General features: G+C 47.8%; 70 protein-coding genes and 2 other annotated features (1 of these 72 only partly in view). Of the genes, 68 read left to right on the forward strand and 2 right to left on the reverse strand.

Annotated features, from left to right (window positions below; genetic code table 11):
• The first annotated feature begins 299 nt into the window (after positions 1–299).
• The 9 genes from ADS79_RS30145 to pssA all read left to right on the forward strand — a co-directional run bounded on the left by ADS79_RS30145 (position 300) and on the right by pssA (position 10,320).
• Entirely contained in the window at positions 300–1,424 is a 1,125-nt protein-coding gene (locus ADS79_RS30145) for an MGDG synthase family glycosyltransferase (protein ID WP_049742197.1), read from the forward strand.
• Positions 1,425–1,459: 35 nt separating this feature from the next.
• Entirely contained in the window at positions 1,460–2,146 is a 687-nt protein-coding gene (locus tag ADS79_RS30150) for an HAD-IA family hydrolase (protein ID WP_049742198.1), read from the forward strand.
• 163 nt (positions 2,147–2,309) lie between these two features.
• Complete coding sequence (locus ADS79_RS30155) at positions 2,310–2,774, forward strand: CtsR family transcriptional regulator (protein WP_049742199.1); 465 nt, start codon at positions 2,310–2,312, stop codon at positions 2,772–2,774.
• 40 nt (positions 2,775–2,814) lie between these two features.
• On the forward strand, positions 2,815–3,333 hold the full coding sequence (locus ADS79_RS30160; protein ID WP_049742200.1) for a protein-arginine kinase activator protein McsA: 519 nt from the start codon (positions 2,815–2,817) through the stop codon (positions 3,331–3,333).
• A 20-nt stretch (positions 3,334–3,353) separates the two neighbouring features.
• Positions 3,354–4,427 carry a protein-arginine kinase McsB gene (locus ADS79_RS30165; RefSeq protein WP_049742201.1) on the forward strand — a complete coding sequence of 358 codons (1,074 nt, stop codon included), beginning with the start codon at positions 3,354–3,356 and terminating at the stop codon, positions 4,425–4,427.
• A 70-nt stretch (positions 4,428–4,497) separates the two neighbouring features.
• Positions 4,498–6,948: an ATP-dependent Clp protease ATP-binding subunit gene (locus ADS79_RS30170; RefSeq protein ID WP_049742202.1), complete on the forward strand. Its 2,451-nt coding sequence runs from the start codon at positions 4,498–4,500 to the stop codon at positions 6,946–6,948.
• A gap of 102 nt (positions 6,949–7,050) precedes the next feature.
• Positions 7,051–8,418, forward strand: a complete 1,368-nt coding sequence (gene radA / locus ADS79_RS30175) for a DNA repair protein RadA (RefSeq protein WP_049742261.1) — start codon at positions 7,051–7,053, stop codon at positions 8,416–8,418.
• Positions 8,419–8,427: 9 nt separating this feature from the next.
• Complete coding sequence (gene disA / locus ADS79_RS30180; RefSeq protein ID WP_049742203.1) at positions 8,428–9,504, forward strand: DNA integrity scanning diadenylate cyclase DisA; 1,077 nt, start codon at positions 8,428–8,430, stop codon at positions 9,502–9,504.
• Between the two features lie 87 nt (positions 9,505–9,591).
• Entirely contained in the window at positions 9,592–10,320 is a 729-nt protein-coding gene (gene pssA, locus ADS79_RS30185; RefSeq protein ID WP_049742204.1) for a CDP-diacylglycerol--serine O-phosphatidyltransferase, read from the forward strand.
• Positions 10,321–10,414: 94 nt separating this feature from the next.
• Here pssA and ADS79_RS30190 read toward each other — a convergent pair whose 3' ends face one another.
• A complete protein-coding gene (locus ADS79_RS30190) occupies positions 10,415–10,810 on the reverse strand; it encodes a nucleoside triphosphate pyrophosphohydrolase family protein (RefSeq protein WP_049742205.1) in 396 nt (131 codons plus the stop codon).
• 285 nt (positions 10,811–11,095) lie between these two features.
• Here ADS79_RS30190 and ADS79_RS30195 point away from each other — a divergent pair, with 285 nt between their 5' ends.
• From ADS79_RS30195 to ADS79_RS30320, 26 genes are all read left to right on the forward strand, one after another.
• Complete coding sequence (locus ADS79_RS30195; protein WP_049742206.1) at positions 11,096–12,187, forward strand: PIN/TRAM domain-containing protein; 1,092 nt, start codon at positions 11,096–11,098, stop codon at positions 12,185–12,187.
• A 21-nt stretch (positions 12,188–12,208) separates the two neighbouring features.
• Positions 12,209–12,895, forward strand: a complete 687-nt coding sequence (gene ispD, locus ADS79_RS30200; RefSeq protein ID WP_049742207.1) for a 2-C-methyl-D-erythritol 4-phosphate cytidylyltransferase — start codon at positions 12,209–12,211, stop codon at positions 12,893–12,895.
• 2 nt (positions 12,896–12,897) lie between these two features.
• The gene (gene ispF, locus ADS79_RS30205) at positions 12,898–13,371 is read left to right on the forward strand and encodes a 2-C-methyl-D-erythritol 2,4-cyclodiphosphate synthase (RefSeq protein WP_049742208.1); all 474 of its coding nucleotides are present in this window, start codon (positions 12,898–12,900) and stop codon (positions 13,369–13,371) included.
• An 87-nt stretch (positions 13,372–13,458) separates the two neighbouring features.
• On the forward strand, positions 13,459–14,925 hold the full coding sequence (gene gltX / locus ADS79_RS30210) for a glutamate--tRNA ligase (RefSeq protein WP_049742209.1): 1,467 nt from the start codon (positions 13,459–13,461) through the stop codon (positions 14,923–14,925).
• Positions 14,926–14,952: 27 nt separating this feature from the next.
• Positions 14,953–15,224 (forward strand) — a binding site (T-box leader).
• A 68-nt stretch (positions 15,225–15,292) separates the two neighbouring features.
• The gene (gene cysE, locus ADS79_RS30215; RefSeq protein WP_049742210.1) at positions 15,293–15,958 is read left to right on the forward strand and encodes a serine O-acetyltransferase; all 666 of its coding nucleotides are present in this window, start codon (positions 15,293–15,295) and stop codon (positions 15,956–15,958) included.
• On the forward strand, positions 15,939–17,345 hold the full coding sequence (cysS, locus tag ADS79_RS30220; RefSeq protein WP_049742211.1) for a cysteine--tRNA ligase: 1,407 nt from the start codon (positions 15,939–15,941) through the stop codon (positions 17,343–17,345). The genes cysE and cysS overlap by 20 nt, the downstream gene beginning before the upstream one ends.
• 15 nt (positions 17,346–17,360) lie before the next feature.
• Entirely contained in the window at positions 17,361–17,762 is a 402-nt protein-coding gene (locus tag ADS79_RS30225; RefSeq protein ID WP_049742212.1) for a Mini-ribonuclease 3, read from the forward strand.
• Between the two features lie 2 nt (positions 17,763–17,764).
• A complete protein-coding gene (gene rlmB, locus ADS79_RS30230; RefSeq protein ID WP_049742213.1) occupies positions 17,765–18,520 on the forward strand; it encodes a 23S rRNA (guanosine(2251)-2'-O)-methyltransferase RlmB in 756 nt (251 codons plus the stop codon).
• A gap of 1 nt (position 18,521) precedes the next feature.
• Positions 18,522–19,046: an NYN domain-containing protein gene (locus ADS79_RS30235; protein WP_049742214.1), complete on the forward strand. Its 525-nt coding sequence runs from the start codon at positions 18,522–18,524 to the stop codon at positions 19,044–19,046.
• A gap of 82 nt (positions 19,047–19,128) precedes the next feature.
• Entirely contained in the window at positions 19,129–19,779 is a 651-nt protein-coding gene (gene sigH / locus ADS79_RS30240) for an RNA polymerase sporulation sigma factor SigH (RefSeq protein WP_005828894.1), read from the forward strand.
• 450 nt (positions 19,780–20,229) lie between these two features.
• Positions 20,230–20,379 (forward strand): 50S ribosomal protein L33, encoded by a 150-nt coding sequence (gene rpmG, locus ADS79_RS30245; protein WP_003392018.1) that lies wholly within the window; start codon positions 20,230–20,232, stop codon positions 20,377–20,379.
• Positions 20,379–20,627 carry a preprotein translocase subunit SecE gene (gene secE, locus ADS79_RS30250; protein WP_049742215.1) on the forward strand — a complete coding sequence of 83 codons (249 nt, stop codon included), beginning with the start codon at positions 20,379–20,381 and terminating at the stop codon, positions 20,625–20,627. Before rpmG ends, secE begins: the two co-directional genes overlap by 1 nt.
• Positions 20,628–20,672: 45 nt before the next feature.
• Positions 20,673–21,209 (forward strand): transcription termination/antitermination protein NusG, encoded by a 537-nt coding sequence (gene nusG, locus ADS79_RS30255; RefSeq protein ID WP_049742216.1) that lies wholly within the window; start codon positions 20,673–20,675, stop codon positions 21,207–21,209.
• Between the two features lie 183 nt (positions 21,210–21,392).
• Complete coding sequence (rplK, locus tag ADS79_RS30260) at positions 21,393–21,818, forward strand: 50S ribosomal protein L11 (RefSeq protein ID WP_005828886.1); 426 nt, start codon at positions 21,393–21,395, stop codon at positions 21,816–21,818.
• Positions 21,819–21,907: 89 nt separating this feature from the next.
• Positions 21,908–22,591, forward strand: a complete 684-nt coding sequence (gene rplA, locus ADS79_RS30265; protein ID WP_049742217.1) for a 50S ribosomal protein L1 — start codon at positions 21,908–21,910, stop codon at positions 22,589–22,591.
• 42 nt (positions 22,592–22,633) lie between these two features.
• Positions 22,634–22,796: a sequence feature (ribosomal protein L10 leader region), on the forward strand.
• A gap of 25 nt (positions 22,797–22,821) precedes the next feature.
• A complete protein-coding gene (gene rplJ, locus ADS79_RS30270; protein WP_049742218.1) occupies positions 22,822–23,337 on the forward strand; it encodes a 50S ribosomal protein L10 in 516 nt (171 codons plus the stop codon).
• A 56-nt stretch (positions 23,338–23,393) separates the two neighbouring features.
• Positions 23,394–23,756, forward strand: a complete 363-nt coding sequence (gene rplL, locus ADS79_RS30275; RefSeq protein ID WP_049742219.1) for a 50S ribosomal protein L7/L12 — start codon at positions 23,394–23,396, stop codon at positions 23,754–23,756.
• 101 nt (positions 23,757–23,857) lie between these two features.
• Positions 23,858–24,454 carry a class I SAM-dependent methyltransferase gene (locus tag ADS79_RS30280; RefSeq protein ID WP_049742220.1) on the forward strand — a complete coding sequence of 199 codons (597 nt, stop codon included), beginning with the start codon at positions 23,858–23,860 and terminating at the stop codon, positions 24,452–24,454.
• Between the two features lie 311 nt (positions 24,455–24,765).
• A complete protein-coding gene (gene rpoB, locus ADS79_RS30285) occupies positions 24,766–28,305 on the forward strand; it encodes a DNA-directed RNA polymerase subunit beta (protein WP_049742221.1) in 3,540 nt (1,179 codons plus the stop codon).
• Positions 28,306–28,334: 29 nt separating this feature from the next.
• Complete coding sequence (gene rpoC, locus ADS79_RS30290; protein ID WP_049742222.1) at positions 28,335–31,961, forward strand: DNA-directed RNA polymerase subunit beta'; 3,627 nt, start codon at positions 28,335–28,337, stop codon at positions 31,959–31,961.
• A gap of 137 nt (positions 31,962–32,098) precedes the next feature.
• Entirely contained in the window at positions 32,099–32,353 is a 255-nt protein-coding gene (locus ADS79_RS30295; RefSeq protein WP_049742223.1) for a 50S ribosomal protein L7ae-like protein, read from the forward strand.
• 122 nt (positions 32,354–32,475) lie between these two features.
• A complete protein-coding gene (gene rpsL, locus ADS79_RS30300; protein WP_005828873.1) occupies positions 32,476–32,919 on the forward strand; it encodes a 30S ribosomal protein S12 in 444 nt (147 codons plus the stop codon).
• A gap of 54 nt (positions 32,920–32,973) precedes the next feature.
• Positions 32,974–33,444 (forward strand): 30S ribosomal protein S7, encoded by a 471-nt coding sequence (gene rpsG, locus ADS79_RS30305; RefSeq protein WP_007716226.1) that lies wholly within the window; start codon positions 32,974–32,976, stop codon positions 33,442–33,444.
• A 71-nt stretch (positions 33,445–33,515) separates the two neighbouring features.
• The gene (gene fusA, locus ADS79_RS30310; protein ID WP_049742224.1) at positions 33,516–35,594 is read left to right on the forward strand and encodes an elongation factor G; all 2,079 of its coding nucleotides are present in this window, start codon (positions 33,516–33,518) and stop codon (positions 35,592–35,594) included.
• A gap of 121 nt (positions 35,595–35,715) precedes the next feature.
• The gene (tuf, locus tag ADS79_RS30315) at positions 35,716–36,906 is read left to right on the forward strand and encodes an elongation factor Tu (protein ID WP_049742225.1); all 1,191 of its coding nucleotides are present in this window, start codon (positions 35,716–35,718) and stop codon (positions 36,904–36,906) included.
• A gap of 171 nt (positions 36,907–37,077) precedes the next feature.
• Entirely contained in the window at positions 37,078–38,013 is a 936-nt protein-coding gene (locus ADS79_RS30320) for a DMT family transporter (protein WP_049742226.1), read from the forward strand.
• Between the two features lie 9 nt (positions 38,014–38,022).
• Here the strand turns inward: ADS79_RS30320 and ADS79_RS30325 are convergent, their stop codons facing one another.
• Positions 38,023–38,421, reverse strand: a complete 399-nt coding sequence (locus tag ADS79_RS30325; protein ID WP_049742227.1) for a globin domain-containing protein — start codon at positions 38,419–38,421, stop codon at positions 38,023–38,025.
• 356 nt (positions 38,422–38,777) lie between these two features.
• On the opposite strand from ADS79_RS30325, the gene rpsJ reads away from it, so the two are divergent.
• The 33 genes from rpsJ to ADS79_RS30490 all read left to right on the forward strand — a co-directional run.
• Positions 38,778–39,086 carry a 30S ribosomal protein S10 gene (rpsJ, locus tag ADS79_RS30330; protein ID WP_003333796.1) on the forward strand — a complete coding sequence of 103 codons (309 nt, stop codon included), beginning with the start codon at positions 38,778–38,780 and terminating at the stop codon, positions 39,084–39,086.
• Between the two features lie 146 nt (positions 39,087–39,232).
• Positions 39,233–39,862 (forward strand): 50S ribosomal protein L3, encoded by a 630-nt coding sequence (rplC, locus tag ADS79_RS30335; protein ID WP_049742228.1) that lies wholly within the window; start codon positions 39,233–39,235, stop codon positions 39,860–39,862.
• Between the two features lie 20 nt (positions 39,863–39,882).
• Entirely contained in the window at positions 39,883–40,506 is a 624-nt protein-coding gene (gene rplD / locus ADS79_RS30340) for a 50S ribosomal protein L4 (protein WP_049742229.1), read from the forward strand.
• Positions 40,506–40,796 (forward strand): 50S ribosomal protein L23, encoded by a 291-nt coding sequence (gene rplW, locus ADS79_RS30345; RefSeq protein WP_049742230.1) that lies wholly within the window; start codon positions 40,506–40,508, stop codon positions 40,794–40,796. Before rplD ends, rplW begins: the two co-directional genes overlap by 1 nt.
• Before the next feature lie 32 nt (positions 40,797–40,828).
• Positions 40,829–41,659 carry a 50S ribosomal protein L2 gene (gene rplB / locus ADS79_RS30350; protein WP_049742231.1) on the forward strand — a complete coding sequence of 277 codons (831 nt, stop codon included), beginning with the start codon at positions 40,829–40,831 and terminating at the stop codon, positions 41,657–41,659.
• 49 nt (positions 41,660–41,708) lie between these two features.
• Positions 41,709–41,990, forward strand: a complete 282-nt coding sequence (gene rpsS / locus ADS79_RS30355; RefSeq protein WP_007716246.1) for a 30S ribosomal protein S19 — start codon at positions 41,709–41,711, stop codon at positions 41,988–41,990.
• Between the two features lie 29 nt (positions 41,991–42,019).
• Positions 42,020–42,352, forward strand: a complete 333-nt coding sequence (rplV, locus tag ADS79_RS30360) for a 50S ribosomal protein L22 (RefSeq protein WP_023558735.1) — start codon at positions 42,020–42,022, stop codon at positions 42,350–42,352.
• A gap of 13 nt (positions 42,353–42,365) precedes the next feature.
• Positions 42,366–43,028, forward strand: a complete 663-nt coding sequence (rpsC, locus tag ADS79_RS30365) for a 30S ribosomal protein S3 (protein WP_049742232.1) — start codon at positions 42,366–42,368, stop codon at positions 43,026–43,028.
• Positions 43,029–43,030: 2 nt separating this feature from the next.
• Complete coding sequence (gene rplP, locus ADS79_RS30370; protein ID WP_049742233.1) at positions 43,031–43,465, forward strand: 50S ribosomal protein L16; 435 nt, start codon at positions 43,031–43,033, stop codon at positions 43,463–43,465.
• Positions 43,455–43,652, forward strand: coding sequence for a 50S ribosomal protein L29 (gene rpmC / locus ADS79_RS30375; protein WP_049742234.1), 198 nt, complete (start codon positions 43,455–43,457; stop codon positions 43,650–43,652). Before rplP ends, rpmC begins: the two co-directional genes overlap by 11 nt.
• A 22-nt stretch (positions 43,653–43,674) precedes the next feature.
• Positions 43,675–43,941 (forward strand): 30S ribosomal protein S17, encoded by a 267-nt coding sequence (gene rpsQ / locus ADS79_RS30380; RefSeq protein WP_049742235.1) that lies wholly within the window; start codon positions 43,675–43,677, stop codon positions 43,939–43,941.
• Between the two features lie 42 nt (positions 43,942–43,983).
• Positions 43,984–44,352 (forward strand): 50S ribosomal protein L14, encoded by a 369-nt coding sequence (gene rplN, locus ADS79_RS30385; RefSeq protein ID WP_049742236.1) that lies wholly within the window; start codon positions 43,984–43,986, stop codon positions 44,350–44,352.
• Positions 44,353–44,401: 49 nt separating this feature from the next.
• Positions 44,402–44,716 (forward strand): 50S ribosomal protein L24, encoded by a 315-nt coding sequence (gene rplX / locus ADS79_RS30390; RefSeq protein WP_049742237.1) that lies wholly within the window; start codon positions 44,402–44,404, stop codon positions 44,714–44,716.
• A 26-nt stretch (positions 44,717–44,742) separates the two neighbouring features.
• Complete coding sequence (gene rplE / locus ADS79_RS30395) at positions 44,743–45,285, forward strand: 50S ribosomal protein L5 (RefSeq protein WP_049742238.1); 543 nt, start codon at positions 44,743–44,745, stop codon at positions 45,283–45,285.
• Positions 45,286–45,309: 24 nt separating this feature from the next.
• Positions 45,310–45,495, forward strand: a complete 186-nt coding sequence (locus ADS79_RS30400) for a type Z 30S ribosomal protein S14 (protein WP_005828830.1) — start codon at positions 45,310–45,312, stop codon at positions 45,493–45,495.
• Between the two features lie 27 nt (positions 45,496–45,522).
• Entirely contained in the window at positions 45,523–45,921 is a 399-nt protein-coding gene (gene rpsH / locus ADS79_RS30405) for a 30S ribosomal protein S8 (RefSeq protein WP_049742239.1), read from the forward strand.
• 35 nt (positions 45,922–45,956) lie between these two features.
• Complete coding sequence (rplF, locus tag ADS79_RS30410) at positions 45,957–46,493, forward strand: 50S ribosomal protein L6 (RefSeq protein ID WP_049742240.1); 537 nt, start codon at positions 45,957–45,959, stop codon at positions 46,491–46,493.
• Positions 46,494–46,525: 32 nt separating this feature from the next.
• Complete coding sequence (gene rplR, locus ADS79_RS30415) at positions 46,526–46,888, forward strand: 50S ribosomal protein L18 (protein WP_007716266.1); 363 nt, start codon at positions 46,526–46,528, stop codon at positions 46,886–46,888.
• Positions 46,889–46,906: 18 nt separating this feature from the next.
• Positions 46,907–47,404 (forward strand): 30S ribosomal protein S5, encoded by a 498-nt coding sequence (gene rpsE / locus ADS79_RS30420; protein ID WP_049742241.1) that lies wholly within the window; start codon positions 46,907–46,909, stop codon positions 47,402–47,404.
• 16 nt (positions 47,405–47,420) lie between these two features.
• Complete coding sequence (rpmD, locus tag ADS79_RS30425) at positions 47,421–47,606, forward strand: 50S ribosomal protein L30 (RefSeq protein ID WP_049742242.1); 186 nt, start codon at positions 47,421–47,423, stop codon at positions 47,604–47,606.
• Between the two features lie 33 nt (positions 47,607–47,639).
• Positions 47,640–48,080, forward strand: coding sequence for a 50S ribosomal protein L15 (rplO, locus tag ADS79_RS30430; protein WP_049742243.1), 441 nt, complete (start codon positions 47,640–47,642; stop codon positions 48,078–48,080).
• The gene (gene secY, locus ADS79_RS30435; protein WP_049742244.1) at positions 48,080–49,375 is read left to right on the forward strand and encodes a preprotein translocase subunit SecY; all 1,296 of its coding nucleotides are present in this window, start codon (positions 48,080–48,082) and stop codon (positions 49,373–49,375) included. Before rplO ends, secY begins: the two co-directional genes overlap by 1 nt.
• A 60-nt stretch (positions 49,376–49,435) precedes the next feature.
• Positions 49,436–50,080 carry an adenylate kinase gene (locus ADS79_RS30440; RefSeq protein WP_049742245.1) on the forward strand — a complete coding sequence of 215 codons (645 nt, stop codon included), beginning with the start codon at positions 49,436–49,438 and terminating at the stop codon, positions 50,078–50,080.
• Between the two features lie 6 nt (positions 50,081–50,086).
• A complete protein-coding gene (gene map / locus ADS79_RS30445; protein ID WP_049742246.1) occupies positions 50,087–50,833 on the forward strand; it encodes a type I methionyl aminopeptidase in 747 nt (248 codons plus the stop codon).
• Positions 50,834–50,951: 118 nt separating this feature from the next.
• Positions 50,952–51,170 carry a translation initiation factor IF-1 gene (infA, locus tag ADS79_RS30450; RefSeq protein ID WP_023558720.1) on the forward strand — a complete coding sequence of 73 codons (219 nt, stop codon included), beginning with the start codon at positions 50,952–50,954 and terminating at the stop codon, positions 51,168–51,170.
• 34 nt (positions 51,171–51,204) lie between these two features.
• Positions 51,205–51,318: a 50S ribosomal protein L36 gene (gene rpmJ / locus ADS79_RS30455; RefSeq protein ID WP_003333770.1), complete on the forward strand. Its 114-nt coding sequence runs from the start codon at positions 51,205–51,207 to the stop codon at positions 51,316–51,318.
• A gap of 21 nt (positions 51,319–51,339) precedes the next feature.
• Positions 51,340–51,708: a 30S ribosomal protein S13 gene (rpsM, locus tag ADS79_RS30460; protein WP_049742247.1), complete on the forward strand. Its 369-nt coding sequence runs from the start codon at positions 51,340–51,342 to the stop codon at positions 51,706–51,708.
• Positions 51,709–51,724: 16 nt separating this feature from the next.
• Complete coding sequence (gene rpsK, locus ADS79_RS30465) at positions 51,725–52,126, forward strand: 30S ribosomal protein S11 (protein ID WP_005828803.1); 402 nt, start codon at positions 51,725–51,727, stop codon at positions 52,124–52,126.
• A gap of 156 nt (positions 52,127–52,282) precedes the next feature.
• Positions 52,283–53,227 carry a DNA-directed RNA polymerase subunit alpha gene (locus tag ADS79_RS30470; RefSeq protein ID WP_049742248.1) on the forward strand — a complete coding sequence of 315 codons (945 nt, stop codon included), beginning with the start codon at positions 52,283–52,285 and terminating at the stop codon, positions 53,225–53,227.
• Between the two features lie 55 nt (positions 53,228–53,282).
• The gene (gene rplQ / locus ADS79_RS30475; protein WP_049742249.1) at positions 53,283–53,642 is read left to right on the forward strand and encodes a 50S ribosomal protein L17; all 360 of its coding nucleotides are present in this window, start codon (positions 53,283–53,285) and stop codon (positions 53,640–53,642) included.
• 185 nt (positions 53,643–53,827) lie between these two features.
• A complete protein-coding gene (locus ADS79_RS30480) occupies positions 53,828–54,679 on the forward strand; it encodes an energy-coupling factor transporter ATPase (protein WP_049742250.1) in 852 nt (283 codons plus the stop codon).
• A complete protein-coding gene (locus ADS79_RS30485; protein WP_049742262.1) occupies positions 54,655–55,527 on the forward strand; it encodes an energy-coupling factor transporter ATPase in 873 nt (290 codons plus the stop codon). Before ADS79_RS30480 ends, ADS79_RS30485 begins: the two co-directional genes overlap by 25 nt.
• Positions 55,528–55,529: 2 nt before the next feature.
• A protein-coding gene (locus tag ADS79_RS30490) for an energy-coupling factor transporter transmembrane component T family protein (protein ID WP_049742251.1) crosses the window boundary here: on the forward strand, positions 55,530–55,809 show its 5' end (the start). Its footprint extends 518 nt past the window's final position; the window shows 280 of its 798 coding nt (coding positions 1–280); its start codon is at positions 55,530–55,532; its stop codon lies beyond the right edge, outside the window.

Raw genomic sequence — 55,809 nt, forward strand, 5'->3', positions numbered from 1 at the left:
TAATCGGTCGAGGACTTATCCACACTCTTAGCAATCATGCAGATCCAGTTTTCAAGGAATGAAATGAACCTCTTTACCCCACAATGGGTAAGGAGGTTTTTCGTTTTACAGATAAAATTACATGCAATGCTTATAATGATGAAAAGAAAAACGTCAAACCAGCTTTGAATTTGTCGACAAGTTAGGTCGAATGACCGACAAGAACCCTCTTGCAGACTTGAGAGTGGGTAGACTAACATGAGAAGGTACCTGAATCTGGCGTTGGAGTAGGCAAGGCAAGGTATGAAGGAGAAGAATTCATGAAAAAAATCCTCATCTTTTCTGCTTCCATCGGCAACGGTCACAATCAAGCTGCCAGAGCTATGCAGGAAAGCTTGGCTGAGAATGGTTGCACGTCTATGATCATTGATACGTTGGAATATATCAGCCCAACATTTCACAAGATCTTGCTGGAAAGCTACATGAACCTGTTACGACTGTCACCGAAGATGTGGGGGAGAATCTACCACAATACGGAGAAAAGCCGTTTTTTTGATATGAATGTTTTAATGAACAAGCTGCTTGCCAACAAATTAAAAAAACTCATCAACAGCGTCCAGCCGGATGCTTTCATCGCAACGCATCCTTTTGCAAGCTGCATGCTCTCTGTCCTAAAAGGAAGAAATGACTGGCGAGAGCCGATCTACACGATCATTACGGACTATACGATCCATCCGTCCTGGATTAATCATCACATTAATTACTATTTCATTGGACACGAGCAGCTCTACTACTTAGTAGACCTTTATCGGCAGGATCACCGCAAATTCATTCCGATGGGCATCCCGATCATGCGCAAATTCAGTTTGCCGTTAGATGCCCAAGAGATCAGGCAGAAGCTGGGACTTACACCCGAACAAAAAAGCATTATTCTCTCTGGAGGCGGGCTAGGTCTGGGTTCTATGGAAAAAGTTCTCGACGGCTTGGAGGCAATTGACCTGCCGCTGAAAACATTTGTACTCACAGGAACGAACGACAAGCTTTATAAAAAAGTGACGAACCGCAGCTATCGTCATGAGGTCGTCCCCCTGAAATTCATAAGCAATTTCCATGAGTACTTGGAAACAGCTGATCTCATTGTGACAAAATCCGGTGGTTTGACATCTGCTGAGGTAATGAGCAAGAGAGTTCCGATGATTATCTATAACCCACTGCCAGGACAAGAAGAACGAAACAGCCACTTTTTGTTAAACAACGGCTGTGCCGTACACGCCAACCTGTCCGAGCAGTTGATTTACTTCATCGACGAGTTATTGCATAGCCCGTCAAAAGTAGAGTATATGAGACGAATGGGGCAAAAGATCTCGAAACCGGATGCGGCGCAGCGAATCGCCGAATTTATTCGAGGCGATATGGAAATGGTCCTAGAAGCAGATTATGAGTAGCCAGCCAGAGGAGACAGAAGACAGAGGAGGAACAAATGAGTATTCCTTTTGCAATATTGTTCGATATGGATGGTACCCTGTTTCAAACTGAAAAGCTTTCCACGCCAGCTTTTTCAAGAACGTTTGAGCAGTTGAAAGATAAGGGATTATGGGATGGCCGCACGCCTGACGAGAGTGAAATTACAAATGTTCTCGGGATGACCATTGAACAAGTCTGGAACAAGCTTTTGCCAGGAGCAAGTGATGAGGCGGTACATGCAGCAGATACGTTTTTATTGGAAAATGAGATTCAACTCATCAAGGAACGGATTACTGATTTGTACCCAGGCGTAAAAGAGACGCTGCAGACCCTGCACGCACAGGGACACGCTCTTTTTGTCGCGAGTAATGGACAAGAGGCGTACATTGACGCTATTTGTGAAGAATATGGAATAAAGTCCCTCTTAACCGATCTCTATTCGGCAGGGCGCTTTTCCACAAAATCCAAAAATGATCTGGTTGCCAAGCTGTTGAGCGATTACCAGATCAAGCAGGCTGTCATGGTAGGAGATCGTCATTCGGATGTTGAAGCAGGAACAACCAACGGATTGATCACCATCGGTTGTGACTTCGGTTTTGCCCAGCCAGGGGAGCTGGAAGGGGCTACGATTGTCATTACAAACTTCCCTCAGGTACTCGAGATTCTTTCAAAAATCGACACCATCACACATTCTCAATCATAAACCATTCCGACTGGAGTGGTTTTTTATTTGGTTTCAAGCGGCCTCTTTTTGCCCACACTAGAAAGTGTATTCACCACTTGCATGAGCGTAGTAAACCCATTATAATCAAAGTCAAAGATAGTCAAAGTCAATAGTTAATACACATGGAACAGGAGGCGATGACTTGCGTAACATCTCGGACATCATTGAACATCACTTAAAAAGCATCATTACCGAGAGTCCCAATGGAGCTATCGAGATTCAGCGTAGTGAGCTTGCCGACCTATTTCAATGTGTCCCGTCCCAGATCAACTACGTCATCAATACCCGATTTACTGTACAAAAGGGGTATATAGTGGAAAGTAAGCGTGGCGGCGGCGGGTATATACGTATTCGCAAAGTGCATATTGTCAGCAAAGCGCGTTTACAGGAATTGTTGACCGAAGAGCTAATTGGTGAGAGCATTGCCCAAAATGTGGGTAATGCAATAGTGGAGAGACTACTCGAAGAAGGCTTGGTCAATATCAGGGAAGCCACTTTGATGAAAATTGCTACATCAAGAAACGTATTGACTGTAGACACGGAATTACGAGATCGTTTGCGGGCAAACATTTTAAAGCAGATGATTGCGGCAATCCTGTTGAAGTAACAAAGGAACAGGGAAGCCAAGTGCTAGGAGGGATGATGTGATGAACTGTGAGGAATGCGGAAAACGACCGGCGACACTTCATCTGACGAAAATCGTCAATGGCGAAAAAACCGAATACCATATTTGTGAGCACTGTGCTCAGGAAAAAGGGGACGTCTTTACCGGCTTTCACAATTTTAGCATCAACAATCTCCTTTCAGGATTATTGAAATTTGATCCAATGCAGAAAAATGGACGCGAAACGGCAACAAGCAAGCCGCTTCGGTGCGAAACCTGCGGACTCACATATGCCCAGTTCAGCAAAAGCGGACGGTTTGGATGCAGTGATTGCTATACGTTCCTGGGGGATAAGCTCGATCCACTTTTCCGTCGCATTCATGGCAATACCCAGCATAGCGGCAAGGTGCCCGAGCGTACGGGCGGTCAGCTGAAAATCCGCAAAGAACTGGAGCAATTAAAGCAAGCCCTGCAAAGCCATGTTGCCAGCGAGGAATTTGAGAAGGCAGCTGAGATGCGTGACCGGATTCGTGCTTTGGAACAAAAAATGGCCCAATCGTAGCAAGGGGAGGTAAGCTGGTAATGAGCCAACAGCAGTTTATGCAAAACCCGTGGAGCAATTGGATGAAAGGAGAAGGTCCCGATTCCGATATCGTTATCAGCACACGGCTGCGAATCGCCCGAAACCTGCGCCAGCACCCTTTTCCGTTATTGGCAACCGACTCACAAGGCGAGGAAGTTGTCAAAAAGGTAACGGAGGTATGCGATTCGGAGGCCATGCGCAAACGGCAGCCTCTACAAATGATTCAAATGGATCAGGTAAATCCGTTAGAAAAACGGGTATTGGTGGAAAAGCACCTGATCAGCCCACACCTGGCAGAGGAATCGCGTAAAGGAGCCGTTTTACTGAGTCCAGACGAATCAGTCAGCATCATGGTAAATGAGGAAGACCATATCCGGATTCAAGTTCTGTTACCTGGGTTTCGATTGAATGAGGCATGGGAAATAGGAACAAAAATAGATGATATTTTCGAGAAGGATCTCAACTACGCGTTTGATGAAACCAGAGGCTACCTAACGAGCTGTCCAACCAACGTAGGGACAGGAATACGCGCTTCTGTCATGTTGCATCTGCCAGCATTGGTTATGACGCAGCAAATCAGCCGAATTCTGCAAGCGATCAATCAAGTTGGGTTGGTTGTTAGAGGAATTTACGGGGAAGGTAGCGAAGCGTTAGGGAACCTGTTTCAGCTCTCCAATCAGGTAACGCTCGGATTGTCAGAGACAGACATCCTGTCAAATCTGTACGGAGTAGCCAGACAGATTATTGAGCAGGAACGCGTAGCACGTACTTATTTGCTTGAGCATACACGCATATCCTTGGAGGATCGGATTTTCCGCTCGTACGGCATTTTGATGTACGCACGGACCGTGGAGTCCAAGGAAGCTGCACAGCGCCTATCCGATGTGCGGCTCGGGATTGATCTTGGTGTGATTAAGGGTGTTTCGCCATTGATTCTAAACGAACTGCTGGTGACTACCCAACCTGGCTTTTTGCAGCAGCATGCGGGCCAAAAGCTGACACCAGATCAACGAGACGAACGAAGAGCCCGCTTGATCCGGGAACGGATCGGGGCTAACGAGTCATCTGATTGACATGTAAAAGGCAGTAACTCGCAACAGTTAACCCATAGAGAAAAAACACGGTTATACGGAGGTGTACGTTATGATGTTTGGACGTTTTACAGAACGAGCACAAAAAGTACTGGCGCTTGCCCTGGAAGAGGCAGTGCGTCTCGGACACAAGGATATTGGAACAGAGCATGTACTCTTAGGGCTGATTCGAGAAGGCGAAGGCATTGCAGCTAAAGCGTTGCAATCACTTGGGCTTGGACTCGACAAAATCCAGAGTGAAGTGGAGTCGTTGATCGGGCGTGGAACAGAGCAGTCCGGTAGTAATTACACACCAAACTATACACCTCGTGCCAAAAAGGTAATTGAACTGTCCATGGATGAGGCTCGCAAGCTGGGTCACACCTATGTCGGTACGGAACACATCCTGCTTGGTCTGATCCGTGAAGGGGAAGGCATTGCGGCACGCATCATGAACAATCTTGGTGTCAGTCTGAATAAGGCACGTCAGCAAGTTCTGCAGCTGTTAGGCAGCTCGGAGCTGATGGCATCCCATCAGCCTTCTGGTGGCAATCCAGCAGCGAATACACCGACTTTGGATGGATTGGCTCGCGATCTTACTGCTATCGCACGTGATGGGGGACTCGATCCAGTCATTGGACGTCATAAAGAAATTGAGCGTGTGATTCAAGTTCTGAGCAGACGGACCAAAAATAATCCGGTATTAATCGGGGAGCCAGGTGTAGGGAAAACAGCGATTGCAGAAGGCTTGGCGCAAAAAATTGTAAACAACGAAATTCCGGAAACGCTTCGCGATAAACGTGTGATGACACTCGATATGGGTACTGTGGTAGCAGGTACCAAATATCGCGGTGAATTCGAAGACCGCCTGAAAAAGATTATGGATGAAATCAGGCAGGCCGGAAATATCATCCTGTTTATTGACGAATTGCATACATTGATCGGCGCTGGTGGTGCAGAAGGCGCGATTGACGCTTCAAACATTTTGAAGCCAGCTCTGGCTCGTGGTGAATTGCAGTGCGTAGGGGCGACCACCCTGGACGAATACCGCAAGTACATTGAAAAGGATGCAGCGCTTGAGCGTCGATTCCAACCAATTCAGGTAGATGAGCCAACAGCCGAGGATGCCGTTAAAATCCTCCACGGCTTGCGTGATCGCTATGAGGCGCACCATCGCGTTAAGATTACAGATGAAGCCATTGAGCAGGCAGTAAAGCTGTCTGATCGCTATATCACTGATCGGTTCTTGCCTGATAAGGCGATTGACCTTGTGGACGAGGCAGCTTCCAAGGTGCGTTTGCAATCCTTCACCGTTCCACCGAATCTCAAGGAGCTGGAGGGACGTCTGGAAGAAGTACGCAAGGAAAAGGACGCTGCTGTACAATCCCAGGAATTCGAAGAGGCAGCTGCCCTGCGCGATCAAGAACAAAAGCTGCGCGAAGAGCTGGATAAAACGAAAAAAGACTGGAAAGAACGTCAAGGCCAGCTAAACATGGAGGTAACTCCAGAAGATATCGCAACGGTTGTGGCTAGCTGGACGGGAATTCCTGTTCTCAAGCTCAAGGAAGAGGAAACAGAGAGACTGCTCAAAATGGAAGCAATCCTCCATGATCGCGTCATCGGTCAGGATGAGGCAGTCAAATCAATTTCCCGAGCTGTTCGCCGCGCACGCGCGGGTCTCAAAGATCCGAAGCGTCCGATCGGCTCCTTTATTTTCCTTGGACCTACCGGTGTAGGGAAAACCGAGCTGGCTCGTGCGGTTGCGGAAACGCTCTTTGGAGATGAAGATGCGATGATCCGTGTCGACATGTCCGAGTATATGGAGAAACATTCGACAGCGCGTCTGGTGGGTGCGCCTCCGGGATATGTAGGCTATGATGAGGGTGGCCAGCTGACAGAAAAAGTCCGTCGCAAGCCGTATTCGGTCATCCTGCTCGACGAGATTGAAAAAGCACATCCAGATGTGTTCAACATCTTGCTACAGGTACTTGATGACGGCCGTTTAACGGATTCTAAAGGACGCACGGTAGACTTCCGCAATACTGTCGTGATCATGACCTCCAACGTAGGAGCAAGCATGATCAAGAAAAACACAACTCTTGGCTTCACAACTGGCGACACCGAAAGAAAATACCAGGATATGAAGGACAAAGTGATGGATGAGCTGAAAAAGAGCTTCCGTCCTGAGTTCCTGAACCGGATCGATGAGGTCATTGTGTTCCACTCTCTGGAGGAGGAGCACATCGAACAGATCGTTTCCTTGATGACAGATGAGTTGCGTAAACGCTTGAAAGAACAAAGCATTGATTTCCAATTGACCGACGACGCCAAGAAAATATTGGCGAAGGAAGGCTTCGATCCGGCATACGGTGCACGTCCACTGCGTCGTGCCATTCAGCGCCACATCGAGGACAGATTGTCCGAAGAGCTGCTGAAAGGCAACATCAGCAAAGGCGACACGGTAAACATCGAGTCTGAGGATGGTCAACTGGTTGTCAAGCGCTTGGAAAAGACAAAATCATAAAGCAGAAAAAAGGCAGAATGCCTCCTGTTTCAGGAGGTATTCTTTTTTTAGGTGCGTATGTATGGTAAAAATAGAGGAGAAATTCCAAGTGAGGGTGCGAATATGTCAAAGTATAAAACGAAATACGCGTGTCAAGAATGTGGCTATGAATCACCGAAATGGATGGGGAAATGCCCAGGCTGCAATAGCTGGAATACATTGGTCGAGGAAGTAACGGTAAAAGCGGCTCACCGCCATGAGGGATTAAGTGGGGGACAGCGTCAGGCAGCCATTCCTTTGACGCAGGTAGCAAGTGCAGAAGACCCGCGTATGGATACGACTATCGGCGAACTAAATCGTGTTCTGGGCGGAGGGCTCGTTCCAGGCTCTTTGATTCTTGTTGGAGGAGACCCGGGGATCGGAAAATCGACATTGCTGCTGCAAACCTCTTTTACATTGGCGCATCAAGGAGCCAAAGTGCTTTATGTATCCGGCGAGGAATCGGCAAAACAAATCAAATTACGCGCGGATCGACTGAATATGCAAACACCGCCCATGTTTGTCTTGGCAGAAAATGATTTGGATTTGATCGAACAGCATATTAATCAAGTAGACCCCCATGTCTTGATTATCGATTCGATTCAGACCGTGTTTCATCCGGCTGTTCAATCGGCAGCAGGGAGTGTCGCTCAGGTACGAGAGGCTACTGCCCAGCTGATGCGCATTGCCAAAGGAAAAGGGATTGGGACCTTCATTGTTGGCCACGTGACGAAGGAAGGCTCCATTGCCGGACCGCGCATGCTGGAGCATATGGTGGATGCTGTGCTTTATTTTGAGGGGGAGCGCCACAACACATTCCGCATTTTGCGTGCCGTCAAAAATCGCTTCGGTTCGACAAATGAGATCGGTATTTTTGAAATGAAGGATCGCGGTTTGGAGGAAGTAGCGAACCCTTCTGAAATTTTTCTGGCAGAGCGTCCTCACGGCGTAGCAGGCTCTACTGTCGTAGCGAGCATGGAAGGGACGCGTCCTGTCCTGGTAGAGCTTCAGGCTCTCGTAGCGCCGACCAGCTTCGTGACACCGCGACGTATGGCCACTGGGGTAGATCATCAGCGTGTGGCGATGATTATGGCTGTTCTGGAAAAACGAATGGGCATGATGCTCCAAAACCAGGATGCGTATGTGAATGTGGCTGGGGGAGTTCGATTGGATGAGCCTGCAGTCGATCTGGCGATAGCGGTCAGTATTGCCAGTAGCTTTCGCGATCACGCTACCAATCCGCATGATGTCGTAATTGGAGAGATCGGCTTGACTGGCGAAGTACGAGGCGTATCACGGATCGAACAGCGCGTGCGGGAAGCGCACAAATTGGGCTTCAAGCGAGTCATCATCCCGGAAAAAAATATTCGAGGGCTGGAGGCACCAGACGACATTCAAGTGATTGGCGTAAACAACGTTGCAGAAGCTTTAAACGAGGTGATAAGGGGGTAGGGGCGAGGGATGCAGGAAAACACCAAAAGAAATCCGCTTTTTAGCGATGTGCTTCGCTTGGTCGCTCCTGGTACACAGCTGCGGGAAGGATTGGAGAATGTTTTGCGGGCAAAAACCGGCGGATTAATCGTCGTCGGTTACGGCCCGGAGATGAGGTCGATCGTCGATGGCGGTTTTTCCATCAATTGTGATTTCTCTCCTGCCCATTTATATGAATTGGCGAAGATGGATGGGGCGATCATAGTAAGTGAAGACGCAAAAAAAATCCTGTATGCCAATACCCAACTGTTTCCTCCTGCCTCCATCCCTACCAGTGAGACAGGAACACGCCATCGGACAGCTCAAAGGACTGCCATTCAGACTCACTATTTAGTGATAGCAATCTCTCAGCGTCGCAATGTCATCACTTTGTACCAAGGGAACTTCCGTTATGTCTTAAATGAAATAAGCGTCATCCTGGCAAAAGCCAATCAGGCTGTCTCCACCTTGGAGAAATACAAGGCCGTTCTGGATCAGACGCTGACCAATCTGGGTGCGTTGGAATTTGAGGAATTAGTAACGTTTCAAGAAGTTACTTCCGTTTTGCAACGAATTGAGATGGTATTACGTATTAAGACAGAGGTCTCCAAGTACATATGTGAGCTAGGAATTGAGGGAAGGCTAGTTAGCATGCAGATGGAGGAGCTTGTATCGAATATTGAAGAAGAAGCGCATATGCTCATTCGCGATTATTGTCGAGATGTGTCGTTTTCTCCTGATCATGTACTGCGTGACATGAAAAAATTAAGCTCGGAAGAAATGTTAGAATTGCCCTCTTTTTTGCGTGTCCTTGGATACTCCGCAAACGTCAGTATGCTTGAGGAATCTGTTTCGCCAAGAGGATATCGTATTTTACAAAAAATACCACGATTGCCCGTTTCCATCATTACCAACCTGGCTCTACATTTCCACAATTTGCCCAGGATTATGATGGCTACCATCCAGGAATTGGATGAAGTTGAAGGGATCGGAGAGGTTCGTGCAAGGGCGATCAAAGACGGTCTGAAACGGATTCAGGAACAAGTGTTCATTGACAGGCACATTTAAAGTAGATAGGATTAAGGCATTATTTGTATTCCACATTTGCCTAGGAGATGACTTTCTTCTGGGCAGAAGAAATCAGGAGGTAAGTCTATGTTCGTGAAATCGTTACCGAACATACTAACCGTAAGCAATTTGTTTCTGGGAGTTTTAGCAATTATTCTTGCGTTCCAAGGCGATCAATATGTCGATTATGCAGCCATTACCGTCATAATCGGTATGCTGGCAGACGGATTGGACGGACGCGTAGCACGGATGCTGAATGCACAAAGCGAATTCGGCAAGGAGCTCGATTCCTTGTCTGACGTGATTACGTTCGGGGTAGCGCCAGCGTTTATCATGTACGTGGTCGTCCTGCAAGATTTTAACCTGCTCGGTATTTTCATTACCGCCATTTTTCCAATCTGTGGGGCATTGCGCTTGGCCCGCTTCAATGTCCAAGCAGGAGTCCCAGGTTACTTCATCGGTTTGCCGATTACGGCAGCGGGTGGTGTGCTCGCAACGCTTGCTTTGTATCACCAGGTATTCAATCCGGTGCTGCTCGCAGTAAGCATGCTGCTTCTTGCCTTTTTGATGGTATCCAAGGTCAAGTATCCGAACTTCAAAAAAGTGGGTATTCCCAAATCTGCTTACTGGATCACACCGATTATCATTGCGATTGTCGTTGTGGTAGCAATCAAGTATCCGCAGCAGTTTCCGAAGATTGTCTTCTTGCCATTGGCGTTTTACGCATTGTATGGAATAAAAAAAAACGTTGACTTTCTCGTCAAAAAATTACGGAAGAGAAAGAACAAAGAAGAAGAATCTGTGCCATTTGAATAGATGGCAGCAACAAAAAACCCGCACATCCGAGTGCGGGTTTTTCATTTTTTTTGTGCAACTTTTTTGAGGGTTCGTTCGTAATACGAGTGAAAGGTTATGAAAGGTTGAATACGCCCAGGGTGTTCAGTCTCTGCGATTCCTTTTCCAGTACGTCTTCCAGCTTGATGTCCGTAATATTGCACAAGGCAGTGAGATAGAACAGGTTTTTTCCGAGCTCAGCTGTGACTACGTCGCGACAATGCTCACACAAGGGTCCGGAAAAGTGGGTATCCAGGTGAGACTTGTTTTCCTCCAGGTTCTTGCTGGCATCATACGTTTGCTTCTTGGCAACCACTTCCACACAGCCACATTCGGTGATGGATTTGGTCAGTGAACGGTTGATGCGGGAAGCCGTTTCCTGAACTTTGGACATGACGTCCAGTACGCTCCGATGTCTGATCAAAAGTTCCGAAACCTGCGTTTGAAAGTCGTCTACATTTCGATTGTCCATATGGTTCACCCCTGCTTTAGGCTGTAGATATCGTCAAAATTTTCGCGCATTCGTTATTGCCATTATAAGAAGGGAGTCAGCCGTCTGTCAATTTGCATCCAAAGAAAACGGGTGTTCGAGGTTGACGGGAAATTGACAACTATGTTAAAATTTTTGGCTATTTGACATGATAAAATCATTTTTGCTATAGTGAGGGAAAGTGCCGATGAAGCATTTTAACCATTTGGAAAGAAATAGGGTTTTACTCAAAGCTTTACGTCTATATTAATAAAAGGAGGTGAAGGCATGGTACGCCGCATAGGAAAAATCTTTTTTGTTGTGGTTGGCGGTGGATTGGGGTACCAATATGGTGCTGACTTGTTTTCGATGCTCAATCCGCTTTTGAATTTCGGTGTAGTAGCTGGAACACAGTATATTGGTGCGGTACTTGGTGCCATCTTGTTCTTCTTTTTAGCCAATTGGTTATTAGATTATATTTTGAGAGTCGTTCGTTGGGGAGAAGAGACACTCGTCAAAATGCCAATTGTCGATGTTATGTTCGGAGCGATGGGGTTGATTAGTGGTCTTATTGTTGCCTTTTTATTATTCCTGCCCATCAGTAAAATTCCGATCCCACTAATAGGAGATCTTTTGCCGTTGGTTGTTTCCGGGTTGCTTGGCTATTTGGGTTTCCAAGTAGGTTTCCGCAAGCGGGACGAGATTATGTCCGTTTTTTCCATCGGACGCAAGGATAAGAAAAAAGACAATGCCACGAACAATGTTACGAACGTTGAAAACAAGATTCTGGATACGAGCGTTATCATCGATGGACGCATTGCAGATATTTGCCGTACCGGCTTTTTGGAAGGTGTGCTCGTCATTCCAGGGTTTGTACTGGAAGAGCTACAGCATATTGCTGATTCTTCCGATGTATTGAAGAGAAACCGTGGTCGCCGTGGCCTGGATATCCTGAACAAGATTCAAAAGGAAATGAAGGTCAAGGTTCAGATTTGGGAAGGCGATTTTGAAGAAGTATCCGAGGTCGACAGCAAGCTGATCAAGCTGGCGAAAGTGATGAACGGTAAAGTAGTCACGAACGACTTTAACTTGAATAAAGTATGCGAGCTGCAAGGTGTAGCTGTTCTGAACATCAACGATCTGGCAAATGCAGTGAAGCCGGTCGTTCTGCCAGGGGAAGAAATGAACGTTCAGGTAATCAAGGACGGTAAGGAGCACGGTCAGGGAGTAGCCTATCTCGATGACGGTACGATGATCGTCGTGGAGGGTGGACGTGAGTATATTGGCAACGATGTAGACGTCCTCGTGACCAGCGTGCTGCAAACTTCGGCAGGACGAATGATCTTCGCCAAACCGAAGCTTCTGGAAAGAGCGTTATAGAGAGGCAGGAGAGGAAATATCGTGAGGACGGGTGTCGTAATCGTTGCTGCCGGTTCCGGTAAACGGATGGGTGGGCAACGAAACAAGCTGTGGCTACCGCTTGCAGGAGAGCCGATTCTGGCTCATACGGTGCGACTCTTTGCCGCTCATCAGGATGTGGATCAAATCGTCCTGGTCGTCAGTGAGCAAGATCACGCCGATGTGCTGAAGTGGCTCAAAAAAGAGGCGATCCGGCTAACAGTTGTACTGGGCGGAGCAGAGAGGCAGGATAGTGTGCGGAGTGGCCTGGGCGCACTTTCTGAAAACTGCACGTACGTACTTGTTCACGATGCAGCCCGACCTTTTGTCACTCGCGAACAGATCAGCGATATGATCAGGAAGGTAGAGCATGATCAAGCGACGATCATGGCTGTTCCTGTCAAAGATACGATAAAAGTGGTGGGGGCCACAGGAATTGTGGAAGCAACCCCGGCGCGGGAAAGCTTGTGGGCGGTACAAACCCCACAAGCTTTTCGTATGTCATTGTTGCGAGAGGCGCATGAGGCGGCGCACCGTGCAGGTAAAATGGGTACGGATGATGCAATGCTGGTGGAATGGCTTGGTCATCCTGTGACCATCGTGCAGGGAAGCTACGAAAATATTAAGATTACCACCCCGGATGATTTATGGTTCGGGGAAGAGATATTACGAAAGCGAAAGGGAGAGTAGCTATGCGTATTGGACAAGGCTTTGACGTACATCAACTGGTGGAGGGTCGTCCTTGCATCATCGGTGGCGTCACCATTCCCTATGAAAAAGGATTATTGGGTCATTCCGATGCAGACGTGCTCTTGCATGCTATCAGTGACGCCATTCTGGGTGCGATTGGAGAAGGAGATATTGGGCGTCATTTTCCTGACACTGATCCGGCTTTCAAGGATGCTGATAGCGTAAAGCTTTTGGAGCATGTATGGAAACTGGTCAAAGAACGCGGATACAAATTGGGGAATGTTGACGCTACGATCATCGCACAAGCTCCAAAAATGGCTCCTTACATACCGCAGATGTGCGAGGTTATCGCACGTGTGCTAGAGGCGGACGAGCTTTCCCAGGTAAATGTAAAGGCAACGACCTCAGAGAAGCTTGGTTTCACCGGCCGCGGAGAAGGAATTGCGGCACAGGCTGCATGCTTGCTTGTCAAGTAGAGAGCCAAGGTGTAACATAAAGCCTTAGAAACATGTCACGATAGACAATTTTTTTACCCTTTTACATTCATAAGGATGGTGCTACCAATGGCGAAAGAAATCCGCACCCGTTATGCGCCCAGTCCTACGGGGCATTTACACATCGGCGGTGCGAGAACCGCACTTTTCAACTATTTGTTTGCAAAACATCACGGTGGTTCGTTCATCGTTCGGATTGAGGATACGGACCAAACGCGGAATAAGGAAAATGCTGACGAAGAGCAGATGAAGAATCTGAAGTGGCTCGGAGTCGAATGGGTAGAAGGCACTGACCTTGGCGGGCCGTATGGGCCGTATCGTCAAATGGAGCGACTGGATATCTATCGTAAATATATTGATCAGCTTTTGGCTGAAGGCAAAGCTTACTACTGCTATGCCAGCAAAGAAGAGCTGGATGCTGAGCGTGAAGAGCAGCTGGCACGCGGTGAAACGCCACGTATTTTGGAAAAACACCGTCATGTTACAGAAGAACAGCGTATTCAATATGAAGCCGAAGGACGCATCCCGTCCATCCACTTTCTCGTGAAAGAAGACCGTGAATACGTGGTAGATGATATGATTCGCGGCCAAGTAACCTTCAATTCCAATGAGATGGGTGACTTTGTCATCTGTCGCCCGGACGGAATTCCAACGTATAACTTTGCCGTCGTGATTGATGACTACTTGATGAAAATCAGCCACGTCATTCGTGGGGAAGAGCATCTGTCCAACACACCTCGTCAATTGATGATTTATGAGGCATTTGGTTGGGAAGCTCCACTATTTGCCCACTTGGCGCTGATCCTGAATCAAGACGGCAAAAAAATGTCCAAGCGTGACGAGAGCATTTTACAGTTCATCGAGCAATATCGTGAGCTGGGCTTCTTGCCAGAGGCGATTGTGAATTTCCTCGTTCTGCTGGGATGGTCTCCAGGTGGAGAAGAAGAGATTTTCGGTATGGAGGATCTGATCAAGCTGTTCTCCGCAGACCGTGTCAGCAAATCTCCAGCTGTGTTTGATGCAACCAAAATGAACTGGATGAACAATTTCTATCTGAAGCGTCAGCCGCTTGAGGTGATTACGGAGATGTGCATCCCGCATCTGGTAAAAGCCGGCTTCATTGAGGAGTCTCTGACAGAGGAAAGACAAAGCTGGGTTCGCAGTATTGTTGGGCTCTACCAGGAACAAATGTCCTACTGTGCACAAATCGTTCCGCTTGCAGCTCTTTTCTTCCTAGACGAAGTGGTGTACGATGAAGAAGCAACCTTGGTGCTGAAGGAAGCACAGCTGCCAGAAGTTCTGACATCTTTTGTGAAACACCTGTCGGCCCAAGACGCATATAATGTTGATGTTATCAAAGCAGCGCTGAAAGAAGTGCAAAAGGAAACAGGTCACAAAGGAAAGGCATTGTTTATGCCAGTCCGTGTGGCAGCAACCGGTCAAGCGCATGGTCGCGACCTGGCAGAGACCTTGTATCTGCTCGGACGCGATAAAGTCATCGCGCGTACCAATCAAGTGATTGCAAACGGAAAGTAGGCAAGCGCCTCTTTTCTTGAATAAAAAGGCAATGCGACGATCAGGAGAAGTACAGCAGGGACACACGTCTACAGAGAGGATGGATAGGTGAGAGCCATCCGGCGTGACCTGTTTGGAAATGCGCCTGTGAGCAATGAGCTGAACGAGTCTGGCTGAAAAGAAGCAAGACGTCTAGTAGGTGACATCGGTGCCCCGCCGTTATCGGGTTGTTGAGCGAGATTGTCAGGGCTAATTCGATTGGATCAGCCATGTTCATGACAATCTAATCAGAGTGGAACCACGGTGAAACCGTCTCTGTCCTTTCGTGATGAAAGGCAGGGGCGTTTTTTATTTTTGCAGGAAAATCAGGCAGGAGGTGCCACCAAAAATGTTAGCACAGATGAGAGATGACATTCGCGCTGTATTTGAACGAGACCCGGCTGCGCGCAGTACCCTGGAGGTCGTTATGACCTATGCGGGGCTGCATGCGATATGGGGGCACCGGATTGCCCACAAGCTGTGGAAGGCCGAATGGTGTACGCTTGCTCGTGTTGTTTCTCAGATGTCCCGCTTTTTTACCGGAATTGAGATTCACCCGGGCGCGCAGATCGGCCGAGGCTTGTTTATTGATCATGGGAGTGGAGTTGTCATCGGAGAGACTTGTGAAATCGGTGATAATGTAACGATTTATCAAGGGGTTACGCTCGGTGGAACCGGGAAGGAAAAAGGCAAGCGCCATCCTACGATCGGCAATGATGTGATTATTGCTACAGGGGCAAAAGTATTGGGTTCCTTCAAGATTGGCGATAATTCAAAGATAGGGGCCGGTGCTGTTGTCTTGCAGGAGGTACCGCCGAATTCGACCGTGGTAGGAATTAAAGCGCGCATCGTCATTCAGGATGGCAAGCGTGTAAAAAACGATTTGGATCATGTGAATATGCCAGACCCGGTAGCAGATACCATTCGTTTGATGCAAAAAGAAATTGATCAGCTGCGAGCAGAAATGGAACTTTTGAGGGAGGATAAAAAGAACAATGGGCATACAACTGACTAATACGATGACACGTCGAAAGGAACCGTTCGTAACATTGGAGCCAGGAAAGGTGAAGATGTACGTGTGTGGACCGACCGTGTACAACTACATTCATATTGGAAACGCCCGTCCAGCTATTGTTTTCGACACACTTCGCCGATACTTGAAATACCGCGGTTACGAAGTGACGTTTGTACAAAACATTACAGATGTGGACGATAAACTGATCCGGGTCGCCAATGAAGAGGGAACGACTGTCAAAGAAGTAGCGGATCGGTATACCGATGCATTCAATGAGGATTTGCACTCCTTGAATGTACTGCCGCCAGATATTCAACCACGTGTGATGCAGACGATTCCTGAAATCATTGAATTCGTTGAAGGCTTAATCGAAAAAGGCTACGCGTATGAGAGTGAAGGGGACGTATACTTCCGCACGGGTCGCTTTCAGGAGTATGGAAAGCTCTCGCATCAACCGCTTGATGACCTGCAGGCAGGTGCACGAGTAGAGATCAATGAGAAGAAGGAGCATCCACTTGACTTCGTTCTGTGGAAAGCAGCAAAGACCGGCGAGGTTACCTGGAGCAGTCCTTGGGGCGAAGGGCGCCCGGGCTGGCACATCGAGTGCTCGGCGATGGCACTGAAGTTTTTGGGCGAGGAAATCGACATCCATGCGGGTGGTACCGATCTAGTGTTTCCGCACCATGAAAATGAAATTGCGCAGTCCGAGTGCTTTACGGGAAAAGTATTTGCCCGCTACTGGTTGCACAACGGCATGCTTAATATCGACAACGAAAAAATGTCCAAATCACTGGGGAACTTCCTTTTGGCGCGTGACCTGACAGCGAAATTCGGTGGACAGCTCATTCGATTCTTCATGCTGCAGGGTCATTACCGCAACCCGATTAATTTTAGCGATGAACTGTTGGAGCAAGCAGCAAACGGTCTGGAGAGAATCACGACAGCTTACACGAACCTCTCTCATCGTCTGGAAACGTCGCGGGACGAAGAACCTAACGGCCAAGCGGAAGAGCAATCAAAAATCATCAACGATCTGCGTGAACGCTTCATTGCTGAGATGGACGACGATCTGAATACAGCGAATGCGATTACCGTATTCTTCGATATTGTAAAAGAAGCGAATCTCTACATGCGCCATCAAAATGTAGGGACCAAAGAGATCACTGCCTACATGGAGCTTCTCGTGGAGCTGACTGGAGTATTTGGACTCGAGCTGAAACAGGAAGAGGAGCTTTTGGACAGTGAAATCGATGCACTGATCGTAGAACGTACAGAAGCACGCAAAGCACGCAATTTTGCCCGTTCGGACGAAATTCGTGATTTGCTCGCAGCCAAAGGAATTGTGCTGGAAGACACTCCGCAGGGTGTTCGCTGGCGCCGTAAGTAAGGGGCCGAAGAAGGTATGCAAAAAGAAGAACTGACGCGAGATCCTAATCTGACCAATCCACTGGTGCTTGCCTTTCTCGGCGACGCTACCTATGCTCATTGTGTGAGATACCATCTAATTGCCAAGGGGCTGGTTAAACCAAACCAGCTCCACAAGGCAGCCACCCGGTATGTGTCGGCGAAAGCACAGGCGAATGTCCTGTTGACGCTGATGCCGACTTTGCCGGAAGAAGAGCTGAATGTGGTAAAGCGGGGACGGAACGCCAAATCAGGCTCCACTGCCAAAAATGCCGATATTATCGACTATCGTCATGCCACTGCCTTTGAAGCGTTGATTGGGTATTTGTATTTGAGCGGAAAAGAAGAGCGGATCGCTGAAATTGTGCAGCAAGCTTTTGCGATTGTGGAAGGAGAATAAGTATGAGTGAAGAGTGGATTCTCGGTAAAAATCCGGTCATTGAGGCGCTTCGATCGGGGCGTACAATCAATAAGATTTGGATTGCAGAAGGAACCAATAAGAATTTGATGGGACCTGTATTTTCTTTGGCAAAAGAGCAGGGTGTCATCGTGACGACGGCGAACCGCAAGAAACTGGATCAGCTGGTGTCTACAGATAACCATCAAGGTGTCATTGCATCTGTTGCCGCTTACGACTATGTAGAAGTGGACGATATCTTGAAGCGGGCAGAGGAGAAAAATGAGCAGCCCTTTATTCTTTTGCTGGACGAGTTGGAGGACCCGCATAATCTCGGTTCTATCATGCGGACTGCCGATGCGGTTGGGGCGCATGGTGTAATTATTCCAAAACGGCGCTCGGTCAGCCTGACGGCGACAGTGGCCAAGGCGTCCGCTGGTGCGATCAATTATGTGCCGGTGGCGCGTGTGACGAATTTGGTCCGTACCATGGAAGAATTAAAAGAGCGCGGAGTCTGGATTGCAGGAACGGATGCTAGCGCGAAGCAGGATTTCCGCCAAGGCGACTATACAATGCCGCTTGCAATCGTGATTGGCAGCGAGGGCAAAGGTATTAGCCGTCTGGTACGCGAGAACTGTGATTTTCTCTACAGTCTGCCAATGGCGGGGAATGTAACCTCCCTCAATGCTTCAGTAGCTGCGGCTTTGCTCATGTATGAAGTATATCGTTCCAGGAGTCCACTTCCATCGCGGGTGAAATGAGATGGCTAAAAGAAAAGCCAAGCAGCTGCTGATCGTGGATGGCTACAATATCATCGGTGCCTGGCCTGACTTGCGCCTGCTGAAGGATCAAGATCGCATGGATGAGGCGCGCGATCAGCTGATTTCCAAAATGGCAGAATACCAGAGCTACACGGGATTGAAAGTCATCATTGTATTCGATGCCTATAACGTACCGGGTATCGGTCGCCAAATGGAAGATTATCAGGTCGAAATATATTTTACGAAGAAAAAGGAGACAGCTGACGAAAAAATTGAACAGCTTGTCTCCCAATTTCACCAAAAAAATCGACAAATTTATGTAGCGACCTCCGACTACACTTCTCAGCGTGTCATTTTTGGTCAGGGAGCACTGCGCAAATCCGCGCGGGAGTTGCTGTTAGATATGGAAAATGCAGGTAATGAGATCAAACGCGAGGTCGAAAAATCACATGAAGAAGGCTACTCCAGACGCATTACATTGAATGATGAAATAGCGAAAATATTCGAAAAATGGAGAAGGGAATAAGTTTCATTCGGTTGACGCTTTTTTACGGCATCATGTATAATAGCGTCATCAATGGAGAAACCGGTTGGCGGAGGGATCATTTGTGAGTGTTGACCTCAAGGAGTTAAAACATGCCCAATATGAACTGATGACCGACGAAGAAGTAGTCGACCTGGTTCGCGATAATGACGCAGAGGCTCTGGAGTACTTGATCAACAAGTACAAGAACTTCGTGCGTGCCAAAGCGAGATCCTATTTTCTTATTGGGGCTGACCGCGAAGATATCGTGCAGGAAGGGATGATCGGACTGTACAAGTCTATTCGCGACTTCCGAGGGGACAAGCTCACTTCTTTCAAAGCTTTTGCTGAGCTGTGCATTACTCGTCAGATCATCACAGCAATCAAGACTGCAACCAGACAAAAGCATATCCCGCTTAATTCGTACGTGTCGCTGGACAAGCCGATCTACGATGAGGATTCTGATCGCACCTTGCTCGATGTCATTTCTGGCACCAAGGTGACAGATCCCGAAGAACTATTTATTAACCGCGAAGAGTTTGATGATATCGAAGGCAAAATGAGTGAGATTTTGAGTGACCTGGAGCGTCAGGTATTGATGCTTTATCTGGATGGGCGCTCTTATCAGCAGATCGCTGTTGAGCTGAAGCGTCACGTCAAATCCATCGACAATGCCTTGCAGCGTGTGAAGCGCAAGCTGGAGCGCTATTTGGAAGGTAGAGAGATTCATCTGTAAAAAGAGAATCTCTCTTTTTATTTTTGCAAGGTGCGGCATCATCTAGCTCTTTGCAAGTAGAGGCAAAGCAGGACCTGGTGAGGGAAAGGCTGCGAAAAAAGGGAAAAATCGGGCGAATGTAAGGCGTATCAGATATTGGAGCGGCGGTCTTGCATGTTTTCGCGCATCTGAAAAACTACTGGCACTGCAAGGCTTTCCTAGCTGGAGAAGGCATTGGTAGAAGATTTTTTATGGAAGCAAAATGCTTTCGTCTTGTCAAGTCGTTTTGTTTGACATGGGTATTTCGGTGTGATAAATTTATTTAGGTAGCCATAGACTCTTATCTCTCTGTTCTATGGTTACTTTGGTGAATGAAATGGTCTGGAAAAAGTAGCGGTTTTCCCGTACTATTTATCATCGGGGTACTTTTCATTAATAGTAAGGTTTGAAATGAGATGGAGGTGGCAATAAATGCGAGTAAACATCACGTTGGCGTGCACCGAGTGTGGCGAGCGTAACTATATCTCCACAAAGAACAAACGCACCACTACTGAACGTGTTGAACTGAAAAAGTATTGCTCCCGTGACAAGAAGCAAACCCTTCATCGCGAGACGAAGTAATGGTTGATGCGACGAAGTCAGGGGGTGGCAAAGTGGGTTTTTTAGCACGAATCGGAGCCAGTTTTCGCCGTACCGGTGGTTTTTTTGGCGACGTAATGTCCGAACTGAAGAAAGTACGTTGGCCCAATCGTAAGGAATTAACAACTTATACGATCGTTGTTATGGTTACGGTTGTGCTGTTAGCACTGTTCTTCTTCGTCGTTGATTTGGGTATCTCGCGCTTGATCGATTTGATTCTAGGAACGTAATTTTGCAAGTCTTAGGAGGGACGGACGGTAATCGTCCTGGTGGATATGGAAAAAGCATGGTATGTACTTCATACGTACTCAGGTTACGAAAACAAGGTTAAAACTAATCTTGAGAAACGCCTCGAGTCGATGGGCATGGAAGACAAGATCTTTCGCGTTCTCGTTCCCACTGAAGAAGAAGTGGAGACTAAGGATGGCAAAAAGCGCACCGTCACGAAAAAAGTGTTTCCTGGATACGTCCTTGTTGAAATGGTGATGACGGACGACTCTTGGTATGTCGTGCGTAACACTCCTGGGGTTACCGGCTTTGTCGGATCCACAGGCGCCGGTTCCAAGCCGACGGCGCTACGTCCTGAAGAGGCCGATACGATTCTCAAGCAAATGGGGATCGAAATTCCCAAAATCAGAGTCGATTTTGCTCTCCGCGATATGGTGCGCGTCACAGATGGTCCATTTTCTAATCGCACCGGGGAGATTATCGAGATTCACCCGGACAGACAGAAGGTTCGCGTATTAGTGGACATCTTCGGTCGCGAAACACCGGTAGAGCTAGACTTTACACAAGTTCAAAAATTGGATTAGGATTCAACTTGAAAAGTATCGTGCTATATGGTACATTTCATTTTGTTTTAACAATCCCACAACAATATCTGGGGTTTCTTGCACTCTCACTATAGATCGGAAGTCTTTACATAGACTTTCACCAAACGGTGGGAGGGGGCATTCCCCCGTAATAACCACATGTGAAGTAAGGAGGTGTCTTACGTGGCTAAGAAGGTTATCCGCGTAATTAAATTACAAATCCCAGCAGGTAAAGCGAATCCTGCACCTCCAGTAGGTCCGGCACTCGGTCAAGCTGGTGTGAACATCATGGGATTCTGTAAAGAATTCAATGCTCGTACAGAGAGCGAAGTTGGTATGATCATTCCGGTGGAAATCACCGTGTTTGAAGACCGTTCTTTCACTTTCATCACGAAGACTCCACCAGCTGCAGTTCTGTTGAAGAAAGCTGCTGGCATCGAGTCCGGTTCTGGCGTACCAAACAAAACAAAGGTTGCTACGCTGAAGCGTGATAAAGTTCGTGAAATCGCAGAACTGAAGCGTCCTGACCTGAATGCAGCATCCGTGGAAGCGGCTATGCGTATGGTTGAAGGTACTGCACGTTCTATGGGTATCGTAATCGAAGACTAATTGTCTTAAGTGCAAGGGGGCACAGACATTGTGCCCCCCTGTCTGTGGGAGGATTAACCGCTACGACCACATTGAAGGGAGATTTAATCATGGCGAAAAAAGGTAAGAAATATCAAGAGGCTGTAAAGCTCGTTGATAAAAACAAAGTATACGAAGTAGCAGAAGGTATCGAGCTGGTTAAAAAAGCAGCTACTGCTAAATTCGATGAAACTGTTGAAGCAGCTTTCCGTTTGGGCGTAGATCCTAAGCGTGCTGACCAACAAATCCGTGGCGCTGTTGTATTGCCTCATGGTACTGGTAAAGTACAACGCGTTCTCGTATTCGCTAAAGGCGAAAAAGCAAAAGATGCAGAAGCAGCTGGCGCTGACTATGTAGGCGATGCAGATATGATCGCGAAAATTCAAGGTGGCTGGTTCGACTTTGACGTTGTAGTAGCTACTCCTGACATGATGGGTGAAGTAGGTAAATTGGGTCGTGTACTCGGTCCAAAAGGCCTGATGCCAAACCCTAAGACCGGTACTGTTACTTTCGACGTAACAAAAGCGGTTAACGAAATCAAAGCGGGTAAAATTGAGTATCGCGTAGACAAAGCAGGTAACATCCACGCTCCGATCGGAAAAGCATCCTTCGATGCTGACAAGCTGGCTGACAACCTGGCTGCATTGACTGACGCGCTGAACCGTGCGAAACCAGCAGCAGCTAAAGGTGTTTACATGAGAAACGTAACCCTGAGCTCCACTATGGGCCCTGGCGTACGTGTTGCTGTAAAATAATGACACTTGACTTCCTATGTGGGAGTTGTTAAGATAGTTCCTGTTGATGAAAAGAATAGGCCGTAGACAGAAGGTGCAGAGCTTACTAAAGCAATGCTTAATATCCCTCCGAGGCGTGTGATGTACGAAAGAGGAAATGAGATTTCCTTTGACGATAAAGCATTATGCCCTCGTGAGTCTGCGAGGGCATTCTTCATTTTCTAGGAATTAGAGCACGGGAGGTGTAAACAATGGCAGAAATTCGTCCAACCGTTATTCGTGAAGAAAAGGTACAAGCGATCAACGAAATCGCAACCAAGCTTCGCGAAAGCCAAACTACAGTGGTAGCTGACTACCGCGGTCTGACAGTAGCACAAGTAACTGAGCTGCGCAAACAATTGCGTGAAGCAGGTGTTGAGTTCCAGGTGTTGAAAAACTCCCTGACTCGTTTGGCTACTGAGAAGGAAAGCCTGACTGAACTGGATCAATATCTGACTGGCCCGAACGCTCTGGCGTTCTCCAAAGACGATATCATTGCTCCAGCGAAAATCATCGCTGAATTCGCTAAGAAAAACGACAAGCTGGAAATCAAGGGTGGCGTAATCGAAGGTAAAGTTGTTGCTGCTGATCAAATTCAAGCACTCGCAACTCTTCCATCCCGCGAAGGTCTCCTTTCCATGCTTCTTTCCGTCCTGCAAGCTCCAATGCGCAACGTTGCACTGGCAGTCAAAGCAGTGGCAGAACAAAAAGAAGGTCAAGGCGCGTAATCGCCTGATCGGATAATGTTTTAACTATACTTTTCCTTGAATGGGAGGATTTCAAAATGTCTAAAGAGCAAATCTTGGAAGCCATTAAAGGCATGTCCGTTCTCGAACTGAACGACTTGGTAAAAGCAATTGAAGAAGAATTCGGTGTAACCGCTGCTGCTCCTGTAGCTGTAGTTGCTGGTGGCGCTGCTGAAGCGGCTGCTGAGCAAACTGAATTCACTGTAAACCTGGTAAGCGCTGGTGCTTCCAAAATCAACGTTATTAAAGTTGTTCGCGAGCTGACTGGTTTGGGTCTGAAAGAAGCAAAAGACCTGGTAGACAACGCTCCAAAAACACTTAAAGATGGCGTTTCCAAAGACGAAGCAGAAGCTCTCAAAGCAAAACTTGAAGAAGCTGGCGCAGTAGTAGAAGTAAAGTAAGTTAGCTTCCTAATGGAAATCCCCTTGCCTGCGGCAGGGGGTTTTTCTGTAGAGGTGAAGGAGCTTGCTTTCGATACTGATGCAAAAAGGGTGAATCGCACGTGGCAGATCATTACTACACCAATCGACCGGGAGCCGCACATGACGAACAGCAATTTTCGTTTGTGCTTCGCGAAAAAGAACTGCGCTTTTGGACGGATGCAGGTGTTTTTTCTCGGGATCGGATTGACTTCGGCAGCGTATTGCTCATCGAAAACATGGACATTCCCAGTCGTGCGAGAGTGCTGGATGTGGGATGTGGTTACGGTCCGATCGGTTTGACTGTTGCAGGTCTTGCTGATCAAGGACAGGTAACGATGATTGATGTCAACGAACGTGCAGTTGACTTGGCGCGTCGAAACGCTGAGTTGAACAACGTGAAAAATGTTGAGATTCTCGTTAGCGATGTTTACAGCAGTGTGCAGGGAAAACAGTTTGATATCATCCTGACCAACCCGCCTATTCGAGCGGGCAAGGAAATCGTCCATCGCATCTTTACAGAAGGATATGAGCTCTTGGCTGAGGGTGGCGAGATGTGGGTAGTGATTCAGAAGAAGCAAGGTGCCCCTTCAGCATTGAAGAAGCTTCAGGAAACCTACCAAGAAGTAATAGAGGTAGACCGTAGAAAAGGCTATCACATTTTCCGGGCGATCAAATAAGCAAGAAGAAGTTCATTAGAAAACTTTTCTTGACGAGAATAAACCGTTGTGATAGCATTATAAAATGTCAATATGGGATAAATGTCTATTTTTCAGTAATTCCCTGTCTGTCAAGCATTTTCTTCTTTTTATGAAAAAGGAAGGAATGTTTGTGTAAAAACATGGGAATTCTTTTAAAATAGAGTTTCTCTGGGTTAAAAATGGTGTTACTGCTTTAACCCATTTTTATTTTTGAGGCATTCGTCTGCTCTCTTAAAGTTGCCGAATGCCAAGTTTCTATGTGTGAAAACACAACCTGAGGGGTGAATAAGTTGGCAGGTAAAGTGATTCAAAGTGGCCGACACCGCCAGCGTCGTACGTATTCACGTATTAACGAAGTGCTGGGCCTTCCAAATCTCATCGAGATTCAGCAAAAGTCCTACCAATGGTTCCTTGATGAGGGGCTCCGTGAGATGTTCCAAGACATTTCGCCAATCCAGGACTTCACAGGTAATCTCGTGCTGGAGTTTATCGACTACAGCTTGGGAGAGCCGAAGTACGATGTTGACGAGTCGAAAGAACGTGACGTCACCTATGCGGCGCCTCTGCGTGTGAAGGTACGTTTGTTGAACAAAGAGACGGGAGAAGTGAAGGAACAAGAAGTCTTCATGGGGGATTTCCCGCTCATGACTGAAACGGGAACCTTCATTATTAATGGTGCTGAGCGCGTTATTGTCAGCCAGCTTGTTCGTTCCCCCAGTGTATATTACAACACCAAAGTGGACAAAAACGGCAAGCAGACGTTCACAGCTACTGTGATCCCGAATCGGGGCGCATGGTTGGAGTTGGAGACAGATGCGAAAGACGTTATCTATGTCCGCATCGACCGTACGCGTAAAATCCCGGTAACGGTCCTTTTGCGTGCATTGGGCTTTGGTTCTGACATTGAGATTCTCAACTTGCTGGGTGAAGATGAATACATCAAGAACACGCTGGAAAAAGACAATACGGACTCTACCGAAAAAGCGCTGATCGAGATTTACGAGCGCCTGCGTCCGGGTGAGCCGCCGACAGTTGATAATGCGAAGAGTCTCTTGGTCTCTCGCTTCTTTGATCCAAAGCGCTATGATTTGGCTTCTGTCGGTCGTTACAAAATGAACAAGAAGCTTCATCTGAAGAATCGCCTGTACAATCAGCGTTTGGCAGAGACATTAGTAGATACCGACACCGGTGAAATTTTTGCCGAGGCAGGTCAAATGATTGACCGTCGTATACTGGATCGTATCTTGCCAGCTCTGGAGGGGAACATCGGCGGTATCGATGTTCGTACGCATGGCGGTGTATTGGAAGAGGAAGCGATTCATCTGCAATCCATTAATATTTTCTCTCCGATCGAAGATGGCAAGATCATCAAGATCATCGGAAACGGAAATGTAGATAAATCAGTCAAGCATATTACGCCGGCAGATATCGTTTCGGCGATCAATTATTTCATGAACCTCCTGCATAGCGTTGGTTCCACTGACGACATCGATCACTTGGGTAACCGTCGTCTCCGTTCCGTGGGTGAGCTCTTGCAGAACCAGTTCCGTATCGGTTTGTCCCGTATGGAGCGTGTGGTTCGTGAGCGTATGTCCATCCAGGATCAAAATCAGATTACGCCGCAAGCTCTCATTAACATCCGACCAGTGATTGCGTCACTGAAGGAGTTCTTTGGTAGCTCGCAGTTGTCTCAGTTTATGGACCAAACAAACCCGCTTGCTGAGCTGACTCATAAGCGTCGTCTCTCTGCACTCGGACCTGGTGGTTTGACCCGTGAGCGTGCGGGCTTCGAAGTGCGCGACGTTCACCATTCCCACTATGGCCGTATGTGTCCAATTGAGACGCCAGAGGGTCCAAACATTGGTTTGATCAACTCGCTGTCTTCCTTCGCTCGCATCAACGACTACGGCTTTATCGAAACGCCTCGTCGTAAGGTCGATCCAGAGACAGGCTATGTTCTTACCGATATCAGTTATTTGACAGCTGATGAGGAAGACGTGTTTAACGTGGCGCAGGCGAATCAGCCTCTCGATGAAGTTGGTCGCTTTGTGAACGACATGGTTATTTGCCGCCGTAAAGGTGAAATCTTGAGCGTACCACGTGACAAGGTTGACTTCATGGACGTATCTCCTAAGCAGGTAGTGTCCGTGGCAACCGCGTTGATTCCGTTCCTTGAAAACGATGACGCGAACCGCGCATTGATGGGTTCCAACATGCAGCGGCAGGCCGTTCCGCTTTTGATTCCACAAGCACCGTTTGTCGGTACAGGTATGGAGCATAAAGCAGCGCAAGACTCCGGGGTAGCAATCGTTGCTAAGCATCCGGGTCAGGTAGAGCGTGTAACGGCTCGCGAAATCTGGATTCGTCGTTACAAAGAAATCGACGGCAAGAAAGTCGCTGGCGATATCGATAAGTACAAGATGCACAAATTTATCCGTTCCAACCAAGGTACGTGTATCAACCAACGCCCGATTGTAAGCCGTGGCGACTGGATTGAAAAAGGCGATATCATTGGTGATGGTCCATCCACTGAAAAAGGTGAATTGGCTCTCGGTCGTAACGTGATCGTTGCGTTTATGACATGGGAAGGATACAACTATGAAGATGCGATTCTTCTGAGTGAAAAATTGGTTAAAGATGACGTGTACACGTCTATCCATATTGAAGAATACGAGTCCGAAGCTCGTGACACCAAGCTGGGTCCAGAGGAAATCACACGCGATATTCCAAACGTGGGTGAAGACGCTCTGAAAAACCTGGATGAACGCGGTATTATCCGTGTGGGTGCAGAAATTCAAGATGGCGACATTCTCGTTGGTAAGGTTACACCTAAAGGGGTTACTGAACTGACAGCAGAAGAACGTCTCTTGCATGCGATCTTTGGTGAAAAAGCTCGTGAGGTTCGTGATACGTCTCTGCGCGTACCACATGGTGGTTCCGGTATTATCGTGGATGTTAAAGTCTTTACGCGTGAAAACGGCGACGAGCTGCCTCCAGGCGTAAATCAACTGGTTCGTGTCTACATCGCTCAAAAACGGAAAATTTCCGTGGGTGACAAGATGGCCGGTCGACATGGTAACAAAGGGGTTATTGCCCGGATTATGGCAGAAGAAGACATGCCGTTCCTCCCAGATGGCTCCCCGGTAGAGATCGTTCTCAACCCGCTGGGTGTACCATCGCGGATGAACATCGGTCAGGTACTGGAGACTCACCTTGGTATGGCAGCGAAGCTTCTGGGTATTCACGTGGCAACACCAGTATTTGACGGTGCACGTCAGGCAGAAGTATTCGAGACGTTGGAAGAAGCTGGACTCGATCGCGATGGTAAAACCATCTTGTTCGATGGTCGTACAGGTGAACCGTTTGATCGACGTGTAACCGTCGGTTGCGTATACATGCTGAAACTGGCTCACTTGGTTGATGACAAAATCCATGCCCGTTCCACTGGTCCATACTCTCTCGTTACACAGCAGCCATTGGGTGGTAAAGCTCAATTCGGCGGACAGCGTTTTGGGGAGATGGAGGTTTGGGCACTGGAAGCTTATGGTGCAGCCTACACCTTGCAAGAAATTCTCACTGTCAAATCCGATGACGTCGTAGGTCGTGTGAAAACGTACGAAGCGATTGTCAAAGGTGAAAACGTTCCAGAGCCAGGCGTTCCTGAGTCCTTCAAAGTATTGATTAAGGAGCTGCAAAGCTTGGGTATGGACGTGAAAATCCTTTCCGGAGATGAGCAGGAGATTGAAATGCGAGAAACAGAAGACGAGGATGAAGGTAATAGCGAAAAACTAAACCTCGTACTTGAAGGCGGAAGCTCGAACGAAGAGTAAGATTCCGGTACAAAGGGAGGTAACGCCCTGTGATTGACGTGAATAACTTCGAATATATGAAGATCGGCTTGGCTTCCCCCGATAAGATCCGTTCGTGGTCTTTCGGGGAAGTAAAAAAGCCGGAGACGATCAACTACCGCACACTGAAACCGGAAAAAGACGGCTTGTTCTGCGAACGCATCTTTGGACCGACCAAGGACTGGGAGTGTCATTGCGGTAAATACAAGCGTGTACGTTATAAAGGTGTAGTGTGCGATCGTTGCGGCGTGGAAGTAACCCGCGCCAAAGTACGTCGTGAGCGGATGGGGCACATTGAACTGGCTGCCCCAGTTTCTCACATCTGGTACTTCAAAGGGATTCCAAGCCGTATGGGTTTGGTTCTCGATATGTCCCCGCGTTCCCTGGAAGAAGTCATCTACTTTGCTTCTTACGTGGTAACGGATGCTGGCGATACTCCTCTCGACAAGAAGCAGTTGCTCTCCGAAAAAGAGTACCGCAACTATCGTGAGAAATATGGCCACTCTTTCCAAGCGATGATGGGTGCAGAAGCGATCAAGCGTCTGCTCGCTGAAATTGATCTGGACAAAGACGTGGAAACGTTAAAAGAAGATCTGAAAACGGCACAAGGCCAGCGTCGCAACCGTGCGATCAAGCGTCTGGAAGTGCTCGAGGCATTCCGCAACTCCGGTAACCACCCGGATTGGATGGTTCTTGATGTACTGCCAGTGATCCCGCCAGAGCTGCGTCCGATGGTTCAATTGGATGGTGGACGTTTTGCCACATCCGACTTGAATGACCTGTACCGTCGTGTCATCAACCGGAACAATCGTCTGAAGCGCCTGCTTGAGCTGGGTGCTCCTGACATTATCGTACAAAACGAGAAACGCATGCTGCAGGAAGCAGTAGATGCGCTCATCGACAACGGTCGTCGTGGACGTCCGGTAACAGGTCCAGGTAACCGTCCTCTGAAATCTCTCAGCCACATGCTGAAAGGTAAACAAGGTCGTTTCCGTCAAAACCTGCTCGGTAAGCGTGTTGACTACTCCGGTCGTTCCGTTATCGTTGTAGGACCAAACCTGAAGATGTATCAGTGCGGTTTGCCAAAAGAAATGGCACTTGAGCTCTTCAAGCCGTTCGTGATGAAAGAGCTGGTGGCAAAAGGCCTCGCTCATAACATCAAGAGCGCAAAGCGCAAGGTTGAGCGCGTTCAGCCTGAGGTATGGGATGTACTTGAGGACGTTATCCGCGAGCATCCAGTCCTGTTGAACCGTGCCCCCACCTTGCACCGTCTGGGTATCCAGGCATTTGAACCAGTATTGGTAGAAGGTCGCGCGATCCGTCTGCATCCGCTCGTTTGTACAGCGTACAACGCGGACTTTGACGGTGACCAAATGGCTGTTCACGTTCCGTTGTCCGCAGAGGCACAGGCAGAAGCTCGTATCCTCATGCTGGCAGCACAAAATATCTTGAACCCGAAAGACGGTAAGCCGGTAGTTACGCCATCCCAGGATATGGTGCTTGGTTCTTACTACCTCACGTTGGAGCGGGAAGGCGACAAAGGCGAGGGTACGATTTACCGTGACCCGCATGATGCGATTGCCGCGTACCAGCAAGGCTATATCAGCTTGCATACACGTATCGCTCTGCCTGCGAAGCGCCTGAACAAAACAAGCTTTACTGAGCAGCAAGAGAACGCGCTTCTCGTAACGACTGTAGGGAAAGTCATTTTCAACGAAATTTTCCCTGCTGATCTGCCGTTCATTAATACGCCAACAAAAGCTAACCTGCAATTTATGGTTCCAGACGAATCCTTTATCTTTGATAAAGGTACGAATGTTACTGAATTCATTAAGAATCTCCCTGATCCAGGCGCTGTGAAAAAAGGCTTTCTCGGAACCATTATTTCTGAGTGCTTCCGTCGCTTTGGTACGATGAAAACATCCATGATCCTCGATAAGATCAAGGAATTGGGCTTCACGTACTCGACGAAAGCAGGTATCACCATTGCCGTCGCGGACATCGCGGTACCAGGTAAGAAAAAAGATATCCTCGATGGTGCAGATGAAAAGGTTGCTACCGTCATGACGCAGTTCCGTCGTGGTTTAATTACCGAAGACGAGCGCTATGACCGTGTTATCTCCATCTGGTCCAAAGCCAAGGATGAAGTAACAGAAGTCTTGATGAAGTCGATGGATAAGTTTAACGCAATCTTTATGATGGCAAACTCCGGTGCCCGCGGTAACGTATCCCAGATTACTCAGCTGGCAGGTATGCGCGGTCTGATGGCAAACCCATCCGGTCGAATCATTGAGTTGCCGATTAAATCCAACTTCCGTGAAGGTCTGACCGTTTTGGAGTACTTTATCTCCACGCATGGTGCGCGGAAAGGTCTCGCCGATACGGCACTGCGTACTGCGGACTCGGGTTACCTGACTCGTCGTCTCGTAGACGTTGCCCAAGACGTGATCGTCCGCGAAAGAGATTGCGGTACGGATAAAGGTATTCGTGTTACGGCTATTAAGGATGGTAAGGAAGAGATCGAAAAGCTGTCTGACCGTTTGATCGGCCGTACATGCTTTGAGACTTTGCGCCACCCTGTGACCAAAGAAGTCATTATTGGACGCAATGAGGAGATTTCCGAAGAAGTTGCCGAGTATATCGAAAAAGAAGGCATCACTGAGGTATACATCCGTAACGTACTTGCTTGCCGCACCAGTCATGGTGTCTGCAAATTGTGCTACGGACGCAACCTGGCAACCGGTGCCGAGGTGGAAGTAGGGGAAGCGGTAGGTATTATCGCTGCTCAGTCCATTGGTGAGCCGGGTACCCAGCTGACCATGCGTACGTTCCATACAGGTGGGGTTGCGGGAGATGATATTACCCAAGGTTTGCCGCGTATTCAAGAGTTGTTTGAAGCGCGTAATCCGAAAGGTCAAGCCGTTATCTCCGAGATTGATGGTGAAGTTGTCGATATTCGCGAAGGTAAGGATCGTCGTGAAATCGAAGTTCGTGGTGAAGCGGAAAACAAAGTGTACGCAGCTCCGTACGGCTCTCGCATCAAGGTATCTGTTGGTGTCAAGCTGAATGCGGGGGATGAGCTCACAGAAGGTTCCGTTGACCCGAAAGAAATGCTGAAAGTTCGCGGTATGCGCGGAGTTTCCAACTACATCTTGCAAGAGGTACAAAAAGTTTACCGTATGCAGGGTGTAGAAATTAACGATAAGCACGTAGAAGTAATGATTCGTCAAATGCTTCGCAAGCTGCGTGTTATCGACAGTGGAGACACGGATCTTCTGCCAGGTTCCTATGTGGAAGTTCCGGAATTCGAGCAAGCGAATGCGAAAGTTCTCATTGAAGGAAGAAATCCAGCAGTTGGCCGTCCGGTTCTCTTGGGTATCACGAAAGCATCCCTCGAAACCGACTCCTTCTTGTCGGCAGCGTCCTTCCAGGAGACGACGCGTGTTCTTACCGATGCAGCGATCAAAGGAAAAGTGGACCGCTTGCTAGGTTTGAAAGAGAACGTTATTATCGGTAAGCTGGTTCCAGCTGGTACCGGTATGTCACGTTATCGCAATATTAAAGTGGCAAGTCAGCTTGATTACGAAACAGAGCTTGAGGCAGAGAAAGCGCAGCAAGCAGCTGTTTCAGTAGAGTAATCATAGGAGAAGCGCCCATCACTTACGGTGGGCGCTTTCCTAAATAAAAATATTGTGTGGGACGTTGACAACTAATAGCCCACCTGATATTATATTCAAGTGTGCCTGATATCTGTACTTTGGAGGATATGAAAATCATGTCTTATGAAAAAGTAGAGCGGGCCAAGGAGTTGACGATCGGTATCAAGCAAACGATCAAGGCTGTTGAACACCAACAGGTAGAAGCAGTTTACATCGCTACGGATGCTGATAAGCGTTTGACCCAAAAAGTCGAGCTCCTTTGCAAAGAGAAGGGTGTTCCAGTCATCCACGTAGATTCCATGCGGCGATTAGGCAAAGCGTGCGGAATCGAAGTGGGAGCAGCTACTGCTGCGATTAAGAAAAGTGGTTAATGATGTTTTTGTCTGCTTTTACACGTTGCGTAATCTTGGACAAGAACTTTCTATTTGGCCTAAAAATGACTCACCTGGATCTGTGGTCTTGAAGATTGGGTATTAAGAAGGGAGGTAACATCATGCCTACAATTAACCAATTGGTGCGTAAAGGTCGCGAGGATAAGGTTGTGAAGTCGAAGTCCCCAGCTCTTCAAAAAGGGTACAACAGCTTCAAGAAAAGCCAAACCAACCAAAGCTCTCCTCAAAAACGTGGTGTTTGCACTCGTGTAGGTACCATGACTCCGAAAAAACCAAACTCCGCGTTGCGTAAATACGCTCGTGTGCGTTTGACTAACGGTATCGAGGTAACTGCATACATCGGTGGTATTGGCCACAACCTGCAAGAGCATAGCGTCGTGCTTGTGCGCGGCGGTCGTGTAAAAGACTTGCCAGGGGTACGCTACCATATCGTTCGTGGTGCTCTTGACACTGCTGGTGTGAACAACCGTAAACAAGGTCGTTCCAAATACGGTACTAAGCGTCCGAAGCCAGGTCAAGCAGCTGCTGCAGCGAAAAAGAAATAATGAAAACGCCTTTGAAGTGGCGTGAAGTTATATTGAAAAGAAGGAGGGAATACGATGCCTCGTAAAGGTCCTGTAACCCGTCGTGACGTGCTGCCTGATCCTATTCATAACAGCAAGTTGGTTACTCGTTTGATTAACCGCCTGATGTTGGATGGTAAGCGTGGTGTAGCTCAGAACATTCTCTACAACGCATTTGACATCATTCAGGAGCGCACAGGTCGCAATCCGATGGAAGTGTTTGAAGAAGCACTGAAAAACGTAATGCCAGTACTCGAAGTTAAAGCTCGCCGTGTAGGTGGTGCTAACTATCAAGTACCAATCGAAGTAAAACCAGAGCGCCGTACCACTCTTGGTCTGCGTTGGATGGTTAACTACTCCCGTAACCGTGGAGAGAAAACCATGGAACAACGTCTTGCTAACGAGATCATGGACGCTGCTAACAACACTGGTGCAGCTGTTAAAAAGCGTGAAGACACACACAAGATGGCTGAAGCGAACAAAGCGTTTGCTCACTATCGCTGGTAGGATTTTAAAATGGGTATCCGTTTCGGATACCCGTATATTCTCACACACGAGTTATGGAAGGAGCATACCTAATGGCTCGCGAGTTCTCTCTCTCGAATACGCGTAATATCGGTATCATGGCTCACATCGATGCTGGTAAGACGACTACCACAGAGCGTATTCTGTTCTACACTGGTCGCGTTCACAAAATTGGTGAGACACACGAAGGTGCGGCTACCATGGACTGGATGGAACAAGAACAAGAGCGCGGTATTACGATCACTTCCGCCGCTACTACTGCTCAATGGAAAGGCCATCGTATCAACATCATCGATACGCCTGGTCACGTAGACTTCACTGTAGAAGTGGAGCGCTCCCTGCGCGTTCTTGACGGTGCTGTAACCGTTTTTGATGCAAAGGGTGGTGTAGAACCACAGACTGAAACCGTATGGCGTCAAGCTGACAAATACGGTGTTCCGCGTGTTTGCTACATCAACAAAATGGACATCATCGGTGCTAACTTCGACATGTGCTTGGAGCAAATCCGCACACGTCTTGGAGCTAACCCGGTAGCAGTTCAATACCCAATCGGTGCTGAAGATCAGTTCAAAGGAATGGTTGACCTCATCGAGATGAAGGCAATCCTCTATACTGATGACCTGGGTAAAACATCTGACTCTGTTGAAATCCCTGCTGACCTGAAAGACAAATGCGATGAGCTGCGTCTGGCATTGGTTGAAGCGGCTGCAGAACAAGATGAAGAACTGATGATGAAGTACCTCGAAGGCGAAGAGTTGACTAACGACGAAATTCGTACAGCTCTGCGTAAAGGTACCATCGATGTTAAACTCGTTCCAGTAATGTGCGGTTCTTCTTACCGTAACAAAGGTGTTCAACCTATGCTGGATAACGTAGTAACTTTCCTGCCATCGCCTGTTGACATCCCAGCGATCAAAGGTACATTGCCAGATACCGAAGACGAAGTATCTCGTCCAGCTGACGATAACGGTCCGTTCTCTGCTCTTGCTTTCAAGATCATGACTGACCCTTACGTTGGTCGACTGACTTTCTTCCGTGTGTACTCTGGTGTATTGAATGCTGGTTCTTATGTACTCAACTCTACTAAAGGCAAGCGTGAGCGTGTAGGCCGCATTCTGCAAATGCACGCAAACCACCGCGAAGAGATCCAAACGGTTTACTCCGGTGACATCGCTGCTGCAGTAGGTTTGAAAGATACAACAACTGGTGATACTCTGTGTGATGAAAAGTCTCCGGTTATCCTGGAGTCCATGACATTCCCAGAACCAGTTATCTCTGTTGCGATCGAACCTAAGTCTAAAGCAGACCAAGACAAGATGGGTATTGCCCTCTCTAAATTGGCTGAAGAAGACCCTACGTTCAGAACTCGTACGGATGAAGAAACAGGTCAAACAATCATTTCCGGTATGGGTGAGCTTCACCTGGAAATTATCGTTGACCGTATGAGACGTGAATTCAAAGTGGAAGCGAACGTAGGTGCACCACAAGTTGCTTACCGTGAAACATTCCGTACAGCAGCTAAAGTGGAAGGTAAATTCGTTCGTCAGTCCGGTGGTCGTGGTCAATTCGGTCACGTTTGGGTAGAGTTCGCTCCACTCGAAGCTGGTGCTGGATTCCAGTTTGAAAACAAAATCGTCGGTGGTGTGGTTCCAAGAGAATACATCCCTGCTGTTCAAGCGGGTATCGAAGAATCAATGAAAAATGGTGTTATCGCTGGCTTCCCGCTGGTAGATATCAAAGCTACTATCGTAGACGGTAGCTACCATGACGTTGACTCCTCCGAGATGGCATTTAAAGTAGCAGGTTCCCTCGCTTTGAAGGAAGCTGCGAAAAAATGTGGTGCGGTTCTCCTTGAGCCAATCATGAAAGTAGAAGTAATCATGCCTGAAGAGTACATGGGCGACGTAATGGGTGACCTGAACTCCCGCCGCGGTCGTATCGAAGGTATGGAAGCTCGTGCAAATGCACAAGCAATCCGTGCAATGGTACCACTGTCCGAGATGTTTGGATACTCCACAGTACTGCGTTCCCGTACACAAGGCCGTGGTAACTACTCCATGGAGATTGATCACTACGAAGAGGTACCAAAATTCATCTCCGAAGAGATCATCAAGAAATCCAAGGGCGAATAATCGTCGCTGCTGGCTTTATCTTCAAAGGAGAAAGGTTTACAATAGTAGAGGGATAACCATTAGTAGGGTAAACCTTTTTTCTCTAAATATAACCCTTATCATTTAAGGAGGCTTTTCTCTCATGGCAAAAGCGAAATTTGAGCGGAATAAACCGCACGTAAACATTGGTACTATTGGTCACGTTGACCATGGTAAAACTACCCTGACTGCTGCTATCACTACTGTTTTGGCACAATCAGGTAAAGCACAAGCAATGAACTATGCTTCCATTGACGCTGCTCCAGAAGAAAAAGAGCGCGGTATCACAATCAACACTGCTCACGTTGAGTACGAAACTGAAAACCGTCACTATGCTCACGTTGACTGCCCTGGTCACGCTGACTACGTGAAAAACATGATTACTGGTGCTGCTCAAATGGACGGCGCAATCCTGGTTGTATCCGCAGCTGATGGCCCTATGCCACAAACTCGCGAGCACATCCTGCTCTCCAAACAAGTAGGCGTACCTTACATCGTAGTATTCATGAACAAATGCGACATGGTAGACGATGAAGAGTTGTTGGAACTCGTTGAAATGGAAATCCGTGACCTGTTGTCCCAATACGACTTCCCAGGTGACGATACTCCAGTAATCAAAGGTTCTGCTAAAGAAGCTTTGGACAACCCAACTGGTGACTGGGCTGCAAAAATTGCTGAGTTGATGGACGCTGTTGACAGCTACATCCCAACTCCTGAGCGTGCAACTGACAAACCTTTCTTGATGCCTGTAGAGGATGTTTTCACAATTACTGGTCGTGGTACTGTAGCTACTGGTCGCGTAGAGCGCGGTGTAGTTAAAGTTGGTGACCAAGTAGAAATCATCGGTTTGGCTGAAGAAACTAAAAACACAACTGTAACTGGCGTTGAGATGTTCCGCAAATTGCTGGATTCCGCTCAAGCTGGTGACAACATCGGTGCTCTGTTGCGCGGTGTAGACCGTAATGACATCGAGCGCGGACAATGCTTGGCGAAACCAGGTTCCGTTAAGCCTTACACTAAGTTCAAAGCAGAAGTTTACGTTCTGTCCAAAGAAGAAGGCGGACGTCACACTCCTTTCTTTGCTAACTACCGTCCACAATTCTACTTCCGTACAACTGACGTTACAGGTATCATCCAACTGCCAGAAGGCGTTGAAATGATCATGCCTGGTGACAACACTGAGTTCACTGTAGAACTGATCGCTCCAGTAGCGATGGAACAAGGTACTCGCTTCGCTATCCGCGAAGGTGGCCGTACAGTAGGCGCTGGTGTTGTAGCTTCTATCGAATCCTAATCGATTCTGATATATGTATTAAAAACCCGACAGCATTTGTTGTCGGGTTTTTTGCTGTTTCGTTTTTGAACATCATCGATTTTATGAATGGCTCCCATCAAAATGATTCAATAAGCATTTCCTTAGGATGTGCTACAATACCATCAGGATTGGATGGGGGATACTAGAAAAATGAAAAGTAATGAACGTTTACTGTACTTGATGTTAGCTGGAGTTATTACGCTGTGGGGTTTGAATGTTGTGATGGTCAAATATCTCACCGTATTTCCTCCAATCTATGTAGCAGTAATCAGGATGTCGGTTGCAGGTATTTGTTTAGCGCCAATTGTGTATATGTATCGAAAAAATTTGAGGCTCGGTAAAATAGATTGGCTGCTGTTAGCAGGTGTAGGAGCAAGCTCTATCGCACTTCATCAAATTACTTTGGCTACGGGAGTCCAATACACAACCGCTGGCAATGCATCGCTGATTTTAGCACTAAATCCATTGGCAACGGCTTTGCTTGCGATGATGCTGCTTGGTGAAGGCATGTCGTGGAGAAAAGGTTTGGGGATTGGCGTTGGTTTTGCTGGTGTATTAATCGTTGTCATTTCCCAGCATGGGACGATTCATATGAATGGCTGGGGAGATGCGATCATGTTTTTCTCCATGCTTATGTATGTTACGGGTGGATTGCTCGTACGAAAGCTGGTGGTACGTGGCGTACCTGTTTTATTGATTACAGCTTTATCGCAAATGTTTGGAGTCATCTTTCTTTGGGGAACAGCACTTTCCATGAATCCACTCAGCTTCTATACAGGACTGGACGTATCGACCCTTCAATGGGGCGTCATTTTCGTATCGGGTGCGCTATCTACTGCGCTTGGAACGGTCGGTTGGAATTATGGCATCCGCCAGCTTGGGGCCAGCAGAACGGCTGTCTTTTTAAATGGAATGCCCATGGCGAGCTTGTTGTTCGCAGCTCTGTTTTTAGGCGAGAAACTACAGCTTGTTCACTTGCTCGCATTGCTGATGATTGTTGGAGGCGTATACTTGGGCTCGCGTACGTTGCCGAAGAACGTACAGACAAATACTGCAGCAGCTCCAGAGGTAACAACAAAAGCGTAGGGGAGATCCCTACGCTTCTTCTTTTTGCTCCCATTGATTGACCATATGATGGGCGGTAAGTCGCAGCCGATCGAATATTTGATGTCGTAGCTCGCCTTCAAGTCCGATCTGGTCCATGGCCTGCTTCATACATGCTAGCCAAGCTTCCGCCTGTACAACACCAATAGGAAAACGCATATGCCGGGCACGAAGCATCGGATGCCCATGCTGATCAGTGTACAATGTAGGGCCACCGAGAAACTGGGTTAAAAATTGATATTGCCGCTCTTTTACCTCGGTGAAATCTTGGGGAAACAGAGGAGCAAGATCTGGGTGCTTCGCTACCAAATCATAAAAGCTATCTACAAGACGGGCTAATGTATCAGCCCCGCCAATCATTTCATAGGGAGTGCGAATGGCTTCAGACATAACGTCTAGCCTCCTTTATAGGGATGTTCCATACTTAGTATAACGTGTTTCTTCTATTATATATAGAAGTCCGATGAAACTGGCAGGGAATCCCGCTTGCCTTTCGTCGGGGAAATCAGTATCATAGTCTAGGTGAGCCTATGGATTTTGCTTGCTTGTACAAAAAATATGTGGGTACCTAAAGAAATGACTTGCGTTGCCCATTTATTTTTAGTACAATATTGAATGTTGGTCATGGACTTGCGATGATGTGGGAGGTTGCTGACACACCCGGGCCCTTTGCCATGACCGGGGTGCAGGATATTTCCACGGAGAAATGTCTATTTAGAAAAATGGGCGAAAAAGGAGGGACTTAAATGGCAAAGCAAAAGATTCGTATTCGTTTGAAGGCGTATGATCACAAAATCCTCGATCAGTCCGCAGAAAAAATTGTAGAGACTGCTAAGCGTTCCGGAGCAAATGTATCCGGTCCAATCCCGCTTCCTACGGAGAAAGCAGTTTACACAATCCTGCGTGCGGTTCATAAGTACAAAGATTCTCGTGAGCAATTCGAGATGCGTACACATAAACGTTTGATCGATATCTTGAATCCAACACCACAAACTGTAGATGCTCTGATGCGTCTTGATCTGCCGTCTGGTGTGGACATCGAGATCAAGCTCTAAGGTCCCAAAAGCGATACACGCGCAGACGTTGTCTTGATAAGCGTGTTATACCAAGCATCAAACCCTTGAATAGCACCCCTGCGCATCGATGGGGACTTGATACAACATAAAACGTTTTACTGAAATAAGCACAGGAGGTGGCACAAATGACCAAAGGAATCTTAGGGAAAAAACTTGGAATGACTCAAGTTTTTGGTCCAAACGGAACAGCGATTGCTGTAACGGTCATCGAGGCTGGTTCTAACGTAGTTCTCCAAAAGAAAGATCTGGAGAATGACGGTTACGAAGCAATTCAAATCGGCTTTGAAGACAAAAAGGCACAGCGCGCTAACAAGCCGGAAAAAGGCCATGCAGCAAAAGCTAACACTGCTCCTAAGCGCTTCGTTCGCGAAATTCGCGGAGTTAACCTCGGTGAGTTTGAGGTAGGTCAAGAGTTGAAAGCTGACATTTTTGCTGAGGGAGATATCATTGACGTAGCTGGCGTAACCAAGGGTAAAGGTTTCCAAGGTTCGATCAAACGTCACAATCAATCCCGCGGTCCTATGGCTCACGGTTCGCGCTACCATCGTGGCCCAGGTTCTCTGGGTGCTGTCGACGCTGGTCGCGTATTCAAAGGCCAAAGCTTGCCAGGTCAAATGGGTGGCGATAACGTAACCATTCAAAACCTGGAAGTGGTAAAAGTAGTGGCAGAACGTAATCTGATTCTCGTAAAAGGCTCCGTGCCTGGTCCGAAAAACGGTTGCGTACTGGTTACCACGGCAGTCAAGAAGAACTAGTAAGGAAAGGAGGAACTGACATGCCGAAAGTAGCTCTTTATAACCAAACCGGTTCTCAAGTTGGCGAAATCGATCTTGCAGACAGCGTATTTGGGATTGAACCTAATAACTCTGCTTTGTACGATGCGATCGTGATGCAACAAGCATCACAACGTCAAGGTACACATGATGTAAAGAACCGTTCTGAAGTACGTGGTGGTGGCCGCAAGCCATGGCGCCAAAAAGGAACAGGTCGTGCACGCCAAGGTTCCATTCGCTCTCCGCAATGGAAAGGTGGCGGTGTTGTATTCGGTCCAACTCCGCGCAAATACGGTTACAAACTGAACCGTAAAGTTCGTCGTCTGGCACTGAAATCCGCACTTTCTGTTAAAGTACAAAACAATGAGCTTTTGGTATTGGAAGCCCTGAACATCGCGGCTCCTAAAACAAAAGACATGACGGCTGTACTCAGCAGCTTTAAAGCAGATCGCAAAGTTCTGATCGTAACTTCCGAGTTCGACCAAAACGTAGCGCTTGCTTCCCGCAATATCCCAGGTGCAAAAATCGTAGATGCTGCAGGCATTAACGTTCTTGATCTGGTAGCGCATGACAAAGTAATCGTGACGAAAGAAGCGATTGCGAAAGTAGAGGAGGTGCTCGCATAATGAAGAGCCTTCATGATGTCCTTAAACGCCCTGTCATTACCGAGCGCACCACTGATATGATGGCTGAGAAAAAGTACGTTTTCGAAGTACCTCTCAAAGCCAACAAGACAGAAATCAAACAAGCTGTTGAAAAAGTATTTGGCGTAAAAGTAGAAGCAGTTAACACCGTTCGTGTTCCTGCGAAACCAAAGCGCTACGGAAAATACTCCGGTTACACATCCGAGTGGAAGAAAGCGATCGTTAAGCTGACAGATGACAGCAAAGACCTGGCCTTCTACGAGGGAGTATAACCTCGACGACTACCGAAAAGGAGGGTATTAACATGGGTATCAAAAAGTTTAAACCGACTTCTCCTGGTCGTCGCCAAATGACGGTTTCTACTTTCGAGGAGATCACCACGTCGACTCCCGAAAAATCCTTGCTGGCGCCTCTCAGCAAAAATGCTGGTCGCAACAACCAAGGTAGAATCACCGTTCGTCATCAAGGTGGCGGTCATAAACGCAAATATCGTATCATCGACTTCAAACGTAACAAAGATGGTATCATTGGTCGCGTAGCAACCATTGAATACGATCCAAACCGTTCCGCTAACATCGCGCTGATCAACTATGCAGACGGTGAAAAGCGTTACATCATCGCTCCACAAAACCTGAAAGTGGGCGACCAGATTGTATCCGGAGCAGATGCCGACATCAAAATCGGTAACGCACTGCCACTGGAGAAAATCCCGGTAGGTACAACCATCCACAACATTGAGCTGAAACCTGGTAAAGGTGGCCAACTGGTTCGTGCAGCTGGTACTTCCGCTCAATTGCTTGGTCGCGATGGCGAGTTCGTAATTGTACGTCTTTCTTCTGGTGAAACACGCCGCATTCATAACGTATGCCGTGCTACCATCGGTCAAGTAGGAAACCAAGATCACGAACTGCTGAACATTGGTAAAGCAGGACGTTCCCGCTGGATGGGTGTTCGCCCGACTGTTCGTGGTAGCGTAATGAACCCTAATGATCACCCACACGGTGGTGGTGAAGGTCGCGCTCCAATCGGTCGTAAGGCACCAGTTACTCCTTGGGGTAAACCTACATTGGGTCTCAAGACTCGTAAGAAGAAGAACAAGTCCGACCAGTACATCATCCGCCGCCGCAAAAAGTAAGGTAGGCTGATACAATAACCGAACGCCTTTGGCGAAGGGAGGTTCACTAATGGGACGTAGCTTAAAAAAGGGTCCTTTCGTGGATGACCACTTGATGAAAAAAGTTGACGAGCAAAATGAAAAGAACGAGAAACGCGTGATCAAAACATGGTCTCGCCGTTCCACCATTTTTCCTGATTTCGTAGGACACACGTTTGCAGTTTACGATGGCCGCAAACATGTACCAGTTTACGTATCGGAAGACATGGTTGGTCATAAATTGGGTGAATTCGCACCAACTCGTACCTTCAAGGGTCACGTCGACAACGACAAGAAATCCAAGAAGCGCTAATTTTCTCTTGACAGAGAGGAGGTACAAAGATGGAAGCAAAAGCAGTTGCTCGTAATATTCGCATCGCGTCTCGTAAAGTCCGCCTGGTGGTAGACTTGATCAGAGGCAAGCAAGTAGGTGAGGCTTTGGCGATCTTGAAACACACGCCTAAAGCAGCTTCTCCAGTTGTTGAAAAGCTCCTGAAATCGGCTATTGCAAACGCTGAGCACAACTATGAGCTGGATCCAAATAGCTTGGTAGTTAGCAAAATCTTCGTAGACCAAGGTCCTACGTTGAAGCGTTTCCGTCCGCGCGCTATGGGTCGCGCTAGCCGCATCCATAAACGCACGAGCCACATCACTGTGGTACTAAACGAGAAATAAGGAGGGATTACGTGTGGGTCAAAAGGTAAGCCCGGTAGGTCTTCGGATCGGTGTCATTCGTGACTGGGAGTCCAAATGGTACGCTGACAAGGACTTCGCAACTCTGTTGCACGAAGACTTGAAAATCCGCAAGTATGTAAAAGGGCGTCTGAAAGATGCTGCTGTATCCACTATCGAAATCGAACGCGCAGCTAATCGCGTGAACGTAACGATTCACACCGCTAAGCCTGGTATGGTAATTGGTAAAGGTGGAGCTGAGGTTGAAACTCTGCGTAAAGCCTTGACTGAACTGACTGGCAAACGCGTTCATATCAATATCAACGAAGTAAAACGTCCGGATCTGGATGCTACTCTGGTAGCTGAAAATATTGCACGCCAATTGGAAAACCGCATTTCTTTCCGCCGTGCGCAAAAGCAATCGATCACTCGTTCGCTGCGCTCTGGTGCTAAAGGTATCAAAACCTTGGTAAGCGGTCGTCTTGGCGGCGCGGACATCGCACGTTCTGAAGGCTACAGCGAAGGTACTGTTCCGCTGCATACACTCCGTGCTGATATCGACTACGGTACTGCTGAAGCACATACCACTTATGGTCGCATCGGTGTAAAAGTGTGGATCTATCGTGGAGAAGTCCTTCCAGCGAGAAAGAACGTCGCTACTGAGGAAGGAGGCAAGTAATCATGTTGACGCCAAAACGCGTGAAACACCGTAAACAACACCGCGGGAAAATGGCCGGTAACGCAAAAGGCGGTACCACTGTTGCGTTCGGTGAATACGGATTGCAAGCAGTAGAACCATCTTGGGTAACTAACCGTCAAATCGAGGCAGCTCGTATTGCGATGACTCGTTACATTAAACGTGGTGGTAAAGTCTGGATTAAAATCTTCCCAGACAAACCAGTAACACAAAAACCGCTTGAAGTACGGATGGGTTCCGGTAAAGGTTCTCCTGAGAAATGGGTAGCGGTAGTGAAACCAGGCAAGATCATGTTTGAACTTGCCGGCGTACCTGAAGAAGTCGCTCGCGAAGCTATGCGTCTGGCTATGCACAAACTGCCTATCAAGTGCAAGTTCGTGAAGCGTGAAGAAGTGGGTGGTGACGCACATGAAGGCTAATGAGTATCTTAACTTGACCACTGCCGAGATCGAACAAAACGTCGCTTCTTTGAAAGAAGAGTTGTTCAACCTTCGTTTCCAGTTGGCTACCGGTCAGCTCGAAACCACATCTCGCATTAAACAAGTGCGTAAGGATATCGCACGTGCGAAAACCATCCTGCGCCAGAGAGAATTGGGAATCGGTTAATTAAAGGAAGGAGGTTTGAACGATGACCGCAGATCGCAATATGCGTCGAACCGTTGTAGGTCGCGTCGTTTCCGACAAGATGGATAAAACCATTTCGGTTCTTGTTGAAACTTACAAGACACACACTTTGTACGGCAAACGCGTGAAGTACTCCAAAAAGTTCAAGGCTCACGACGAGAACAACACGGCAAAAGTGGGCGACATCGTAGAAATTATGGAAACTCGTCCATTGTCGAAAGACAAACGTTTCCGTTTGGTACGTATCGTCGAAGAGGCAGTAATCGTATAAGTCAGATTTTCGGATAAACGAATCCGAAAGGAGGAACAGTAAATGATCCAAACTCAGACGAGATTGGCTGTTGCTGACAACTCCGGTGCTAAGGAACTCATGTGCATCAAGGTTCTGGGTGGTTCCGGTCGCAAAACGGCGAACATCGGGGATGTAATTGTGTGCTCCGTTAAATCCGCTACACCCGGTGGCGTTGTCAAGAAGGGCCAAGTAGTTAAAGCAGTTGTAGTTCGTACAGTAAGCGGCGTACGTCGTCAGGATGGCTCTTACATCCGTTTCGATGAAAATGCAGCTGTAGTAATCAAAGATGATAAGTCCCCTCGTGGTACGCGTATCTTTGGACCTGTGGCTCGTGAGCTCCGTGAAAAGGATTTCATGAAGATCATCTCTCTGGCTCCAGAGGTTATCTAATTGAACGGCAAAACTCAGGCAGTTTGTTCGATAGGAGGTGCACCAAGCGATGCACGTTAAAAAAGGCGACACTGTTATCGTAAATGCGGGCAAAGATAAAGGCAAAAAAGGTCGCGTTCTCGCTGCTTATCCGAAGAAAGAACGCGTTCTGGTTGAAGGTATCAACCTCGTGAAGAAACATAGCCGTCCGTCTCAAGCTAACCCGCAAGGTGGCATTGTGACTCAAGAAGCAGCTATCCACGTATCTAACGTATCTTTGATCGATCCGAAGTCCGGAAAAGCAACTCGCATCGGTTACAAGGTTTTGGATAACGGTAATAAAGTTCGGTATGCGAAAAAGTCTGGCGAAGTACTCGATAAGTAGTCAGGTTGGAAAGGAGGATGTCCTAGATGGCAACAAGATTGAAAGAAAAGTATTCAAACGAAATCGTGCCTGGCTTGATGAGCAAGTTTAACTACTCTTCCGTCATGCAAGTGCCGAAAGTAGAAAAGATCATCATCAACATGGGTGTTGGCGAAGCGGTTGCTAATGCTAAAGCTTTGGATACTGCAGTTGAAGACTTGGCGTTGATCGCTGGTCAAAAGCCTGTAGTAACTCGCGCAAAGAAATCTATCGCTGGTTTCAAATTGCGTGAAGGTATGCCGATCGGTGCGAAGATTACTCTGCGCGGCGAGCGTATGTACCACTTCCTCGACAAGTTGATGAACGTATCTCTTCCGCGTGTACGTGACTTCCGTGGAATCTCTTCCAAGGCATTTGACGGTCGCGGTAACTACACACTTGGTCTGAAGGAACAACTGATCTTCCCTGAGATCGAGTACGATAAAATTGACAAAGTACGCGGTATGGACATCGTTATTGTTACTTCCGCGAAAACGGATGAGGAAGCTCGCGAGCTCTTGACTCAAATGGGTATGCCATTCCGTAAATAAACCCACTCGTAAGGAGGGAAGAATGTGGCAAAGAAATCAATGATCATCAAGCAACAGCGGCAGCCGAAGTTTGCAGTACGCGCGTACACTCGTTGCGAGCGTTGCGGACGTCCTCACTCCGTATTGCGTAAATTTAAACTCTGCCGTATTTGCTTCCGTGAACTTGCTTATAAAGGTCAAATTCCAGGCGTGAAAAAAGCAAGCTGGTAATTTGAAACGGGAAGGAGGTTTTCTCTCATGGTTATGACTGATCCAATCGCAGATATGTTGACTCGCATTCGTAACGCCAACATGGTTCGCCACGAGAAAGTGGAAATCCCGGCGTCCACCATCAAGAAGGAAATCGCGCGCATTCTGAAAGAAGAAGGCTTCATCCGCGACGCGGAGTTTGTTGAAGACAACAAACAAGGTATCATCCGTGTATTCCTGAAATATGGTGCGAACAACGAGCGTGTAATCACAGGTCTGAAACGTATCTCCAAGCCTGGTCTTCGTGTATATGCTAAAAACACTGAAGTACCTAAGGTATTGGGTGGTCTCGGTTGCGCGATCATCTCTACATCCACTGGTGTAATGACTGACAAGCAAGCTCGTCAAGCAACTGTTGGTGGAGAAGTACTTGCATATATTTGGTAAACTAGCAGATAGAAAAAGCACAGGAGGTGCACCACATGTCTCGTGTCGGTAGAAAACCGATCGTGGTACCTGCAGGCGTTACCCTCACTCTTAACGGAACAGAGCTGACGGTAAAGGGCCCTAAGGGTCAACTCGTTCGTAGCTTCCATGAAGATATCAAAATCAACATCGCTGAAAACGAAGTAGTAGTAGAGCGTCCAAGCGATAATAAACTTCACCGTTCCTTGCATGGTACGACTCGTGCGCTTGTTGCCAACATGGTAAACGGCGTATCTGAAGGCTTCACTCGTACCCTGGAACTGGTCGGTGTAGGTTACCGTGCTGCCAAAACTGGCAACGGAATTACTCTCTCTCTTGGTTTCTCCCACCCAGTGGAAGTTACTCCAGAAGAGGGTATTGAAATCGACGTACCAAACCAAACCACTCTGGTGGTTAAAGGGATCAACAAAGAGCGCGTAGGCCAAATTGCTGCCGAAATCCGTGCACTTCGTAAACCTGAGCCTTACAAAGGTAAAGGGATCAAGTACAGTAATGAAGTGGTTCGTCGTAAAGAAGGTAAAAAAGGTAAATAAGCTTCTAGCTTCATGAGAAAGGAGGCCGCTTAATGTTTACGAAAGCTGATAAAAACAAAGCTCGGAAAAAACGTCACCTGCGTATTCGCAAACGCGTGATTGGTTCTACCATTCGCCCGCGTCTGAACGTATTCCGTTCTTCTAAGCACATCTACGCTCAATTGATTGACGATGCAACTGGAGCAACTTTGGTTTCCGCATCTTCTTTGGATAAAGAGCTGGGCCTGAATAATGGCGCAAACGTGGAAGCTGCTACAGCTGTTGGCACACTGATCGCTAAGCGTGCACAAGAAAAAGGTGCGACCGAAGTGATTTTTGACCGCGGTGGTTACATCTATCATGGACGTATTAAAGCACTGGCAGAAGCAGCTCGTGAAGCTGGTCTGCAATTCTAACAACAAGGAGGGTAAGGAATGCGTATCGACCCTAGCAAATTAGAGCTCGAAGAAAAAGTAGTCGCAGTTAACCGCGTAGCTAAGACGGTTAAAGGTGGACGTCGCATGAGCTTCAGCGCCCTGGTTGTTGTGGGTGACCGTAACGGCCATGTAGGTGCTGGTATGGGTAAAGCTCAAGAAGTTCCAGACGCCATTCGCAAAGCGATTGACGACGCTAAGAAAAAATTGATCCGTGTACCGATGAGAGGAACGACTGTTCCGCACGAAGTATTGTGCCAATTCGGTGCAGGTAAAGTTCTCCTGAAGCCTGCTTCTGCGGGTACAGGTGTTATCGCTGGTGGACCTGTTCGTGCCGTTCTCGAACTGGCTGGTGTAGGCGATATCTTGAGTAAGTCTCTTGGTTCCAACAATCCTATCAACATGGTCAACGCTACGCTGGAAGGCCTCGGTCGTCTGAAAACAGCGGAAGATGTCGCGAAATTGCGCGGTAAGACTGTTGACGAGTTGTTGGGTTAATAAGGAGGGAATGAACATGGCAAAATTGCAAATCACCCTCAAACGCAGCTTGATCGGACGCACTGTCGATCAACAAGACACTGTAAAAGCTCTGGGTCTTCGCAAATTGAACTCTACCGTTGTCAAAGAAGATAACCCTGCGATCCGCGGTATGGTATTCAAAGTGAAACACTTGGTTGAAGTGAAAGAAGTAGAAGCATAAACAAACATCTCAATTAGTTAGGAGGTGCAACGTATGAAATTGCATGAACTGCAACCTGCAGAAGGATCCCGTCACACTCGTAAGCGCCTCGGTCGCGGTATCGGTAGCGGAACTGGCAAAACTGCCGGTAAAGGTCACAAAGGTCAGAAAGCTCGTTCCGGCGGCGGTGTACGTCCTGGATTCGAGGGTGGTCAAAACCCATTGTACCGTCGTCTGCCTAAGCGCGGGTTTACTAACATCAGCCGCAAAGAATTTGCGATTGTGAGCTTAGACGCGCTGAACCGCTTCGAAGAGGGCACTGTAGTAACACCTGAACTGTTGAAAGAGACTGGTGTTATCAGCGCGCTGCGCGACGGTGTTAAGGTTCTGGCTAACGGTGAACTGACAGTGAAGCTGACTGTAAAAGCTCACAAGTTCTCCGGAGCTGCTGCTGAGAAGATCGCTCAAGTCGGTGGAACAACCGAGGTGATCTAATGTTAGCGTCCTTAACTAACATTTTTAGGATTGGCGATTTACGTCGTAAGATCCTTTTTACACTCATGATGCTAGTGGTATTTAGGATCGGAAGCTTTGTGCCAGTTCCTAACGTAAATGTCGAGTTGTTTCAGCAGAACACAAGCCACTTGCTGGGATTGTTGAACACCTTCTCTGGAGGTGCACTGCATAACTACTCGATTTTTGCCATGGGAATCATGCCTTACATTACCGCTTCAATTATCATGCAGCTGATGTCGATGGATGTCGTTCCAAAGCTTACGCAATGGGCGCGTGAAGGTGAAGTTGGCCGTCGCAAGATCGCTACGGTTACTCGCTATTTCACGATTATCCTTGGCTTGATTCAGTCTGTAGGGATGACGATTGGTTTCAACAATATCGCGCCTGGGTTGCTCAAGGATACGTCTATAGGCAGCTATGCACTGATTGCGTTGACTCTGACCGCCGGAACTGCATTCATGATGTGGATGGGTGAACAGATTACTGAAAAAGGTATCGGTAACGGGATTTCGATCCTGATCGTTGCTGGTATCGTCGCTAACATTCCAAACGGAATTACGACGATCTACACCACGCAATTTGCTGATCCTTCTCAGAACATCTTCTTCAGCATCGTTAAAGTTGTGATCATCCTGCTGGTGATCCTCGCCATTATTGTCGGGGTTATCTTTATGCAGCAAGGTATTCGTAAAATTCCAGTTCAATATGCTAAAAGAGTGGTTGGACGTAAAATGTATGGTGGTCAATCTACCCACATTCCACTGAAAATCAACTCAGCTGGTGTTATTCCTGTTATCTTTGCGATCTCGCTCGTAATTTTCCCGTCAACAATTGCACAGTTCTGGGTGGACCAATCCAGAACAGGTGTTGCCAACTGGATTTATGAAAACTTCCAGCCGAGTGCAGGTTTGGGCATGCTGCTTTACGCAGTGTTGATTATCGGCTTTACCTACTTCTACACCTTTGTCCAGATCAATCCTGTACAAATGGCGGAGAACATGAGGAAAAATGGCGGTTACATTCCTGGTATTCGACCTGGTAAAAACACTGAGGTGTACATTACTCGTACGTTGAACCGCTTAACATTGGCTGGTGCTTTGTTCCTGATGGCTATCTCCATCTTGCCGTTCTTCTTCAGCAAGTTGGCTAATTTGCCACAGCAGATTTACATCGGTGGTACTTCGCTGTTGATCGTAATCGGGGTTGCCCTTGATACGATGAAGCAAATCGAAAGCCAGATGATCAAACGCCATTACCAAGGGTTCATCAAGTAATACCTGGGTTTTTACAGAAAAGCCTCTGTAGCTTTTCTTTATGGGACGGAGGGAATGAACGTGAATATAATTCTGATGGGACTGCCTGGAGCCGGTAAAGGGACTCAGGCAGAACGAATCGTAGAAGAGTTTAACATTCCGCACATTTCGACTGGCGATATGTTCAGAGCGGCGGTCAAGAATGAAACGCCGCTCGGACTAGAAGCTAAGTCCTATATGGATAAAGGCTTGCTGGTTCCCGATGAGGTTGTCATCGGGATTGTGCGGGAACGCCTGTCAATGGAAGATTGCGCCAAAGGATTCCTGTTAGATGGTTTCCCGCGCACTGTTCCCCAGGCGGAAGCGTTGACTGCTACTGTAAAAGAGCTGGGACGCGAGATTAACCATGTGATTAACATCAACGTTCGTCGTGAACAACTGATTGAACGTCTGACCGGTCGCTGGATTTGCCCTGTTTGTGGAGCTAGCTATCACACGATGTTCAATCCTCCAAAAGAGGCTGGCGTTTGTGACAAAGATGGTGGTAAGCTGTATCAGCGTGAGGATGACAAGCCGGAAGTGGTAGCACAACGACTTGACGTCAACATTGCTCAAACACAACCACTCATTGATTACTACTCCGCTCAGGAACTCCTGCGAGATATCAATGGGGAACAAGATATCCAGGTAGTGTTTGCGGAAATTAAGTCTTTGCTAAGAGGGTAATTGCGAATGATTATCCTAAAGTCGAAAGCAGAACTTGAGGTTATGCGCGAAGCTGGTCGTATCGTCGCACTCACCCATCAAGAACTGGCTAAGGCGATAAAGCCTGGTGTCACGACGAAGCAGCTAGACGAAATTGCCGAGACCTTTATCCGTAGTATGGGAGCAATTCCATCATTCAAAGGCTACGGTGGCTTTCCAGGAAGTATCTGTGCTTCAGTCAATGAAGAACTCGTACACGGGATCCCAGGACAGAGGGCGTTGCAAGAGGGAGACATCATTAGTCTAGACATCGGTGCCCAGTTTCAGGGTTACCACGGCGACTCCGCTTGGACGTACCCCGTCGGCAAGATTTCCGCAGAAAATGAGAAGCTGTTGCGAGTAACAGAAGAGTCGTTGTTCAAGGGGCTTGAAAAGGCTTTGCCTGGTGCACGACTGTCTGATATCTCACATGCAATTCAGATTCATGCAGAATCTGCCGGTTTCACACTCGTTCGCGAGTATGTGGGGCATGGGATTGGACAAAACTTGCACGAAGATCCGCAGGTTCCTAACTACGGCCCTCCTGATCGAGGTCCACGGTTAAAACCAGGCATGGTGTTGGCAGTTGAGCCAATGGTAAATGCCGGCGAACGTTATGTCCGCACATTGGAGGACAATTGGACGGTAGTAACATTGGATCGGAAAACTTGTGCTCATTTTGAACACACCATCGCGATTACGGAAGATGGCTATGAGATTTTCACACGGATGTAAAACGGTAGTTCCGATGGATTTCGGGATTGTCGTCCAACGTGTCGACGATAAGTTCGTTGTGTGATCATTTCGCAAAACTCATGGTCCGACTGAAGAGCAGAAGAAAGGAGAGTTTACCATGGCAAAAGATGATGTAATTGAGGTGGAAGGAACGGTAATCGAGCCTTTGCCGAATGCTATGTTTCGGGTAGAATTAGAGAATGGACATAAGATCCTTGCTCACGTCTCTGGAAAAATCCGCATGCACTTTATCCGTATCCTGCCGGGGGATAAAGTAACTGTTGAACTGTCGCCGTACGATTTGACCCGCGGTCGTATTACGTACCGCTATAAATAGTTAGTAAAACCCCTAGAAAAGGGAGGCAAGAACCATGAAAGTGAGACCTTCGGTTAAGCCGATCTGCGAGAAATGCAAGGTTATCCGTCGTAAAGGTAACGTAATGGTTATTTGTGAAAATCCGAAGCATAAGCAAAAACAAGGGTAAACAAGGAGGTGCTTTTTACACATGGCACGTATTGCAGGCGTTGACTTGCCACGCGAAAAACGCGTCGAAGTCGCTCTTACCTACATCTTTGGTATTGGCCGCCCCACGTCTCAAAAAATTCTGTCTGCCACTGGCGTAGATGCGAACACTCGTGTTCGTGATCTGACAGAAGACGAAGTTGGAAAACTGCGTGAGTACATCGACAAAACGGTTAAGGTGGAAGGCGATCTCCGTCGTGAGATTTCTTTGAACATCAAACGTTTGATGGAAATCGGTTGCTTCCGTGGCATCCGTCATCGTCGTGGACTCCCTGTTCGCGGTCAACGTTCTAAAACGAATGCTCGTACGCGCAAAGGTCCACGCCGTACAGTAGCAAACAAGAAGAAGTAAAGGAGGGTAATCTGACATGGCGAAAAGAAAACAGGCTACAGCAACTCGTACCCGTCGTCGTGATCGCAAAAATGTTGAAGTCGGCGTAGCACATATTCGCTCTACTTTCAACAACACGATCGTAACTATCACAGATCCACACGGTAACGCGATCTCTTGGTCCAGTGCTGGTTCCCTCGGCTTCAAGGGCTCCCGTAAAAGCACTCCATTTGCTGCGCAAATGGCTGCTGAAGCGGCTGCACGTGTTGCAATGGAACATGGCATGCGTTCTCTTGAAGTATCAGTTAAAGGCCCAGGTGCTGGTCGCGAAGCAGCGATCCGTTCCCTGCAAGCTACTGGTCTTGAAGTGAACATGATTAAAGACGTGACGCCAATTCCGCACAACGGTTGCCGTCCACCAAAACGTCGCCGCGTGTAACTGGTTTATATCGTTCAGAACATGTCCATACTAGAATGGTAAATTCTGATTTATAGCTTGTCATGCACGCAAACGGTAAACCGCCGGGGAAATTCCTGAGTGGGCACGTATGCGGCCCACCCAAGGATTTCGACGTTTTGAAGGAGGGTTTGTTTAATGATAGAAATAGAAAAACCAAAAATCGAGGTTGTGGAAGTTAGCGACGACAACTCGTATGGAAAGTTTGTTGTAGAACCTCTAGAGCGCGGATATGGAACTACCCTTGGCAACTCGCTGAGACGAATTCTTCTTTCGTCCTTGCCAGGCGCGGCAGTTCGTACCGTTCAAATCGATGGGGTTCTTCACGAGTTCTCTACGGTTGAAGGCGTCGTTGAAGATGTGACCGAGATCATCCTGAACATCAAAGGCTTGGCGCTGAAGATCCATTCCGATGAAGAAAAAGTAATCGAGATCGATGCAGAAGGCGAAGGCGTTGTCAAAGCGGGAGATATCCGTGCTGACAGTGATGTGGAGGTCTTAAACCCTGATCTTCATATTGCAACGTTGGCCAATGGCGGTCGTCTGCATATCCGCATGACAGCTGGACGTGGTCGTGGTTATGTTCAATCAGACGGAAACAAATCGGAGGATCTGCCAATTGGCGTGATTCCGATTGATTCGATCTACACGCCGATCAAGCGCGTTAACTACCAAGTGGAAAATACCCGCGTAGGGCAAATGACCAACTATGATAAGTTGACTCTTGAGGTTTGGGCTAACGGTAGTATCAGTCCGGAAGAAGCCGTAAGTCTCGGCGCTAAAATCATGACAGAGCACCTGAACCTGTTTGTCGGTTTGACTGATGAGGCGAAGGATGCAGAAATCATGGTGGAAAAGGAAGAAGACAAGAAAGAGAAAGTCTTGGAGATGACTATCGAAGAGCTCGATCTTTCTGTCCGTTCCTACAACTGCTTGAAGCGTGCCGGTATCAATACTGTGCAAGAGCTGACGCAGAAGACCGAAGAGGACATGATGAAAGTGCGCAACCTGGGACGCAAATCTCTGGAAGAAGTACAAGAAAAGTTGGCTGAACTGGGCTTGTCCCTGCGCAGCGACGACTAGAGAAGCAAACCGATAGCACGTTTTTGTTCTCTCGAGTAAGAGGGAGGTAAAGAACATGGCATACCGTAAATTGGGTCGTCGCAGCTCAGCTCGTAAAGCGCTGTTCCGTGACTTGGTAACTGACCTGATCATTAACGAGCGCATCGAAACTACAGAGATGAAAGCGAAAGAACTTCGCCCAATCGCTGAAAAAATGATCACGCTCGCGAAACGTGGCGATCTGCATGCTCGCCGTCAAGTTGCTGCTTTCGTTCGCAAAGAAGTTGCGAATGCAGAAGGCCGCGATGCTGTTCAAAAACTGTTCGATGAAATCGCGCCTCGTTTCAAAGAGCGCAACGGTGGATACACTCGTATCCTGAAAACCGGCCCTCGTCGTGGCGACGCTGCTCCAATGGCGTACATCGAATTCGTATAAGTCATCACAAGATATTGGTCGCTATGCCTTGGTTACGGGATACTCTCCCTAACCAGGTATACTACCGCGAAAAGGGTGGGGGCAGATCTGGTCATAGGCTGGACTCTGATTCAACCCTTTTTTCCTTTCTATCAGTTATTTCTCGTTCGTTCCTTCGTAGGTAATGGGGAGGATGTGATAGCCTCATGAATGAGGAGAGCCTGCTAGCGTTACAGAATGTCTCTTTTGCTTACGATGATGAGGAAGGCAAACGAGTACCCGTACTGAATAGCGTCGATGTGACGATTGATAAAGGCTCGTTTGTCTCGATTCTTGGGCATAATGGGTCGGGTAAGTCGACGATGGCCAAGCTGATGAATGCCTTATTGCTTCCTGCGGGAGGCAAGGTACTTGTCAGCGGTATGGATACCCAGAACGGTGAAGTGCTATGGGAAATCAGACAGCATGTAGGCATGGTCTTTCAGAATCCTGACAATCAGATTGTTGGGGCAACTGTGGAGGACGATGTGGCCTTTGGGCTGGAAAACATGGGGGTCGATCCCAAGGAAATGCGAGCTCGGATTGACGAGACGCTATTTTCTGTAGGCATGGAAAAGTATTTGATGGCCGAGCCTCATCGGTTGTCTGGTGGGCAAAAGCAGCGGGTGGCTATCGCGGGGATTTTGGCTATGCGGCCTTCTGTTATTATTTTTGATGAAGCAACCGCGATGCTAGATCCGAAGGGTAGACAGGAAGTGCTGCTTTTGGCACGTAAGCTTAATCGTGAGGAAGGGATCACGATCGTCAACATTACTCACTTTCCCGAAGAGGCTATTTATTCGGACCGCGTCATCGTCATGCGCGCTGGCGAAGTCATGATGGAGGGCCAACCGAGTGAGGTATTCAGCCAGGTAGAGCGACTCAAGGAAGCAGGCCTCGATGTACCATTCGTTGTTCGGTTACGTCATGAGCTTGCTGCCAAAGGAATCGATCTACCGTTTGTACTGCACCAAGAGGAGCTGGTGGAGCACGTATGCAAATTACTTTTGACCAAGTAAGCCATATCTATGGCAAAGGTACGCCGTTTGAACGGGTAGCCTTGCAAGATATATCCCTGACGATCCCATCTGGTTCGTTTGTAGGCATTATTGGCCAAACCGGCTCCGGCAAATCTACACTTATTCAGCACCTGAATGGTTTGCTCACTCCTTCATCCGGTCAGATCGTGTTGGGGGATGTGGTCATTACACCTTCACGGCGACTACCACATGCACAGAGACGGGATATTGGCCTTGTCTTTCAATATCCTGAACATCAGCTGTTTGAAGAAACGGTAGCCAAGGACGTCTCTTATGGTCCTCTCAATTTTGATTTGCCAGTTGAGATGGTGGAATCTCGTGTACGTGAGTCACTAGAGGTTGTAGGTTTGGACTACGAATCGATCAAAGACCGCTCGCCATTTCATTTGAGTGGCGGTCAGATGCGCCGTGTGGCTATTGCAGGCGTGTTAGCTATGCAGCCCAAGGTGCTGGTCTTGGACGAGCCGACAGCAGGTCTTGATCCTGCTGGACGTAAGGCTATTTTAGAAGGAATTCATCGCATCCATGTGGAGCAAAGCTTGACGACTTTGTTGGTGACGCACAGCATGGAGGAGGCGGCGCGCTATGCCGACTATTTGCTTGTCATGGCAGGAGGGCAGGTAGTCTTGCAGGGGAAGCCAGGCGAGGTATTTATGCAGGCAGAGAGATTGCGTGAATTGTCTTTGGATGTACCAGAGACAGTCTCCTTTGTTTCTCGCCTGAATCAATTGTTACCGAGCGAGAATCATCTGCAAACCTCCCTGTATCGGGAAGAAGATCTGATCGCCCATCTGTTGGAACGTCTGTCCGTTCAGAGGGAGGTCTAGATATGCTGCAGAATATCGCAATCGGTCAATATGTGCCAGGAAAATCGTTTCTTCACCGTTCTGACCCGCGAAGCAAACTGCTCTTTATCATTCTTTTTGCTACCTTGGTCTTTTTGGCGAATAATGCGGTCTCCTACGCCATTCTCGTTGGTTTTACTTTGCTTACGGCAGTGCTCTCGCGTCTCTCGCTTTCCTATATTCTAAAAAGCCTGAAGCCGGTCTGGATTCTCATCGTGTTTACTGTTGTGCTGCACATCTTCATCACCAAGGGTGGCGCCGTTT

The sequence above is a fragment of the Brevibacillus reuszeri genome, assembly GCF_001187725.1.
Classification (GTDB): domain Bacteria; phylum Bacillota; class Bacilli; order Brevibacillales; family Brevibacillaceae; genus Brevibacillus; species Brevibacillus reuszeri.

Bases quoted from the DNA above. Each gene is read 5' to 3' on its own strand.
- rplE (WP_049742238.1), top strand. From the start codon at position 44,743: ATGGCAACAAGATTGAAAGAAAAGTATTCAAACGAAATCGTGCCTGGC.
- rpmC (WP_049742234.1), top strand. From the start codon at position 43,455: ATGAAGGCTAATGAGTATCTTAACTTGACCACTGCCGAGATCGAACAA.
- ADS79_RS30145 (WP_049742197.1), top strand. From the start codon at position 300: ATGAAAAAAATCCTCATCTTTTCTGCTTCCATCGGCAACGGTCACAAT.
- rlmB (WP_049742213.1), top strand. From the start codon at position 17,765: ATGAGTGAAGAGTGGATTCTCGGTAAAAATCCGGTCATTGAGGCGCTT.
- cysS (WP_049742211.1), top strand. From the start codon at position 15,939: ATGGGCATACAACTGACTAATACGATGACACGTCGAAAGGAACCGTTC.
- ispF (WP_049742208.1), top strand. From the start codon at position 12,898: ATGCGTATTGGACAAGGCTTTGACGTACATCAACTGGTGGAGGGTCGT.
- rpmG (WP_003392018.1), top strand. From the start codon at position 20,230: ATGCGAGTAAACATCACGTTGGCGTGCACCGAGTGTGGCGAGCGTAAC.
- rpsK (WP_005828803.1), top strand. From the start codon at position 51,725: ATGGCGAAAAGAAAACAGGCTACAGCAACTCGTACCCGTCGTCGTGAT.
- rplV (WP_023558735.1), top strand. From the start codon at position 42,020: ATGGAAGCAAAAGCAGTTGCTCGTAATATTCGCATCGCGTCTCGTAAA.
- rplW (WP_049742230.1), top strand. From the start codon at position 40,506: ATGAAGAGCCTTCATGATGTCCTTAAACGCCCTGTCATTACCGAGCGC.
- rplN (WP_049742236.1), top strand. From the start codon at position 43,984: ATGATCCAAACTCAGACGAGATTGGCTGTTGCTGACAACTCCGGTGCT.
- gltX (WP_049742209.1), top strand. From the start codon at position 13,459: ATGGCGAAAGAAATCCGCACCCGTTATGCGCCCAGTCCTACGGGGCAT.
- disA (WP_049742203.1), top strand. From the start codon at position 8,428: ATGCAGGAAAACACCAAAAGAAATCCGCTTTTTAGCGATGTGCTTCGC.
- nusG (WP_049742216.1), top strand. From the start codon at position 20,673: ATGGAAAAAGCATGGTATGTACTTCATACGTACTCAGGTTACGAAAAC.
- rpmJ (WP_003333770.1), top strand. From the start codon at position 51,205: ATGAAAGTGAGACCTTCGGTTAAGCCGATCTGCGAGAAATGCAAGGTT.
- rplD (WP_049742229.1), top strand. From the start codon at position 39,883: ATGCCGAAAGTAGCTCTTTATAACCAAACCGGTTCTCAAGTTGGCGAA.
- rplB (WP_049742231.1), top strand. From the start codon at position 40,829: ATGGGTATCAAAAAGTTTAAACCGACTTCTCCTGGTCGTCGCCAAATG.
- tuf (WP_049742225.1), top strand. From the start codon at position 35,716: ATGGCAAAAGCGAAATTTGAGCGGAATAAACCGCACGTAAACATTGGT.
- ADS79_RS30150 (WP_049742198.1), top strand. From the start codon at position 1,460: ATGAGTATTCCTTTTGCAATATTGTTCGATATGGATGGTACCCTGTTT.
- ADS79_RS30160 (WP_049742200.1), top strand. From the start codon at position 2,815: ATGAACTGTGAGGAATGCGGAAAACGACCGGCGACACTTCATCTGACG.
- ADS79_RS30195 (WP_049742206.1), top strand. From the start codon at position 11,096: ATGGTACGCCGCATAGGAAAAATCTTTTTTGTTGTGGTTGGCGGTGGA.
- rplP (WP_049742233.1), top strand. From the start codon at position 43,031: ATGTTGACGCCAAAACGCGTGAAACACCGTAAACAACACCGCGGGAAA.
- rpsJ (WP_003333796.1), top strand. From the start codon at position 38,778: ATGGCAAAGCAAAAGATTCGTATTCGTTTGAAGGCGTATGATCACAAA.
- rplQ (WP_049742249.1), top strand. From the start codon at position 53,283: ATGGCATACCGTAAATTGGGTCGTCGCAGCTCAGCTCGTAAAGCGCTG.
- ADS79_RS30170 (WP_049742202.1), top strand. From the start codon at position 4,498: ATGATGTTTGGACGTTTTACAGAACGAGCACAAAAAGTACTGGCGCTT.
- ADS79_RS30225 (WP_049742212.1), top strand. From the start codon at position 17,361: ATGCAAAAAGAAGAACTGACGCGAGATCCTAATCTGACCAATCCACTG.
- rplA (WP_049742217.1), top strand. From the start codon at position 21,908: ATGGCGAAAAAAGGTAAGAAATATCAAGAGGCTGTAAAGCTCGTTGAT.
- rpsE (WP_049742241.1), top strand. From the start codon at position 46,907: ATGCGTATCGACCCTAGCAAATTAGAGCTCGAAGAAAAAGTAGTCGCA.
- ADS79_RS30165 (WP_049742201.1), top strand. From the start codon at position 3,354: ATGAGCCAACAGCAGTTTATGCAAAACCCGTGGAGCAATTGGATGAAA.
- rpmD (WP_049742242.1), top strand. From the start codon at position 47,421: ATGGCAAAATTGCAAATCACCCTCAAACGCAGCTTGATCGGACGCACT.
- ADS79_RS30190 (WP_049742205.1), bottom strand. From the start codon at position 10,810: ATGGACAATCGAAATGTAGACGACTTTCAAACGCAGGTTTCGGAACTT.
- rplR (WP_007716266.1), top strand. From the start codon at position 46,526: ATGTTTACGAAAGCTGATAAAAACAAAGCTCGGAAAAAACGTCACCTG.
- radA (WP_049742261.1), top strand. From the start codon at position 7,051: ATGTCAAAGTATAAAACGAAATACGCGTGTCAAGAATGTGGCTATGAA.
- rpsS (WP_007716246.1), top strand. From the start codon at position 41,709: ATGGGACGTAGCTTAAAAAAGGGTCCTTTCGTGGATGACCACTTGATG.
- cysE (WP_049742210.1), top strand. From the start codon at position 15,293: ATGTTAGCACAGATGAGAGATGACATTCGCGCTGTATTTGAACGAGAC.
- rplO (WP_049742243.1), top strand. From the start codon at position 47,640: ATGAAATTGCATGAACTGCAACCTGCAGAAGGATCCCGTCACACTCGT.
- ADS79_RS30480 (WP_049742250.1), top strand. From the start codon at position 53,828: ATGAATGAGGAGAGCCTGCTAGCGTTACAGAATGTCTCTTTTGCTTAC.
- ADS79_RS30235 (WP_049742214.1), top strand. From the start codon at position 18,522: ATGGCTAAAAGAAAAGCCAAGCAGCTGCTGATCGTGGATGGCTACAAT.
- ADS79_RS30485 (WP_049742262.1), top strand. From the start codon at position 54,655: ATGCAAATTACTTTTGACCAAGTAAGCCATATCTATGGCAAAGGTACG.
- rpsL (WP_005828873.1), top strand. From the start codon at position 32,476: ATGCCTACAATTAACCAATTGGTGCGTAAAGGTCGCGAGGATAAGGTT.
- ADS79_RS30295 (WP_049742223.1), top strand. From the start codon at position 32,099: ATGTCTTATGAAAAAGTAGAGCGGGCCAAGGAGTTGACGATCGGTATC.
- rpsH (WP_049742239.1), top strand. From the start codon at position 45,523: ATGGTTATGACTGATCCAATCGCAGATATGTTGACTCGCATTCGTAAC.
- rplC (WP_049742228.1), top strand. From the start codon at position 39,233: ATGACCAAAGGAATCTTAGGGAAAAAACTTGGAATGACTCAAGTTTTT.
- ADS79_RS30320 (WP_049742226.1), top strand. From the start codon at position 37,078: ATGAAAAGTAATGAACGTTTACTGTACTTGATGTTAGCTGGAGTTATT.
- fusA (WP_049742224.1), top strand. From the start codon at position 33,516: ATGGCTCGCGAGTTCTCTCTCTCGAATACGCGTAATATCGGTATCATG.
- rpsQ (WP_049742235.1), top strand. From the start codon at position 43,675: ATGACCGCAGATCGCAATATGCGTCGAACCGTTGTAGGTCGCGTCGTT.
- pssA (WP_049742204.1), top strand. From the start codon at position 9,592: ATGTTCGTGAAATCGTTACCGAACATACTAACCGTAAGCAATTTGTTT.
- rpsM (WP_049742247.1), top strand. From the start codon at position 51,340: ATGGCACGTATTGCAGGCGTTGACTTGCCACGCGAAAAACGCGTCGAA.
- map (WP_049742246.1), top strand. From the start codon at position 50,087: ATGATTATCCTAAAGTCGAAAGCAGAACTTGAGGTTATGCGCGAAGCT.
- infA (WP_023558720.1), top strand. From the start codon at position 50,952: ATGGCAAAAGATGATGTAATTGAGGTGGAAGGAACGGTAATCGAGCCT.
- rpsG (WP_007716226.1), top strand. From the start codon at position 32,974: ATGCCTCGTAAAGGTCCTGTAACCCGTCGTGACGTGCTGCCTGATCCT.
- ADS79_RS30470 (WP_049742248.1), top strand. From the start codon at position 52,283: ATGATAGAAATAGAAAAACCAAAAATCGAGGTTGTGGAAGTTAGCGAC.
- ADS79_RS30325 (WP_049742227.1), bottom strand. From the start codon at position 38,421: ATGTCTGAAGCCATTCGCACTCCCTATGAAATGATTGGCGGGGCTGAT.
- rplL (WP_049742219.1), top strand. From the start codon at position 23,394: ATGTCTAAAGAGCAAATCTTGGAAGCCATTAAAGGCATGTCCGTTCTC.
- rplX (WP_049742237.1), top strand. From the start codon at position 44,402: ATGCACGTTAAAAAAGGCGACACTGTTATCGTAAATGCGGGCAAAGAT.
- secY (WP_049742244.1), top strand. From the start codon at position 48,080: ATGTTAGCGTCCTTAACTAACATTTTTAGGATTGGCGATTTACGTCGT.
- rplJ (WP_049742218.1), top strand. From the start codon at position 22,822: ATGGCAGAAATTCGTCCAACCGTTATTCGTGAAGAAAAGGTACAAGCG.
- secE (WP_049742215.1), top strand. From the start codon at position 20,379: ATGGTTGATGCGACGAAGTCAGGGGGTGGCAAAGTGGGTTTTTTAGCA.
- rplF (WP_049742240.1), top strand. From the start codon at position 45,957: ATGTCTCGTGTCGGTAGAAAACCGATCGTGGTACCTGCAGGCGTTACC.